This window comes from Methanomassiliicoccales archaeon (genome assembly GCA_038740345.1).
Taxonomy (GTDB): Archaea; Thermoplasmatota; Thermoplasmata; order Methanomassiliicoccales; family UBA472; genus JAJRAN01.
This window is the reverse complement of record JAVYMA010000003.1, coordinates 1-57,671: the sequence shown is the minus strand read 5'-3', so window position 1 is coordinate 57,671 and position 57,671 is coordinate 1. Positions and strand designations below refer to the sequence as shown.

The following is a 57,671-nucleotide window of genomic DNA, read 5'->3' as shown; positions in this document are numbered from 1 at the left end:
ACTTCTCGTAGGGAAGCCTCTGCGGCACCAGATAGCTGGGGTTCACCTTCACTATCAAGACCTCCTCGTAATATGAGCGGTTGAAGATCCCGATCTCACCTCTACCTGGTAACGCCTTCATGCAGCGCCACAAAAAATCATGATCAAGCTCTTCATGCGTAGGCGCTCGAAACGGTGTCACGCGGCAGCCCTGAGGATTCAAACCTGACATGACGTGCTTGATAAGGCCGTCCTTGCCTGCAGCGTCCATGCCCTGGAGGATGATTAGCGCGGAATGGCTGTTATCGGCCCAAAGCATATCCTGCATCTTGGTCAGTTCCTTCCTGGTCATCTCCAGCAGCTTTTCAGAATTGGCCTTCGTCAGCTCCATCCCGTTCACTGAGAATTGCTCTGGCCCATCCCACTCGGAAGGATAGTCCTTCAGGCTTACCTTGCTGCCCGGCTTTACTCTGACCCTCTCAATGATCTTCTCTGCGCCCGCTCCGAACTGCATCTCTCTCCCAATGCGAAAGAACGCTTACGTCGCTTATAATAGATGTCCTTAGCTGCCGAGCGACATCAGCCTATGGTTGAACTCCAAGAACAGCTCGCTATCTTCCAAGCGTTGGGCGAACTCGATTCCTCGCTCCAGCGCCTTTTTCTCCAAGTCTAAGCGACCTAGACCATTGGAACAAGCAGCCAGATAGAAATATCCTCTGGCCATCCTCTCGTCATTCGCACCTGCTTTCTCCAAGTGGGAGAAGGATTCCTCAAGATATCTCATCGCCTTCTCCCTCTTCCCTAGTTTGCCATATGCTTCAGCTATGAGGCTTGAGGTCACTGCCTCCTCATACATCGCCCCCGCCTCTTCCCACAGCATGCCTGCTTGCTGGAAGTCGAGGAGCGCTTCCTTCCATCGGCTCATCTCTCGATGGATCACAGCCATGCGATTGTGCAGCTCTGCTCTCAGGCGCGTTTCCGCATCGACTCGTTCCAAGAGCAGCGAATACAGTCTTAATGCTGCCTCGACCTCACCGTATTGCCTCAGCGCTTCTGCTGCCGATATCATTGACCTTATCGCCTCCGAAGCATCCTCCGACCAGGAAAGTCTCCTCTCCATCCCTTCCTTGAGGGAGTTCTCGTCCCACGACAGCTCCTCGGAGGAGGATTCGATCCGCTTCTTCTCATCCTCATCCAAGGCCTGGTAATGCCTGAGCGCGATGGCTTGGGTGGCGACGCAGAATATAAGCTCCACTTCTTGGGACCTGCTGAGGACCCTCTTAGCCTGGCCTTCATCGATCTCCGGTCTCTCGCCCAAGGCGTTGAGGATCTTCGTGACATCCTCTTTGAGGGCTTCTTGGAAAGCAGTCAAGTCTCTCATCCAATTCTTCTCCAAAAGCAGGATAGCCGCATGCCTCTTGATCATGTCAAGAATGGCTTTTGTCTCGGCACCTTCGGGGAAGATATTATCGATGGCCTTGGAAAGCCAAAGCACTACTCCTGCCTGATTAGTGTCCAGGCGACAAGCTTCCTCTAGCAATTCCTGAAAGCTCTTACTGTTCTTCTGGGAGAAGTCCTTGCCGAACACCTCAGGGTATTCTGCTTGCAACTCAGCGATGCGCGCCTCGGAGATGATGTGCTGGAACAGCCTGCGCCCCTTCTCCTCCAGCACCAATTCTAAGGCCAATACGAAACCCAACTCCTCCCGGCGCTCCGCCAACTCCTTATCTTGGCAGATTTTCCTTGAGATGGCGCATCTCATCTCCGGGTCGACGGCGTACCTAAGGAGAAAAGCCATACATGCTTCATGAGGGACTGGCCTCAGAGCGTACCGCGATAAGAAGAGCTCTGTCACTCTCTCGAAAGCTGACGCGCCCTGGCTGAACATCCCCATCCCTTTTGAAGGCCAGGAATCCTCTCCCATGCTAAAAGTCTTGCGACGCAAAGTGCCTTAGACATATAAGCCATATGCATCCTCATGCCCATAATATCCATCTCCCTCAGCGATGAGAACATCAAGGCCCTGGAGAAGCTCCAGAGGTCTCATGGCCTGAGCAGTCGCAGCGAAGTCATAAGGGTGGCCCTGAGGTCGGCAGAGGCCGAGGTCCGTGACAAGGAAAGACTTAAAGGAGAAGTGGAGGGCGTGCTGATCGTCGTCCACTCTTCCCATGGCTCCCCCGGTCTGGGTCAGCTCAGCCATGCGCATCAGGAGGTGGTGAAGACGCAGATCCATTCGCATCTGAAAGATCAGAAGTGCTTGGAGGTCTTCATCGTTCGAGGAGACGCAACCCTGGTTCAGGAGTTGATCTCGTCGTTCCAGAGAGACGATGCTATAAGCTACGTGAAGTTCGTCCCCTCATGACATGTCAAATCAGATTATAGCGACCGCCAATTCTGCACTTTATACTCTTTGTTCTTTGCCCTATACCAGCAGCATCGGTCCTGGGCGATACAGTCGCTTTTGGGTTGGAGAGCTTTCAAGGCAGGAATCTATTCCTTCCGCCTTGCTCACTTGTAAGCGAACTTCTCACGGAATAATCCGAGGCCGTAGGATATAGCGGATATGGCCTCCTCACGTCCCACCCAACCTTCTACCAATGTGTGCTTTCCTTCCTCCAGGGTCTTGTAAGTCTTGAAGAACTCGGCTATCTCGTTCAGATAATGCCTCGGCACGTCCTCCAGCTCATGATACTCCTTCATGCGGGGGTCATTGGTGGCCACGGCCAAGACCTTATCATCCTTGCCTTTCTCATCATTTATCTTCAGCATGCCTATGGGCCTCGCCTCGACCACGCAGCCAGGGAATGTGGTCTCGGAAAGCATCACCATGATGTCCATAGGATCATCGTCATCGTACCAAGTGCGAGGGATGAGGCCATAGGAATGAGGGAATACCACGCTGGAATGCAGCACCCGATCCAAGAGGATGAAGTCATGCTCCTTGGAGACCTCATATTTGTTCTTACTGCCTTTTGGGGTCTCTATGATCACGTTGATTATGTCTGGTGGGCTTCTCCCTGAAGGCACTTTCTTCCACAGCGACATCTTAATTCACTCGCCCCGGCATTGAAAGCCTTACTTATCTTTTTTGGCATGCCGTGGAGAGGAAAGGAGGTGGCCGACGGCAGACCACAGGCTGACCACAGATTATATAAGCCATAGCGGATACGCTGCTGGGGCTTAGCTTGATAGACCTCGAGATAATCTTAGTCGAGCTCTTTGTGCTCGTCCTACTGGCCAACATGGCCACTGTGCTATGCAGGCGCTTCGAGGTCCCGGTGATCGTGGGCGTGGTCCTGGTGGGGATACTGCTTTCCAACATCACCCTGGACGGCCAGTCGTTGTTCTCTATGCTCAAGCTAAGCGAGGAGGAGAATCGAGCGGTTTTCGATGTATTTGCTGAGTTGGGAGTGATATTCCTCCTTTTCACTGTGGGCCTTGAAACGCCCCTTCACGAGTTGAGAAGAGTGGGAAGGACGGCGGCTCTAGTTGCTGTGCTGGGCGTGATCGTGCCCTTCTTCGTGGGGCTTGCGCTCATGTTGATCCTCCAACATAGCGTTCTGGAGGCTCTGTTCGTAGGAGCGGCCATGGTGGCCACCAGTGTGGGCATAACCGCATATGTACTCAAGGACCTGGGGATGATGGAAACCATCGAGGCTAAGGTTATCTTGGGCGCTGCGGTCATCGATGACGTTCTGGGCTTGATAGTGCTCTCTATGGTTAGCGGCATAGCTATCGGAGGCAGTTTGAACATAATCGACATAGCGGTGGTGGCGGCGCTCGCGGTGGCATTCGTGCTCCTTATAATGTTCATCACGGCCATGGTCCCCAAGGCCCGTTCCCGCCTGAATCAGAGGCCGGAGAGCCATCGTAAAGGTCTGCACAAGCATATCAGTCCACTGCCCTTCGCGCTCGTAGTCTGCTTCGGCCTGTCCGCCTTGGCTTCGTATCTCAACCTGGCCGCGATCGTGGGAGCTTTCTTGGCCGGTATGCTCTTCGCAGAGCTTAGGGACATATGGCCCGCCGAGGAGAAATTCAATCCCATCAACGAGTTCCTGGTGCCATTCTTCTTCCTTCAGATAGGCTTCCTGGTGAACCTGTCGGCCATCTCCACCATGGAGACCATATTCCTGGTGGTGGTAGTGACCATCCTCGCGGCACTGACCAAATTCGCAGGGGCATTCCTCGGCTCCCTGAAATTGGGCAAAGGCTCCGCCAACATAATTGGGGTGGGGATGATACCTCGAGGAGAAGTAGGGATAATCGTGGCCTCCATCGGATTGATGGCAGGAGTGCTGAGCGAAAGCCTCTATGCTGTGGTGGTGTTCATGTCCTTATTGACCACGATAATGACACCCAGTCTCCTTGGCTGGGCCGTCAAAAGGAAGATGCGTCACAAGCATTTCGGGACCGCAGAAGCCAAACTATAATGCCGCTTTAAACAAGGCAGCTAGTATGGCCAGATAATCTTGGCAAGCTCCACGATAAGGATCAAGAAGGCGGCGAAAATGAGCACGAAATAGGGGTTTATCTTCAAGGCTTTCTCGTCCTCGGAGTCGAAATAGCGTATAAGCCCCGCGGCTGATTGGAACCCTGAACCTTTCTTGCCCTCTTTCACCATCTCTATCGAAGCTCGAATCCTCCGTGCCTTTAAAAAACCTTTGGCACCACCATGATTATCTCACCGCGCGATCTTCAGCGGATGTAATTGTCGGATGCGGAACGATCGAAGCCCCGAATAAGCTCCAATGTCTGCCCTTCCTTCGGATTCCAACTTCCTATGGGATATACCAGGCTGGGCATGAACCTGCTTATATCCGCGGCCAATTGGGAGGCAGGGTGCTCTGGTCCGAGTACCTTCTCGCTGATCTCCCTCACCCTGTTGCGCGTTTCCGCCTCATCCATGATCCCTAGCGAGTGGATGTACTCATGAAGTAATATGTGGAAGATGTAAGAACGATAGAGATGGGGTTCTTTCTGCTTTATTCTGAGCAGGGGCATTCTATTCATCACAATGATATTCGTGGCCACTGGATAATATGCCCCTACGAATCCTTCTGGGCCTCCACCAAGATCTGAGAGACCGAGCATGAGCCCTGACCTCTCCTTTCCCCATGTCTTCCTCACTGCCAGCTTGACCAGTTCGAATATCTCAGGGATGTCCCGAGCCCTTTCCAACCTCTCTTGGAATTCCTGCGCATTCATTCATTTTTTCGACTATGCCCTTGCTATTTAATCATATCGAAGAATAGTTATCAACTATATGTTGATATCTTTTGGTCATAGACGTGCAGGCCGCGAGTGGATGGGCTATCGCGTCTAGCAAGATTAATATTCAGCATCGCCTTGAGGCGCCCTGATCAGCATGCATTGGGCCGATGTCATCGCGAAAGAGCTGATGGCAAAGAACGCCAGAAACCTAATCTCTACTGGAATAACCCCCTCTGGATTCATACATGTGGGGAGCCTAAGGGAGGCCGTAACCGCTCGTGGGGTCTATCAGGCCTTGAAGGATTCAGGAGCCGATGTGGACCTAATCTACATCATAGATTCCTTCGACCCCCTACGCAAGCGTTACCCTTTCCTGGATGAGAGCTACGAGGCGGAGGTCCAGAAGCCATTATCCGAGATACCATGCCCTTGTGGCGAGCACTCGAGCTATGTGCATCATTTCGCCGAGCCCTTTTTGCAAGCCTTGGAGAAGATAGGTCTGGAACCGAGATTGTATTGGACGCATGAGCTCTACCAGCAGGGAAAATTCGCGCAGATAACGGACATTGCCATAAGGAAAAGGGATACCATAGCAAAAATACTCCGAGAGGTCACGGGACGGGCTGTAGGGGAGAACTTTTTCCCCTATACTGCCAAGTGCTCGGCATGCGGCAAGTACTCCGCGGGCGAGGTCTTAGGCTATGAATTCCCCTATGTGACATATAGATGCCATTGCGGACATGAAGGCAAAGCGGACGTACGTAAGGCCGATGGAAAGATGCCTTGGAGGGTGGAATGGGCTGCGAAATGGAAGCTCTTCGGGGTGACTTGCGAGCCTTTTGGCAAAGACCATGCTGCGGCCGGAGGCTCTTATGACACCGGGGTTCGCTTCGCGCGAGAGGTTTTCGTAAACGAGCCCCCGTATCCCATTCCCTACGAGTTCGTTCAATTGAAGGGGAAAGGCCAGATGCACAAGTCGAAGGGTGTGGAGGTGACTGGCCTGGATGCGCTGGCGATAACGCCTGCTCCAGTCTTCAATTACTCCTTCTTGCGATACAATGTCGATCGTCATATCGATTACGACTCGGGCTTGGGCGTGCTGGATGTGGTGGACGAGTACGACAAGGTGGAGTATTGGTATTACAAAGGGGGGGCAGAGGAAAGGGATAAGGATCTTCTGCGCGCCTATGAATTGGCCCAGCCCAAAGGCGTCCGCAGGCACATGCCCCTTCAGGTACCATATCGTCACCTCGTCCAGGTGGTACAGATAACCAACAACTTCGACCTGATGCTGGAGATCCTGAAGCGCTCTGAGCATATCTCTGAGATCAAAGAGGAAGACGTGGAGCTGCTGCGGGAAAGGGCCAGATGCGTGCGGTATTGGCTTGATCACTTCGCCCCTGAGGAGGTAAAATTCAAAGTGGCCCCTGCTCTCCCCACATGCGAACTCTCTGACTTGGAGCTTCGCTTCCTTAGGGAGGTGCATGCCAAGCTGATAGATGCGGAATGGAGCGGAGACAAGATCCACGACCTAGTCTACGAATGCGCTAAGTCTTCAGGTCTCGGTGCCAAGGCAGCATTCCAGACACTGTATGCCATATTCATTAATAAGCGCCAAGGGCCTCGGCTTGGCTATTTCCTTTCCACGCTCGACCGGGAATTCGTACTCAAGAGGATAGAAGAGGCTTTCGATCCTGCATGTCGCGTGGCATGATAGCCTAGAACATCAAGATCTAATTGATGTTGAGTCTAGGCGAGGTTTCACAGCACCCCTTGGTCTATCATCGAATCCGCCACCTTTATGAATCCTACAATATTGGCCCCCACGACATAATTGCCAGCATGGCCGTAATCCGCTGCCGCTTGCGCCACATTCTTATGTATGTTAATCATGATCCTTCTCAGCTGCTGCTCCACCTCCTCGGCGGTCCATTGTATCCCCAGGTGATTCTGGGACATCTCCAGCCCCGAGGTTGCCACACCTCCCGCGTTGGCCGCTTTGGCCGGACCGAACAGCACTTTATTGTCGATGAAGAGAGAAATAGCTGCAGGGGTGCAGGGCATGTTGGCCCCCTCTACCACAGCCCTCACTCCATTGTTCAGAAGGGCTCGAGCATCATTCTCATCCAGCTCATTCTGGGTGGCGCAGGGCATGGCCACGTCGCAGGGAGCTCTCCAAGGTCGCTCTCCTTTCCAATACTCGCAACCGTATCTTTCTGCATATTCCTTGATCCTGCCGCGCTTAACGTTCTTGAGTTCCATCACGAATTCCCATTTCTTGGCATCTATCCCCTCAGGATCATAGACGGTGCCGTCAGAATCCGACATGGTCACAACTTTCCCTCCAAGTTGAATCACCTTCTGCGCGGCATATTGCGCCACATTCCCAGATCCTGAGATCGCCACAGTCTTACCTCTTAAACTATCCCCATTGGCTCTCAGCATCTCCTCCAAGAAATAACAACATCCGTAGCCAGTGGCTTGGGGCCGCATCAGCGAGCCCCCCCAATTGAAGCCCTTGCCCGTGAACACCGACTCGAAGCGATTGGTTATTTTTCGATATTGTCCGAAGAGGTAACCTATCTCCCTCATACCCACGCCAATATCGCCCGCTGGAACATCGGTGTTCGGTCCTAAGAAGCGATACATTTCGTTCATGAAGCTCTGGCAGAATCTCATGACCTCGCCATCACTCCTTCCCTTGGGGTTGAAGTCGGAACCCCCTTTTCCTCCTCCTAGGGGAAGGCTGGTTAGGGCGTTCTTGAAGACCTGCTCGAACCCCAAGAATTTAAGGATCCCTAGGTTGACAGAGGGATGGAAACGCAGTCCTCCCTTGTAAGGGCCGATGGCGCTGTTGAACTGCACCCTATAGCCTCTATTCACCTGCACCTCTCCATTATCATCAGTCCAAGTCACCCTGAATATGATGCTGCGCTCAGGCTCTACTATTCTCCGGAGTATGTTGGCCTTGGCGTATTCTGGCTTAGCCTTCAGCACAGGTTCTAGGGACCTCAACACCTCGCTGACGGCCTGATGAAATTCCTTCTCCCCGGGATTCTTCTCTATGGTCTCATTTATGATCTCATCGATATCCATTATTCCCACCTTACGCCATAGAGCTAATGCCAGAGATGATTTAATAAAGATTTATGAGAGCTACGACCGTCTCAAGTTCTGGTGAGATTATGATATGGTCGGTGTTGATAGCCTTTTTTTGAAATTTGGTGAGGAATTCGGTCGTTCCCGCTGCAAGAAGTGAAAGACTTAGAATATGCAGCGACATTAAACTCCCTCTTGCCATCTTCCATAAAGAATATCGTATTAACAAAATCTTGGAATCGGCCTAAAGGAGGCCGAGGAACTAACTTTTCCATAACTCAAATCCCGGCCCCATAAGGCTAAAATTTTGACGGCGGTTGCAGACCGATAATAGATTTCTTAGGCCATACGCTAAGAATCATTTCAATACGCCCATCTCCCCCAACTTCTCCGGCAGATACCTATCGGTGACGAAATCCAGGCCGTATTTGGCCAAAGCCTGCTGCTCCGCTTTCTTATTGATCTTAAGCATCAACTCGATCTCATTGCGCCAGAACTCATCATTGAAGCGGGGGTCCTTGAGCTCGGCTTCCAAGGCCTTTATGTCTCGCTCGCTCAGCTTATCCGTGGGTAGAGCGTAATTCACTATGTCCGAGGCGGTGATCCCCACATATTCGGCGCTGGGCGTGGCGAGGAACTCGGATATGTGCGCTGTCTTTATGGCGCCATAGGCCACAGAGGCGAAGATGCGGAATGACCAAGGGTCACCGTCAGTGAAGACCACCACAGGAAGACCCATTTCTTCGTGTACTCTCTTGATGAACCTTCGGGTAGAGCGCGCAGGCTGCCCTTTCAGATGCACTAGGATGCTCTTGTATTCCTCTGCGAACCCATTCTCCACCAATCTATCGAACATACCGCCCGTCTCGATGGCGATGACGAACTCTGCACCCGTCTCCAGCAGTTTTACCTTATCGCTCTCCACGTTGTAAGGAATTCCATATCCTGAATCGCCCACATCATCAAGGCAGTTGATGCGCTTCACCTTGCCCTTCCTATCCGTTTCCTCGATGGTTATATCGCCGAAAACGCTAGCCCCATTCTCTTCTGGCCTGAGCTTAAAGTCCTCGCGCATCAACCCTGTCACTATCTCCAGGTCCTCAGCCAAGAGATTGCTCTCGTCCTGGGAATTGAATTTCCCTTTGCCCCAACCTTCAGATATGTAATACATCTCTCTGAGGGTCGAGGATTTCCGCTCTCTGATCATTTCTTCAATGAGTTCCATGACGCACATGGTGCGCAGAAGCATCAAGGCGCCCTGAGTCTTCTTGGCCGTGCGAGCGCCTTTGGCGTTGCCGTACTTCCAAACGGAATGTTTAGGGTCAAACCTGATATTGGACTTGGTGCGGAGGGGAATCACCATCTTGGGCACTTTGCCTGACTCTATCTGCTCGTAGATGGACTCCGCTATCTCATACAGCTTCTGCACCGCCTCTTTGGAGTAGTCAGTCATCGCTGAGAGCCTCCGTCTGCTCGTCGTAGTCCACTTCCTCTTCCTCACTCGACTCATCCGAGGGTTGAACAGGTATTTCGGTCACCTGTAGCTTGGCCACATCCCAGTCGCCGGGAAGAGGATCAGCGCCGATGATCATGGAAGGGTCTATGCCGCTGACATAGAGCTCATTCTCCTCATACATCTCTGGATCCAGCCCTTCCAGCTCCATCTGCACCGTGATCTTATCCGTGGAGCGTATGGGCTTTAGTTCCCAGGTCACCTTGCCATCGTCCTTCACTTGTATAGGTCGGGGCTCGGCTTTGAGCAAGGTGGTAGCCTGGGGAGGGATGACAGCATGAAGGTTGAAACGCATGACTTTGGGAGTGTAGTTGAATATCTCCACTCGAACCTTGTGCCTTCCTTTCTCATAGACCACTTCGTCGTTTATCCACACCACATTCATTATCTTGGTTATGGTGCCCGCCAATGGGGGTACGGGCTTATTCACGATCTTGGCGCTCTTCTGCGCGATCAAGGGGAGTATCTCCTGGACGATCTCGAACTTGGCCTTAGTACGGCTTTTGGTCTCCTTCTTGTTTAGATGAACCTTCAGTCGTCGTCCGCACTCTCTAAGGGCCAGCTCCAGCTCTGATTGTATCTCGGGTATCGCAGCCACGGCCTCTTTAGCCTCGGAGGTGAAGGGTACCTTGGTGGAGGCCAGATGAAGCAGTATTATCGCCGGACCATAGGGGATGCCAGCTCCTCCTCTTTGTTCCAGGCCATAGCGTCTCCAGTCCACACTCTCCACGGCTTTAGTTAGCACGCAAGCACCCTGCTGATAGAGCAGAGGGACGCGGTTGGCGAAACGAAGTATGGTCACTGGCTGATCTGCGGGTATATTGCCCCCGTAGACTATGCCTACTTCCACTTGGAAAGGATTCCCACTGAAGACTTTAGGGGCCCTGGTGACCGGAGGAGCGTAGAATTCAGGTTTATACTCCTCCAAGACGTTCTTCAGCCCCTTCTTGATCAAAGCTTCTCCGATAGGAGAGAGGCAATCAGTGGGCGGAGCGAGATATTTGACCGACTGCATCGCCTTCAATAATGATTTATACTGATCCAAATCCAGGGTTGAAGGCTTATCTCCCTCCTTCAAACCAGCCTTTTCTATTATCTCTCTTGATAGGCGCTCCGAGACCCTTGAGAAATCGTTCTGCAAGAAATCCTTGAGAGTCTTAGCCTTGGTCGCGCGGGCTAGATTCATCAACGTCCCTAGCTCCAACCCTTCAGGATGCGGCTTGATTTCTCTAGTTGGAGGGGGAAGCCTATCATGAGCCCTGGGAAAGTTGTAGGCTCGTCCCTCGGGGTCGATAAAGGTTATGCTGGCATGGGGATTCACTATGGCAGTTTGTCTAAGATATTCGAAGACTGATTGCTTGGAGGCGATATACCGGCCGTTGAGATTAATCTCCACTCTCGTGCCATGTTCCTTCCCCTCCCACATAATATAATCATTGGGAGGTGGAGGACCGACCACCTCAGGCGTATTGTTCTTGGTATTGATCATTATATGCTTTACCGCGGCAGGCTTATCTGGTTCGGTCTTGGAGGTTATGCGGGCAGGTTTCCCAGTGGTGATTTGGCCGTACATCACCGTGGCCGATATCCCGATGCCCTGTTGCCCTCTCGATTGTCGTATGGCGTGAAAGCGCGAACCGAAAAGCAGCCTACCGAAGACATTGGGTATCATATGGGGGACGATGCCGGGACCGTTGTCCTCCACGGTCATGCGGAACTCTTTCTCATCCACCCTCTCGATCTTCACAAGGATCTCAGGCAGTATCCCTGCTTCTTCACAAGCGTCGAGGGCATTATCCACCGCCTCCTTGACCGCCATGATCAGAGCCTTAGTCGGTGAATCGAAGCCAAGTATCTGGCGATTCCTCTCAAAGAATTCCGAGACCGATATCTCTTTCTGCTTCTTGGCCAAATGCTCAGCGATGGAGGCCATCTCGACCTTTCACCTCTTATTGGATTATAAGTGCATCCCGGCTACGTATCCGTGCAAATCTTATTAATAATGTTGGTGCTTGCCAGCCACGAGCACGCTTGAACTCGCTCAGTCCTCAAATTTCTCCCCGCATTGAGGACATTCCTGGGCCTCGGCTGGGACATCAGCGCCACACTCTGAGCAAACGAATTTCTCCTTGGTCTCCTCCTTGCTCTGCTCCATCTTCCTCTTTTGCAGCTCCTCCATGCGTTTCTTCGACGAACCCATCCACCACACGGTCAGGAGCACGAAGGCAAACCAAAGGCCTCCATTCACCACTACATAGATTACGTTGAAGTACAACTCATGCGAAAGGATATCTCCATCGCTCACCATTATGGGTCCCCAGGCCACTCCTGTTCTTACGATTTCATCGCTCTGTGGCATTCTATATGAAAAGGAATACCGGTAGAGGCTCTTGGGCACTTCCACCTCTACGAAAAATACTCTCTTACTGTCACCCAAAGCGAACGAATTGGAAAGATTGAAGGTCCTAGCCTGATTGGAAGCGAAGTAGTCGTACGTGGTGAGCCATAGGTCAGGGGTATCGTTCCCTCCCGTGAGGATCACGGAGTAGTTGAATTTACTCAACTCATTACCTCTGAATGGGATTACCTGGCCTTGCGTCAAAATACCATCGTTGGAGGACACTGGTTCAGGCTGAACCTCTCTCAAAATGGTGAAGAATGTGAAACCGATGATAAGGCCCACGGCAAAAAGCACAAGGATGCCGAAAATGGCTATCTTTTTCATCCCTTTTAGACCGAAATATTTGGGCACAAGATACAGCAAGATCGCGGCCAATAATGGTGCAAAGCAGAAAACATGACCGCCATACAGCATCAGCACTAGGGTCAAAAGCACAGTCAGCACCAGGCCGAACGCCAGACCCAACTTGCTATTTCGGAACTCCTGCCATTTATCCTTGGCACCTGACTCGGCCATTGCCGGGGAATCAGGGCTTCATCGTTTAAATGTTTTCACCTCGGCTGTAAAAGCTCGATGGGGCAGGAAATCTAGAGACGCAGACTCACATGTTTTCGCTCATCCAATAACTGTGGATTCCCAATGTAATTCACCTTTCAAGTCTTCTCGCAACTCGGGGAATTAGTTGTATAACCAGCGCCAGGAAAATTGATGAGTCGATTCCAAAAGGCGTAAAGATAAAATATGGCCAATCTTGTGTCAAAATCCCCTGGAGATATAAGGAGAATGAAAACTGCACTTGTGGCCATCGGAGGGAATGCCCTCATTAAGGTCGGTGAAGAAGCGACTTACGAGAACCAGATGCGAAATTTAAGGAATACTTGTGCTCACCTTGCCAAGATGATCGCCTCGGGCTATGATATCGTTCTTACGCATGGCAATGGACCGCAGGTCGGGAACATCCTGATTCAGAATGAGGTCGCAAAGAGCAAGGTGCCGCCTATGCCTTTGGACGTATGTGTGGCCGAATCACAGGGGCAGCTTGGGTATATGATACAACAGGCATTGACGGAAGCCTTGATCAGGCAAGGGGTAAGGAAAGTAGTCACCTGCCTCTTGACCAGAGTGGTAGTAGACATAGACGACCCCGCATTCGAGATGCCTACCAAGCCAGTGGGCCCTTATTATGACGAGGGGGAGAAGGAGGAACTTAGGCGAACGCAGGGTTGGGACTTCGCCTACGATAAGAATAGAGGAGGCTATCGGCGCGTCGTCCCTTCGCCCAAGCCGCTAAGGATTGTAGAGTGCAGCAGCATCCGAAGATTGGTCTTTGGAGGTGATGAACAGGCGGAGGTGGTAGTGGCCTCAGGAGGAGGGGGCATACCTGTGGTGGAAAGAGAGGGTTGCTATGAGGGCGTGGAGGCCGTGGTAGATAAAGACCTGGCCGCGGCGGTGATGGCCGTGGGAATAGGAGAAAAGCTCCTCATCATGCTCACTGACATCGATTGCGCCTATCTCAACTTTGGCAAGGAGGATCAGAGGCCTTTAGGTTTGGTCGAGGCAAGGAGGATGCGAGATTACCTGGAGGAAGGGCATTTTGCTCCAGGCAGCATGGGCCCGAAAGTTGAGGCAGGACTGTATTTCTTGGAAAAGGGAGGCGAGAGAGCGATCATAACTTCAGCGGATAACATAGAAGCGGCTTTGGAAGGACTGGTGGGCACACAGATCATCAGGTAGGTGTGGAGAAGTGAGTTCCTCTTTAGAAGAGCAAATAAAAGCGCTTGAGGAGGAGATCCTCAAAACGCAGAAGAACAAAAAGACGGAATACCACATAGGCAAGTTAAAGGCCAAGATCGCCAGATTGAAGGAGGAGCAGGAGAGACGTCGCACCAGTGGAGGTAAATCTGGTGCCTCTTATGCCGTAAGGAAATCAGGCAATGCCACAGTGGCGCTGGTGGGCTTCCCTTCGGTGGGGAAATCTACTATCCTCAACAGGCTTACCGATGCCAAGAGCGAAGTAGGGGCCTATGACTTCACCACCTTAGACGTCATCCCAGGTGTGATGGATTATAAATTTGCCAAAATTCAGATTTTAGATCTACCCGGCCTTATCAAAGACGCCTCTAAAGGAAAAGGGCGCGGAAGAGAAGTACTATCCGTGGTAAGATCGGCAGACCTCATTCTTTTTGTGATCGATGCTTATGATACCAACATTCATGTTTTGATAGGAGAGCTAGAGCAGGTGGGGATTCGCATTAACTCACATCCCGCCGATGTTGTGATAACCAGGACCGACTCTGGAGGGGTGACAGTCCGTTCCACTGTTGAGATGACCAAGATGGATGAGGAGATGGCACGTAGCGTGGTTGCGGAATATGGATATATAAATGCTGACGTGGTCATCCGAGAAGACATTGATGTGGACCAGTTGATAGATGTCCTAGCGGGGAATAGGGTCTACATAAAGGCTATGATAGCAGTGAACAAGATCGATCTGGTTCACGACGATGCTTATTTGGAAGAATTGAGACACAAGTTCCATGGCTATGATGTGGTCTTCATATCAGCGGAGAAGGGTCAGGGTATCGAGGAATTGAAAGAGACCATTTACCGTAATCTGGAATTGATAAGAGTATATTTGAAGCCTCAAGGGAAGGAAGCCGATCTAGAGGTCCCGCTAATAGTCCGCAAGGGTGCAACGGTGGGAGATGTATGTGACACGCTCCATCGTTCCATGCGCGCCAATTTTCGATACGCAGTTGTTTGGGGGAAAAGCGCTAAATTTCCTGGACAGACAGTGGGCATGGATCATATCCTAATGGATGGAGACATATTGAGCATAATCAAAAAGCGAGGTGGATAGGTCGCTCATTAGTGGAAAGTATTTTTCTTTACTCTTCCCATATTATGCTCAAGCGTCATGAATTACCAGAAGAAGAGATTCAAGGGTCTGTCCACGACCGCTGTCCATTGTGGGGAACCCCCATCAACGAGAGGAGAGATTATCCCGCCGATCTACCAGACCTCTACTTTTTATTTCCCTACCGAGGACCCTGAGACATGGGAGGGTAAGGTCCCTGAAGGCTCGTACATATATTCGAGATGGGGAAATCCAACCATACGCGCCGCTGAGGATAAACTAGTAGGATTGGAGGGTGCGGAGAGCGGTCTACTATTCAGCTCGGGCATGGCAGCCATTACTTCAACTATCTTGTCATTTGTGAGCAAGGGAGACCATATTGTTGCGGTGGAGGATCTGTACGGAGGGACTTATTCCTTCTTGCGCAAGGAGCTTCCTCGTTTTGGGGTTGAAGTGGCCCTGGTGAATTCTTATGACATCGACGCCATGGAGCGCGCCATAACGCCTAACACCAAACTGATTTACCTGGAATCGCCCACCAATCCATTGCTCAAGCTGGTTGACATCCGAGGCGCCGCAGAAGTGGCAAGGAAGAGAGGTATCAAGAGTGTTATCGACTCCACTTTCGCCACTCCCATAAACCAGCGACCTCTGGAAATGGGTGTGGATATAGTAGTGCATTCGTGTACGAAATATCTCAATGGTCACTCGGATATCATATCTGGGGCCGTTCTGGGTAATGAGGAGGATATGGAGATAATATCGCGCAGGAGGGTACTCTTTGGAGGAGCGATGGATCCCTTTGGCGCTTTCCTTTTGATAAGGGGATTGAAGACCTTAGCGGTGAGGATGGAACGCCACAATAAAAATGGTCTCAGGATTGCGAGATTTCTTGAGCGGCATGATTGCGTGCAAAGAGTGTATTATCCAGGTCTGACCAGCCATCCTCAACATGATTTGGCCCTCAAGCAGATGTCTGGTTTCGGGGGTATGGTGAGCTTTGAGGTGAAAGGAGGGAGAAAGGCGGCAGAGAACGTCCTGAGATCTTTGAAGATCGTAAAGAGAGCGACTAGTCTAGGAGGGGTGGAGTCCTTAGCCAGCATGCCGCTAAATTCTTCTCATTCCTCATTGACTAAGGACGAGCGAGAGCGCTTAGGAATAAGAGATAATCTCATTCGATTGTCTCTTGGGATTGAGGATGCGGAAGATCTGGAGGAAGATCTCCATCTCGCCCTATCAGGTGTGGAGAAAACATAAACTTATGATACACGGATTTCAGAATCAGAGGCGAATAGCAACTGGCTTGATCATTTGAACAAGTAAAGCTTATTTAAAGGTATAATATTGCTCACCCATGATTCAGCGTCCTAGGGGAACCAGGGATTTTACCCCTGAGGAAATGGAAAAACGACGATTCCTCGAATCAGAATTCCGGAGGGAGGCCGAACTCCACGGTTTTAGGGAGATCGCTACACCCATCTTCGAGCACACTGAGCTATTCACGTTGAAATCTGGTCCTAACATCATTGAAGAAATTTACGCCTTCGAGGATAAGGGGGGAAGGCAGATAGCCTTACGACCAGAGCTCACAGCCCCCACAATGCGTTTCTTTGTCAACGACCTCAGTAATTATCCCCGTCCGCTGAAATTGTTCTACTTTGGTCAGTGTTTCAGGTACGAAAGGCCACAAAGCGGTCGTTATCGAGAGTTCTTCCAATTCGGAGCCGAGCTTATAGGGGCTCCCCATCCAGAGTCGGACGCGGAAGTTATAGGGCTTGCAGTTGAAATGATAAGGCGGAGCGGTTTGAGGAATTATGGAATTAGGATGGGCCACATAGGTATATTGCGAGCGAAGCTCAAGGATGCTGGCGTAGAAACAGAATCCATGTCTCAGATACTGCAAAAATTGGACAAGAAGATGTTCGACGAGGCTAGGGCTTTGATGCTTGAGCAAGGTATGAGGGATTCAAGCATAGAGGAAATAATTGGTATTACCAAAATTGTAGGTCCACCCCATGTGCTAGACTCCGCTCCGGGAGAAGCCTGCGATTATCTTAAAGAAGTAATCTCCATATTGCGCGATTATGGTATCGAAGGAGTTCAAGTTGATCTAGGTGTTGTCAGAGGGCTTGACTATTACACCGGAATAGTTTTCGAGATGGACGCGCCCTGCCTAGGCGCTGAGAAGCAGATTTGTGGAGGTGGATCTTACTCCTTGACAGAGCTTTTCGGTGGTGAGAAAGTGTTCTCCACCGGCTTTGCCATAGGTTTCGACCGGACGCTGCTGGCTCTGGAAAAGGAAGGTCTTAACATCCCTGTCAAGAGGCTGGATGCTTACATCATTCCCACATCAGAAAAAATGAGGCACACGGCTTTCGAAATCACTGCAAAATTGCGGAGGGAAGGGATCTCGGCCGACGTGGACTTGATGCGCCGTAACATCGCTAAGAATTTGAAACACGCCGATGCCATAGGTGCCAAAAAGGTGGTCATTGTTGGAGAAAAAGAAGCCGCTCAATCATGCGTTACCATACGCGATTTGGCCACTGGGCTTCAATCTGTAATCCCGGTGAAGGAGATCGTAAAAGAGCTCAAGTGTTGATGTTTTGGTGTCCCAGGTCGATGTGATGGGAAAATTAGGTCAATCTCTGGCTCAGGAGGAGAGTTGAGCCACCGACCTCGGACACCTGTAATGATTTCTGAGTTTGAACTATATTAATCTATACATACAAAGTTCGTCATTGATAAAGAAAATCCGAATCAACCCGGCTTAATTCTTCGGTTAGATTCAGCGTTCAACTTCGAAATATATTCGCATTAAAGTACGATATTTTTTAATTCGGCCATTCTCAACTATGCAATCCATCTCATCCACCCTGGCAGAGATTATGTTCCTAACCGTTTGCGACGCCACCTGAATGGCGTTGTCTGCAGCATCAGAGAAACTTTTCTCACTCATCCCTAAAATATCAATCACCTTTTGCACCATATTCTTACCCCAATTAATGAATTGAAAGAAATCAGTATATATCATTTCCGCGTGGAGTGTTTTTACTCAGCTTCTGAGACGATGGGCGAACTGCATCGCATCCAGCTCTTCGTTTACCAAACGGTCAGCTTTTCGGATTAGAGGGTGGTCACGGCGAGAATGTGATAGTTCGACACTCTTGAATTCACTCATCAAATCTTTGGCCCTTTTTGCCAATGGCAGAAGATTTTCAGACTTTATGCGATATTTACCGGTTAACTGCTTGATCATTAACTCGCTATCTGAAATTATTTCCACTTCATCTGCGCCCATTTTTTTTGCCTCTTCCAGCGCAGCTAGTAGGCCGTGATATTCAGCTTCGTTATTTGTTCGTTCCCCCAGGAACCTGGAGAACTCTAAAATCTTCTCACCAGTTTCCGAGCATATGACCACTGCGAAGGCAGAAGGGCCCGGATTTCCTCGAGAACCGGCGTCGGTAAAAATTTTCAACCTCACCTTTTAACCCCAGCAAACAACCAATCATCATTTACAATATTTCATTCAATTATGTCTGCATCGATTTATCAAGGTACCTGTTTTTATCATCCACATATACTACTCTTGGCTCGAGGGGCGTATCTGTGTATTCGAAGGCCATGATTATCACCTTATCTCCTTTCTTGACCAACCTCGCAGCCCCACCGTTAACACAAATTATCCCTGAGCACCTTTCACCCTTGACCGCATAAGTCTCGAAGCGAGCGCCATTGTCTACATCTGCCACCAATACCCTTTCTCCTGGCCAAATATCTGCTCTTACCAAAAGGTCCTCATCAATGGTGATGCTACCAACATATTCAGGATCCGCATCGGTGATCGTAGCCCGATGGATCTTTGAACGAAGTACGCATCTCATCGTCTAATGCATGAATGTCCCCTTCATGAACCTTTCTCTTTAATATGACAGGCGCAGGAAAAGATAAATTCAATGATTAAATTGGATGGATAATCCATCCAATATGTCGAACGAATCAACTCCAATAATTGGACCTAATTTTCTGGTCATCTTCCGAAGAATAGATAAACTTGGGAAGCGATGAGACTTCGATAAATTTGATAGCACGAAATTGAATATTGTGTTATCCAGTCAAATCGACATAGAGGGGGTTGAGGGATGGAAAGAACTGGGATTTTGCTCGCCTTTGCAGTTGTCGCCTTAATTGTAATGGCAGGGATTTTCGGGGCAGTTAGCATCAGCAGTCAGCATGACGATCGATTCAAGGTAAAAGTAGAGATCGTGGAACCTGAGGAAAATGCAATGATAGCAGGGGTAATCACTGTGAAGGCCACATTCGAGAGCAACAGTCCCGCTATACTTGCGGTATTGAAGATAGATGACAAGATTATCGGAGTGAGCCATGAAGCTCCTTTCCATTGGGAGATCGACACCACCGACTATCTTGATGGCGAACACGCAATTATGGTCATGATAAGAAACGAGAAAGGGAGGATAGGTGTCGCGAATTCCGATATTATAATCAATAATGGGGGTACTAATGTAATTATACGTTCTCCAACGGATGGCTCTAGCATCTCTGCAGATTTCGAGGTCGTGGTGGATGCTGTTAGCCCGAGAGGATTAGCCTACGTCAGACTTGATCTTGATGGACAGCCTGTAGGGAATTTGACTGCTGCACCATTTACTTTTAGGCTGGATAGCAGGACGATGGATAATGGAGAACACTCCTTAATGGCGGTGGCGTGCGATGAACTAGGAGTTACAGCTTCTGCATCAACCACCATCTGGGTTAGCAATCCTTTTTCCATTATCGATGAGAGAGGAAAGCTCATACATTTCGAAGGGGTACCTCAGCGCATCCTTTCCATGGGCAGCTCTTTCACTGAGGTATTGTATGCGATCGGAGCCGATGATCTCATCGTGGGTGTGGATAGCAGCTCGAAATATCCGGCTCAGGTTAGCCAGAAGATCAATGTGGGGAGCTTCTTCACGATCAACATAGAGGCTATTTTAGCGACGAACCCGGACTGCATCATCACCTGGAGCTTCGCCACTACTTCTGTGGCAACTTTAGAATCCTATGGGCTCAAGGTGGTATGTTACAATCCGGGCAGCGTGAGTCAGGTAATGGACGTGATTCAATCGTTAGGTGAGCTAACCGGCCACAAGAACGATGCCAAGGCTTTGATCGACAACATGAATTCTCGCTTGGAAGCAGTTAAGGCTAGAGTGGCATCTGTACCAGTAGATCAAAGGCCTACTGTTTATTTCGAGCTTCGCAGCACAAAATCGGTTGGTCCTGGTACCATAGCAAACGAACTCATAACCTTAGCTGGAGGAAGAAACATCTACTCGACATCTACTGTGAAATATCCGCTCTTCAACAGTGAGTATATCATCAATGCTAATCCTGATGTCATCATCATCGAGGACCAAAGCACCAAGACCACAGAACAAATCAAGTCCACTGCGGGATGGAGCGAAATCACCGCCGTGAAGCAGGATCGCATCCTGAGAATTAACGGTGAGCTGGTATCATCTACTCCGCGTCTGGTCGATGCTGTTGAGCAAATGGCGGAATTCTTCTTCCCTAGGTGATCTATGCCCGTCTTCAGGATAGCGTTCCATGAAGAGGATTGTTCCGCTACCATATGCAATTATGGATGCAACTGGAACTGCAGCATTTGCTCCTATAGATTGCGCGAGGAAATGGCACCTACGAACTTCCTCAGCTTGGACGCCATCTTGGAGAAGCTCTCTTCATTCCGTATGGATACCTTGAATTTTGTAGGGGGAGAGCCACTGACCATCAAGGGGATTAATGAGATCGTAGCTTTTGCAAAAAATGAGAAGAAAGCCAAGGTCAAAATAGCTCATACCAACGCCTCTATGCTTCCTCCTCTTGAAGTGGATGAAATAGGTGTCAGCTTGCGTGCTGTGAGCAAACGCAAGCATCTGCAATTAACAGGAGCTCAGAACACCAAGGTACTGGGCAACATCTTCCGCATTCATGATATGGGTATCAAGATGCGTGTCAGTACTATCCTCATACCTGAGCTGATAGATGTAGAAGAGGTTGAGAAAATCGCAGAATTCATAGCCTCAGTTGGAAGCGACGTTCCGTTACACATAACTGGATACATCCCCGTCCCGGGTCTTCCTTGGCGTCGACCCACTAGAGACGAAATGGCCGATGCGGTTATCGTAGCCAAAAGACACATTCCTAGGGTGACCTGCTCCATATTGACCGTAAGGGAGTACTTGGAAGCATCAGCGCGCAATTCATTACATAGTGTTGGTCTGGTGGATTGATATGAAAGCGAAGGAGAGCCAGGACCTTTTCGAACTGCACCGTGGAAGGATTGCAAGATGGTCGCTGGCGATTATTTTGTTGTCTTTGGCTCTTTTCGTCGCTATCATCATCGGTCTTTGCGTCGGAACAGTAAATATCTCATATGAAAAAGCGTTGGGCATTCTCCTGGGCTTTAAGACTGATGCCACAAGCACTGAGATAACTATCATCCAGAAGGTAAGGCTGCCGCGAATAATGCTTGCTGGGGTGGTGGGATCTTGTTTATCAATTGCCGGGGTGGCGTTGCAAGGCATTTTCAAGAATCCTATGGCCTCGCCGTCAGTGATAGGAATTTCTCAAGGCGCTGCTTTCGGCGCATCGATCACCTTGGTGTTCGGCTTCAGCTTCGCATCGGGCGACCTGGCGATTCCGGTCACCGCCTTCCTGCTCGCCATGATAACGTTATTCATCGTGTATATGTTGGGAAGAGTGGATGGCTATCTTCCCACTACAACTCTCCTACTTGCTGGTATTGCTGTAGGAGCCTTCTTCTCAGCCCTCACATCATTATTGCAGATTCTTGCCGCCCAGGGCTCCACTGAGACCATGTCCCAGGTTGTTTTCTGGCTTATGGGGGGCCTCAATCGGGCCAATTGGGATCAGTTTTGGATAGTTTTTGCGTTCCTCATTCCAGGCTTTCTGCTCTTGATGCTATTTTCAAGAGATCTTAATGCTGTCATAGTGGGAGAGGCGCATGCCACTAGCCTAGGGGTCGACCCCAAGACCACCACCAAGGTCATGTTGATTGGATCAGCTTTGGTCACGGGCGCCGCCGTGGCTTTTACCGGCATAATCGCATTCGTAGGGCTCATCGTGCCTCATATAATGCGCATGGTCATTGGGCCAGACAATCGCATACTATTCCCTGCCTCATTATTGGGAGGGGCTATATTTCTTATAATAACCGATACTGTCGCCCGCACAGTTATGGCACCTCAGGAACTTCCTGTGGGCATAATCACTGCCATAATGGGAGGACCTTTTTTCCTTTATCTCCTAAGACGGAAGAGGGAGGCCACGGAATGGTAGTTGCTAGATTGCGGGTCCAGGGCATTGAATTCAGCTACGATTCATCGCCGGTTCTAAAGGACATAGAATTCGAGGCAAATGAGGGTGAGATGGTAGCAGTGCTCGGACCTAATGGTTCTGGAAAGACCACACTGCTACGTTGTATGAATCGCGCCCTCTCCCCTTCCAAAGGTACGGTGCTGGTCGAGGGCAGGGATCTTGGTGCCCTTTCTCGCCGAGAGATCGCCAGGGAGATGGCAGTGGTACCTCAGAACTGCGTCATCACGTTCCCCTTCACAGCTTTAGAAGTGGTCATGATGGGTCGAAATCCATCCATGGATCGACTTGCAAGAGAAACGAGGGAAGACATCGAAATAATCCGCGAAGCTATGGAAGCCACCAATGTTACTTCTCTTGCCAATCGCACGATGAATCAGCTCTCAGGCGGTGAGAGGCAAAGAGTAATAATCGCTCGCGCCTTGGCCCAAAAGCCAAAAATAATGCTGTTGGACGAACCGACTTTGCACCTCGACATAAACCATCAGATGGAAATAATGGAACTCGTGAGAGACCTGGCCCGAAAAGAGAAATTGACTGTTATAATGGTCTCTCATGATTTGAATCTCGCAGCGCGATATTGCGATAAGGCCATATTGCTCGAATCGGGAAGGATACTCGCCGCTGGGTCTATTCCTGAAGTTCTGACACAGGAAAATGTGCTTAAAGTCTTCAAAATCCGCTCTGTGGTGCAGTACGATGAGCGAATCCAATCATACAGCATGATTGTGTTAGGCACTGTGCAATGACCTTCGAATATTTCTAATGCAAAAATAATTCCCTTATGAGGAAAAAGAATGCCATCCAAAGCTGTTGTGGAAGCAGCGATTTGCAGTCACTATACCGAAGTTCTTGCGAAAAGGATAGGTGAGGATAGAGTTTCCATCGAGATCAGGTCTGACTGTCCTAACGTCGCTACTTATGCGGATATGCTGCAACACGCTGACGTCAAGGATTTGACCGAATGGGAAGGAAATCGAATTCTCGAACTTGCTGGAAAGGCAGGTCTAACTACCACTTGTCTTGTTCCAACTGCTATCTTTAACTGTGCCTTTATAGAACTTGGCATGATGTCTAAGAGTTTAGTGAGGGAGAAAGGGCCTTTGTGCATCCACTTCGTCGAATGACGTTAGCGATATTTTGAAATTCAGAGAGCTGATTTATATCTCCCTTTCATTCGGTGGATTTCGTGACCGGCGATCATTGCGCATTCCTCTACAATGAAGACTTCCTGAAGTACTACTTCGGGGAGAACCATCCCTTCCAGCCGTATAGGGAAAAGGCGACCTTGGAATTGTTGGAAAAATTGGGAATCTTTGGTGATAAAGCGATCGTATATAAGACATATCCAGCCTCTATTGAGGACCTGTGCATGGTGCATAGCAAAGAACATATAGACTTTGTGCGCAACCGCTGTGAGTCTGGATATGGTCTCCTAGACAGAGGAGATACGCCCGCCACCAAAACCTTGTTAGAAGGTGCGCTCGCGGCGGTAGGCGCTACTATAGACGGAGCAGAGGGAATCATGAATGGCAAATTCCTTCATGCCTTCAATCCTGCAGGCGGTCTGCATCACGCGCGCTCCGAATGCTCCTCAGGATTCTGTGTTTTCAATGACATCGCCGTGGCGGTCAGGGCACTTCAAAGGCGGTTCAAAAAGGAGCGAATAGCTATAATCGATATCGATGGACATCATGGCGATGGAACACAATCCGTTTTCTATAGTGAGAAGGTGCTGACCATTTCCTTGCACCACTTTAGCCTGGGATTTTTCCCAGGCAGCGGGGGGACGAGGGAGATAGGAGAAGGCTATGGAAAAGGCTACGCCATAAATGTACCGCTGCCGTTCAGGACGGGTGACAGGACGTATTTGAAGGCCTATAATGAGGTCGTTATTACCGCACTGAAGGAGTATCGGCCAGATTTCATCATCCATCAGTTCGGGGTGGATGCGCATTTCCTGGATCCATTAGTTGGATTAGGGCTAACCACACATGCTTATGAGGAAATAGCAAATGTCACGCATAAGGCAGCGCACGATCTTTGTAATGGACATTACTTAGTGGTTGGGGGAGGGGGCTACAACATCGAAACCGTTCCACGTTGCTGGGCGATAATGTTTTGCACCATCTCAGGTGTATATCCAAAGGAATCTGCGGCTTGGGATGCTTTGCATGACAAAGAATCTCCTCCTGAGCCAGAAGGTGTCGCTGAAGAGGTGGAAAGAACGATTTCAAGAATTAAGGCTGAAATCATTCCGCTGATCAAGTGACATCAGGAATCTCGTTTTTTCCTCATAGATCTTAAAACTCTTTGTCCTTTGTCGGTGAGGAATAAGCGCACCTTTTCAGAATCACTTCTAGTCTCCACGACGCCGGCTTTCTTTAATTTCAATAGCTCGTCCATGAACCTCGGATCGTCTTTGGCGAGTTTTATAGCCTCCTTAACCTCTATTCCATCTTCAAGGTTTAGTAAAATAGATTTCTGCTCACGTGTCAACGGTTCCATGATTGTAACGCCATGTAGAACAGGGAGCCGGCGCACGGTATCGGCTATATGATAACATTCTACACCAGTATTGAAGGCAGCGATGAGAGCAGCATCAGCTAATATTCTTGTCCCTCCGCTAACATTCAATGCGACCTTATCTCCTCGTTTCCTATGAGTTGATATACAATCAACAATTCTATGGAAGGTAGAAAGGAAATCGAATTTGTCCACTAAAAGCAACTCCACTGGCACATTGGCCATGTTTGCTGCTTCCAATATTTTTTTGTATTGTTCTGTGCGCGAATTCTCTTCGCTGGTGACGACTATTAAGGCGTCATGCGGGACCGCCTTCATGGCTTGTATTATTTTAGAATGGTCATAACCAAATGTGGTGATGAGTACACGCAAAATGGTCACCTTAATAAAAGGCGCATAGATTCCTGCACGCGCACTATTTTCTTTCTCCTATCGTCAGGCTTAGTTATCAGCTCCACAGCTCCTTTTTCTAATAACAATTTTATGTGGTGATTCACAGTGGCCTTGTGCAGGCCCATTTCTTTGGCTAATTCTATCTGGGATATGCCATCTTCATGCTTCAGAATCTGCTTAAGAATATCCTTTTCTACTGGGGTAAGGGCGTTCGAGTATTTCATGTGCAGAAAAGGAAGGGCTATCTCTTCGTATGTATCGTCATGAACATATACAGCGTTCAGACCTTCGAAGATACATACCAGCAAGGCTGCTCCACTCATCAATCTAGTTCCACCCGCGATGTTAAATACGGCTATATCTTCACCTGCGCTTCGCAAGGCTAAAACTTGATCTTGAACCTTCTCTGCCACCATCATGAGGTCGAAAGCATCGTCAAGTTCGACCACATCGCATTTTATCTGCATAGTGCGGCAATAATCCACCACCGCAGCGACTGCTTCTTTTGACTTCTTCGCTGGGCTGATGAAGACCACGACATGATCTACTCCGGGCGTGGATTTAATAGTGGGGATGAGAGACTGCGGACGGAAGCCCAAGGTCCCTAGAATTGCGACCATATGCTCACCTTTGATACAATCTATGATTTACATGAATTCATTTCCTAATATTGTATTATAAAAACTAATACTATTATCTCGACTATAATGTTTACCGAATCAAACACAACTCAGCATCTAATTTTCTAACGGAAAAGGATGGCGCCCTGGTCGGGATTTGAACCCGAGTCGAAGCCTCGACAGGGCTTCATGATAGGCCGCTACACTACCAGGGCTTCCGGCTGTCTCGAGAATAAATTAGTCCTATATATCACTTGAGGTTAAAGGGAGATTCTACATTATTCTGGGGTGGAATCAAATTCTCATGTTTTAATGCTCTAGCTACGTTCACTGTCCCCTGCAAGTTCTTTAATTAAAAATACGATTGAGATACGATAGAATGGAAGAAAGAAAGCTCAAAGTCGAAGATTACATGATCAGAGATGTCATCTCCATACCTGGTGACTTTACCGTAGAGCAAGCTATAGAAAAATTGATCAATACTGAATTTCATGGTCTACCTGTAACTGATAAGGGCAAGCTGATTGGGTTCGTGACGGCCAAGGAGCTTCTACGGAATATCAGCAAGCCTGATGCCAAAATAAGGAATATCATTCGACGGGGAACTTATTCAGTTACTCCCGATATGGATTTGGACGACGCCGCTAGGGTATTATTTAGATATGGGCTAAGGAACGTTCCTGTAGTTAACGAGAAAGGTATGCTCATAGGCATAATCTCGAATTTGGATATCGTAAGATCTCACATCGAGCGAGCCACCCCTAATAAGGTCCTTATGGTCAAGACCTTCCTCGAAAAGAAACACGGGATAAACATCAACGTCAAACGACGAGTGATACCGATAGAGCAATTAAAGCCCACGCAGTGGGAAGTCTTCGCAGATGAACTTCTAGGTCGCCAAGAGGAGATAAGACGCGGACTGGTGGAACCGATTATCGTGGTGCAGAAGAATGACCATTATCTCCTGGTGGACGGTCATCATAGGGTCTTGGCGGCCAAGCAGATGGGCGTCAAACAATTTTCTGCCGTTGTATTACAGCCCGATAGGGACATCGAACTGGGCATGGAAAAAACGGCTCGCGAGCACGGCCTAAACAGTCTTGATGATGTTAAGATCATAGATGGTTCGCACCATCCTTTGGTGGAGATCACCACCCGTCTATTGAAAGATGAGAGCAAATGACTTTTTTATCCTCTTTTCTTCCATTTTTCTCCAGTCATCCCTATTCGCTTATTTCTGGAGGTTCCTTAAGGACTCCAATATGATTCTTTGTTCCACCGATGCCACCATGCCGATAGTCTTCACCACGGTATCAGGGTTCAAAGAGATGGAATCGATGCCGCAACGCACGAGGAACTCCGTGAATTCAGGATAAACGCTCGGTGCCTGTCCACAAATTCCCACTGGTACCCCTTTCTTATGCGCCTTCTCAATCAGAATGGCTATAGCACGCTTGATAGCTTCTTGGCGCTCATCGAAATATCCCATCTTGGCCAGAATGTCCGAATCTCTATCCGCACCCATGATTAGTTGGGTAAGATCATTGGAGCCAATGGAGAAGCCATCACAGACTTCCGCGAACTCCTCAGCCATGAATATTATCACTGGCACCTCTGCCATGAGGTAAAGCTTGAAGTCGGGGCCACGTTTTAGGCCAATCTCCTCCATCATTCTTGTGATTTCTTGAACCTCGCTGACCGTACGAACGAAAGGAAGCATCACCCAAACATTCTTCAGATTCATCTCTTCCCGAACTTTTTTCACCGCTAGCAGCTCGCATTTGAATGCTTCTCGATAGGAGGGACTGACATAACGTGAACAACCGCGCCATCCTATCATCGGATTCTGCTCTGGAGGCTCGTATTTCTCTCCGCCTGGCATGTCCTTGTACTCGTTGGTTTTAAAATCACTAAGCCTTAGGATGATGGGACGAGGGAAGAAGGCCTTGCCAACGATTCCAATACCCTCTGCCAGCTTATCTATCAACTCCTTCTGCCTACCATGTTCTACCATATGTGAGGGGTGTTCTCCTATGTACGAAGTGAATAAGAATTCTATACGCATTAGTCCGACACCAGACACTGGCAGCTTGGAATACTCATCCGCTTTGTGAGGGATGGCAACGTTGACCATAATCTTAGTCGCCGTGACCGGGACGCTCATGGCCACGGGTGCCGCAGCCTTTTCCTCCTCCTTTTTCTCCTCCGCGCCCTCGATTACCACGCCCCTTGTCCCATCAACAGTTACCACCATTCCATCCTTTAGCAGCTTTGTGGCCTCTTTGGAGCCCACTATGCATGGGGTACCAAGTTCTCTAGCCACAATGGCAGCATGACAGGTCATACCCCCCTCATCCGTAATTATCGCTGCAGCACGCGTCATGGCGGGGACCATGTCGGGCGAGGTCATCACTGTAACCAGGATATCACCTTTCTTCACTACATCAAGGCTCTCTCCTTCAACGTAGATGCGAACCGGACCTGAAGCTATGCCAGGACTAGCAGCCAAACCTTTTAGAAGGATTTTACCCTCTTTTTGATCCTTACCTTTCTCGTTTGTCTTTTTCCCGCCGTTGCTACTCAAAGTCGTTACAGGTCTTGCTTGTACGATATAAAACTTCCCATTTTCCAAGCACCATTCGACATCCATAGGCTTGTTGTAATGTAATTCTATTTGATTGCCTATGTCAGCTATCTCCAAAATCTGCTCATCGGTCAATTTTTGCTTTTCCATCAGGTCTGGTGGTATCTCTTCTCTAATGGTATCTCCGGTCTTTCCTCGTACCAGCTTCCAAGTCTGCCTGGCCACTCTCTTGTTGATTATCTTGGTGTGGAACTTGTCCACCACATACGTATCTGGAGTAACCTTACCGCCTACTATGGACTCTCCTAGACCATAGCCGGCTTCAATTATGATGTGGGGGAGTTCAGAATTGGGGTCCACGGTGAACATGATCCCTGCGACATCCGAATTTACCATTTTTTGCACAACCACAGCCAGCTTTACCTTGTTGTGGTCGAAACCTTTACTGCTACGGTAAGAGATGGCACGGGGCGTGAAAAGGGATGACCAGCATTTCTTCACTTTATCTATCAAATCCTCAGGTTCTGAGACATTCAGGAAGGTATCCTGTTGACCAGCGAAAGAAGCGGTCGGCAAATCTTCGGCGGTGGCGCTCGATCTTACTGCAACAAGGCCAGTTCTTTTCTCACCTTCGAATAATGAATGAAATTCCCTTAGTATTTCATCCCTAAGGTCATTAGGGATTGTCGCATCATCGAACATCTTCCTTATCTTTTGAGAGCATTCCTGGAGCGAATTTTCTGAGGTGACATCTACGCTTCTCAATGTATTCTCAATTTTACTTGTCAGTTCATTTTTATTTAGGAAGTAATCATAGGCCGCAGTGGTCAGAACGAACCCTTCAGGGACGTTAAATCCAGCAGAGGTCAACTCCCCCAGGTTCGCGGCCTTCCCCCCGGCCACGTTTATATCACTCGCTCCCAATTCTGAGATTTTCATTATTCTCTTCATCGGCTCACCCTTGTGTTCCGAAGGGGTTTGGCCATAAGAATCGCAAGCTTTTGCAATCCTTAAACATCATGACCTATTGGTTGAATAAACTCATTGCTATTAACTTTATGGGAAAATTAAAGAAAAATGCAGCGCATAAAATTATGCGGAAAATTGAAATCATGTTTTTCATCCAGATTTGTTAATGAAAGGGCCATAATAGGTCTATAGGACTTAAATTATGCGCGTTCTATGATTATTTTTTTTAATGAAATTTAGAGCAATGTTAAAATCGCAAAAGGGAAAGCTGAATATTTGAATATAGTTTCGTAAAATATTAGAATAATTATCTACTTCATTTCATTGTTTAACTATTTTTTTCGGCATAGAAATAATGTTTGAGAATCGTAGTTTTTTAAATGAATTTCGATGAATCGTAGCTGTCCTATGTCTTTCGTAAGGAATCAATGATATGGTTAAATAATAAGATTAAATTCAGGGAAGGCATACGTGAGAGGGTTTCACGTGAGTACGATCGAGATTAGATGGCATGGTAGAGGTGGGCAAGGTGTCGTGACTGCGAACGAGATTCTTGCTGGCGCAGCTCTCAGGGAGGGAAAATACATAAAAGCATTCCCTGAGTTCGGTCCAGAAAGGATGGGTGCACCTATCCGCGCTTTCGCGCGTATCTCGGACAAACCTATTAAAGTTCACAGTCAGGTATATTATCCAAATTATGTGGTTGTGCTGGACCACACACTCTTATCATCCCCATCTATTAAGGAAGGACTCAGCGAGAAGAGCACCGTGATTGCAAATTATCCTGATTCCAAAGAGAAGTTAAAAGCGATATTTGGCAACTATGACCTGCACATCGTGAACGCCAATAAAATCTCCATGGAGGAGATAGGAAGGCCCATGGCCAACACTGCTATGTTAGGCGCTCTGGTGAAGGTTTCTAAACTGGTTAACATCAACACAGTGACTGCAGAATTGGCTGCAAAATTTGCTGGCAAATTCAATCAGGAGATAATCAACAAGAACATCAGAGCCGTGGTGCGCGCTTACGAGGAGGTGCAGTGATTGGCTGGAGAGAAGGCAGGAGAACTGCCGGAAGGGGGAATGATCCTAGAGGCTGGATCTTCTAGAAAATATCTAACTGGCGATTGGAGGTCCAAGAGGCCGGTATGCGACGAGAGCAAATGCACTAATTGTTTATTGTGTTGGATATATTGTCCAGATAACAGTGTTATAGTAAAGGATGGGAAGAGAGTCGGCTTTAAGCTCACTCATTGCAAGGGTTGCGGGATCTGTGCCAATCAATGCCCAGTTAAGTGTATAAAAATGGTAGAGGAGGGAGTCTGATGGAAAGGGTAGCTATGAATGGAGACCAAGCTATTGCCCTGGCTTGGAAGCAAATAAATCCAGATGTTGTGGCCGCGTATCCCATAACCCCGCAGACTATTATCGTTGAGGCCTTCTCCGAATACGTAGCGGATGGTCTTGTGGACACTGAGTATGTATGCGCTGAATCGGAGCACAGCGCCATGTCCATGTGCATTGGAGCATCAGCGGCGGGGGCGAGAACTGCGACGGCAACCGCTTCTGCAGGCTTAGCTTTCATGTGGGAAATGCTCTACATTGCTTCTGGGATGAGATTACCTATAATCATGGCAGTGGCAAATCGAGCACTATCTGGCCCAATTAATATTCACTGTGATCACAGTGATGCCATGGGCGCGAGGGATTCGGGGTGGATACAGATATTCGGGGAGAATGTGCAAGAAGCCTATGACAATGCCATTATGGCGTTCAGGATAGCGGAGCATATGGATATTCGGCTTCCAACCATGACATGCTTAGATGGCTTCATAATCACGCACTCTCTGGAAAGATTTGAGCCTATTCTCGATGATGAAGTGAAGAAATTCGTAGGTGAATTCAGATACAAGAGATCTTTGCTGGATGTGAAGAATCCCACAACCTTTGGCCCCTTTGATTGGACTGATTATTATTTTGAACACAAGTATCAGCAAGTAGATGCCATGCGCCATGTCATACCGATAGTAAAACAAGTGCAAGAGGAGTATGCTAAGATTTCCGGTCGAAAGTACGACATAATCGAACCTTATCGCATGGAAGACGCAGATTATGCCGTGATAGCGATGGGATCGACCGCAGGAACCCTCAAGGAAATTGTGGATGAGCTGCGCTCTGAAGGGAAGAAGGTAGGAAGCATTAAACTGAGATTATTCAGACCTTTCCCCTCGAAAGAGCTAGCGGACATCTTGGAAGGCCTTAAGGGAGTTGGAGTGATGGATAGGGCAATTAGTATGGGCGCCACGGGTCCGCTTTTCCCAGAAGTTAGAAGTGCATTATATGAAAGGAAAGAGCGGCCAAATGTGAAGAATTACATATATGGTCTAGGAGGGAGGGATATCAGGCCAGAGGAGATCAAGCACGTTTATAAGCAGCTCATATACGATGAGGGCGAAACCGTCAACTTCTTGGGGGTGAGAATCTGACCATAACCACCAATCTAAAAGTTCTCTCTGGAAGGGAGGACCGATATGTGGAGGGTCACAGGCTATGTGCCGGATGCGCTGAACCGATCATAGCTCGGCAAGTCCTTATGGCCACTGAGAAGCCGGTTGTGGTGTCGAATGCAACTGGCTGCTTCGAAGTCTCCTCTAGCATATATCCATTTACCTCTTGGAACGTGCCTTGGATACATAGCGCTTTCGAAAACGCCGCATCAACTATTTCTGGGGTAGAGGCGGCATATTTAGCCTTAAAAAGAAGAGGAAAAGTGACAGAGGACATAAGGTTCGTTAGCTTCGGAGGAGATGGAGCGACTTATGATATTGGCTTTCAGGCACTCTCTGGAGCTATAGAGCGAGGACATCGTTTCTTGTATGTCTGTCTCAATAATGAGGCCTATATGAATACGGGGATTCAGCGTTCAGGAGCGACAAGCAAAGGGGCTCAGACCACGACTTGCCCGGCAGGGACTTGCATTCCCGGCAAGAAGGAGTTCCCCAAGGATCTGACAAAGATCATTATCGCGCATGATCTACCTTATGCAGCGCAGGCATCACCTCATAATTATAAGGACCTCATAGAGAAGGCGGCGAAAGGTTTCGAGGCCAACGGACCAGCCTTTTTGAATGTGATATCGCCTTGTCCCAGAGGGTGGAGGCATGACTCCTCTAAGACCATTGACATGGCAAAATTAGCGGTTGAGACATGCATATGGCCCCTTTATGAATTTGAAAAGGGAACATGGAGGCTGACGGGTGAATCCCTGCGAATCGCCGAAGGCTCGAAACCTAAGCTACCAGTTTCTGAATGGCTGAAGTCTCAAGGGCGCTTCTCCCACCTCGCTAAAGAGAAATGGAGCTTCATAGCTGAGGAGATACAGCAGAATGTGGATCGCAAATGGGAGGAATTATTGAAGCTTTGCAAGCTCTAACTTTTTAATTTTTTCTTTAGAATTCATCACTTTTTTTTATCACTATTTCAGATGCCGCATCATAGTGCATCGCATGATATTTTTATTCATTTAAATAATAATAATTAATTTATTTTTTATTCTTAACAAAATCTATCTCCGGCGGTCGTTTATTGGTTGGATTCCTCTTGAGAGGCTATGAGCTCTTCCCATAGCTTTAGGGTCTCTAGAGCTTCTTCTTCATCTACTACTTGAATAGCGAATCCAGCATGAACTACTACATAATCTCCTACTTTTGTGTCCACCAAAGATATGTTCGCCTCTCTTATCACGCCTCCAAAATCAACACTCGCATTTTGGCCATTTATTGACACAACTTTACCTGGAACTGCTAAGCACATGTGATTTCCACCTCAGGAAAGAAGCTTAATTATGGCCTCCGCTGGCTGTCCATCACATGCTTTAAGGGCTGCGATAGCTTTCTCTCTTGATGCACCAGTTTGTGACATCACCAACTCGATATCTTCTTCAGGAATGTCTACCTTCTGCTTATCATCGCTCTTGGTCTCCTGTTTTTGGGTGAGAGGAGTCATCTTCTCCTCGCCGATTATCTGGAAGGTTTTTTGTCCCTGAACCTTCATGATGGTGACCTCAGCATTTTGAATGCGATATTCCGCATCTTTGGTACGGATGATGACCTCTGTGACTCCTTTCAACTCCTCGGTTTCAATGCCCATACGCTTCATGGCTTGCTTGACCTGGCGCGGGTTCACACCCCTCATCCCTGGAATCATACAGACAATGACGAACTCAGAAGTCTATCATAAAACTTTGTAAAAATTAGAAAAGAATAAAAAAGAAATAGGCGGGTTCGACGATGTTTAGAGAACTCTTAGGTATTTCTTGTGCTCCCAGTCCGTTACCCAGGTTCGATAATCATCCCACTCTTTCCCCTTTATATGTAGGAAATGCGAGAAGATATGGTCCCCCAAGACTTCTTTCATGAGCTTGCTGCCAGAGAATATTTCCAGTGCTTGACCCAGAGACTCGGGAAGCGATTCGATACCCAGGCGTTTCCTCTCTTCCTTACTCATATGATATATGTCCTTTTCCACTGGTTCCGGAGGATATATCTTCTTTTCGATCCCATCTAGACCGGCGGCGAGCATTGCGGCAAATTGCAGGTAAGGATTCCCAGCTGGATCTGGATTACGAAGTTCTATTCTGGTCCTTCCTCCTCTGCCAGCAGGGACCCTTATCAAAGCTGAACGGTTCATATTCGCCCAAGATATATAGCAAGGTGCCTCGTATCCAGGTACTAGGCGCTTGTAAGAATTGACATATGATGCTAAGATGGCACAAATTTCCTTGGAATGATGCAATAAACCGCCAAGATATCTCATGGCCACATCAGAGAGTCCATATTTTCCATCAGGGTCATCGAAGGCGTTACGCCCATCAACCGTGGCCAAACTCTGGTGAACGTGCATTCCGGATCCATTCACCCCAAAAATCGGTTTAGGCATGAAGGTGGCGTATAGCCCATATTTGGCCGCGATAGTCTTCACCCCGAACTTTAGAGTCATCATACGGTCCGCCATGGTGAGCGCATTCTGATAGCGCAAATCCACCTCTAATTGGCCAGGTGCGACCTCATGGTGGGAAGCTTCCATGTCAAAATGCATTGCGTCGAAGGCCAGTACAATATCTTTCCGGACCATCTCTCCGATGTCCAAGGGCATCAGATCGAAATATCCACCAGAATCGGCGGGCTCTAATATGGGACTGCCCCTATCATCCATATTCAAAAGAAAGAACTCGAATTCTGGGCCGACGTTAAACGTCCAACCTTTTTCTTTGGCCTTGTCTATCATTTTTTCTAGGACCCATCTCGGGTCACCTTTGAAACGGTTACCACTATGATCATATATATTACACATGAAGCGCGCTGTTTTCATCGGAGAATCGGAAGTCCAGGGATAGATTTGGAAAGTTTCAAGGATGGGTTGTGCGCGCATATCGCTCTCTTCTATCGTGGCATACCCCAGAATGGAGGATCCATCTATGAACACGCCCTCATCCATAGCGCGTTCCAGCTTGGTTACGGGTATGGACACGCTCTTTACCACGCCGAGAATGTCTGAGAATTGCATTTCAATGAAACGCACATCTTCATCCTTTACCTTTTTGAGAATTGCATCCTTGGCTTCACTCATGGTTCTCGTTGGAGACATAAGGATGGCTATAAATCGCTAGAACAAATATCTTTCTGTCGAGTCTTAAGGCAGATGATTAGACATTTTATCATTTTGAAAGGTAAAATCGCTAATCATGGCTATTTCCATCTCCTTCGCTCAAAGCCTTTTTAAGCGCCTCTTTGGCCATCCTCACTGCAATTGTTCCCTTGCTTGGATCCGAAGCCCCACCGGAGGCGAAATGCATCTTACCTCCCCCTTTTCCACCTAAAGGTTCCAAGGCCTCTGCAAGAATCTTTCTGCTGTCCACCTCCAAGTCATTGCTAGTTGCCACGATAAGCATCAACTTATCGTCCAAAGCGGCTAAAATGGCTGCTGTTCGTTCTTCATTTGTGATCTTGTTTACCGTATCTATTAGCGTTTTCTTATCTAGACCTTCGAATACGCCGGAATAGACTCGGGCACCTTCTATCTTTTCAGGCATCAAATTAGCCAGGGCCGCTTTCGCATAGGTTTTTAGCAGCGCACTTTTTACGCTCACATCATTCTTGAGATTGGCTATAGCATTGATCAGATCATCTGGTCGAGAACCCGCAGCTTCAGAAGCCTGAAGAGCAAGAGAGGAAAGACGAAGGGCTGTATCTATCGCTTTTCGACCCACCTCGAATTGTATTTCATAATCTCCCATGGGTCTAGCCGAGACCAGCCTTGTGATGACAATCATCTTTATCTCTCTGGTATTCTGGACATGTATTCCTGCGCATGCTGCCTTATCGATTTCTCCTATCTTGACTATCCTGACTCTATCACCATGTATTTTATCAGCCTTAATGCGCACCTGCTTCAATAGGTCTGAATCTTTGGAAGTCCAGACCTCACTAACGGGAAGTTGAGAAGCAATCGCCTCATTTGCTTCCGATTGTGCCATTGACAATAACGGCCAGCTAAGGTCTCCCTTGACTATGAGACTTTTTTTAGATGGTGTTATGGATATCTTCACCAATTCGATCTCAGGATGAATCTTGCTCAAAATGGAGTAGAGAAGATGTTCACCAGTGTGTCCCCTCATCAAATCAAGCCTACGCTCCCAATCTATTTGGCAATCCACCCTAGCCCCCGGCCTTAATGCATGTCCAGGAACATGATGAAAGACCTCTCCTCCTTCCATCTTCACAGATTTTACCTCAAGGCCAGCCAACCATCCTGTATCAGCATCCTGGCCTCCTCCTCCTGGGAAGAAAGCAGTCCTGTCCAAGGATAACCATTCTCCCCGAACAGTTGTAACTATGGCATCGAAAGTTTTCAAATATGGATCCACTTCATAGAGCAGACGTGTCATATCGATGCTCATATGTATTCGATTCTTAAAAATGTCCTAAGAATAGATTGATTTCTCACTGACTGAATTTTTAATAGAAGGACCATAAAATCGACAAATGTAACGAGAGTACTTTAGGAAAACAGACAAATATACATAGCGGCATTCTCAGGCGCAGCCAAAAGGAAGAGTATTGCGATGTCCAGTAAAGACCTTGACGAATTAGACAAGCGCATAATCAAGGAATTATGCACCTCGAGCCAAGGCTCCTACAGGCAAATAGCCAAGCGCCTTAATATTCATCCCACGACTTTAATCCAGAGAGTAAAGAGCCTGGAGGAATCAGGAATAATTCATGGCTATCGTGCCCATGTGGATTATTTAAAACTGGGGTACGAATTCATGGCTATCGTTCATATATATGTGGAAGGCGACCTCTTGGATATTCAGCAAAGAATAAAATCGCTCAAGGATGTGGTGGCTGTTTTCGATGTTACTGGGGAATGCGATTCTATTGCGTGGGTGGCTTGCAAGAATCGCGAGGAGTTCAGCGCAGTCATCAAATCCATGCTGCAGATAAAGGGAGTAAAGAAAACCAACACTTACGTTGTTTTAAACATGATAAAAGATCCTTTTCAATTCATGCCAACCTTCGAGTAGAACTAGGGTTAATGTGATGCACAATGTCGATTCAAGAGTTAACCATTTAAGATTTTGCAGTATTTGGTGCGATTATGATGACATTATGATACCGTATGCGCACAGAACCTCTCTTAGTGAGAAAACGTCAACAACCTCATTAGGAAAGTGTTTATAATAAGCCTGTCATTCACGCCCGACATCAGTTCTAGAGGCCTGGAGAGATGTTGCGTACGCATCATTGTGGTGAGATTAGACTAGAGGACCTCGGAAAGAGGGTCACATTAGCAGGTTGGGTAAGATTCCGTCGCGATCACGGAGGCGTTATGTTCTTCGACCTGGCGGATTGCCATGGCATAAGCCAGCTGGTTATGGATCCTGAGGCTCTAGGACCACAAGTGGATAAGCAGCGCCTTTCGGAGTTGCTTAGGGACGTGGGTCGAGAATATGTGCTGAAAGTAACTGGCCTTATTAGAGAGAGGGTTCCGGGGACAGAGGATCCGCGAAATCCCACTGGTACTGTGGAAGTGCTCATAGAGGATGCTGAGATCTTGAACACCTCCAAACCTTTACCGTTCGAGGTGGCAGAGCAGAAGAATTCACTCCTTCCCAATGAAGATCTGCGTATACGATACCGCTATCTTGACCTGAGAAGACCGCAAATGATCTCGAATCTGAAATTCCGGGCCCAACTTTTCGCTGCTGCAAGAGCAGCTCTCGTTTCACTTGGCTTCATGGAAGTCGAAACGCCTATGCTCACGCGGTCAACAGCTGAAGGAGCTAGAGACTTTCTCGTACCCTCAAGAATCAAGCCTGGACATTTCTATGCACTGCCACAGAGCCCGCAATTGTTCAAGCAGATGTTAATGGTAGGGGGTGTAGAGCGCTACTTCCAATTTGCGCGCTGCTTCCGTGATGAAGACTCGAGGGCTGACCGCCAACCGGAATTTACACAGATGGACATCGAGATGTCGTTCATCGAGCAGGAGGATGTTTTTCAGGTGGTGGAAGCAGTACTCAAGAGTGTTTGGAAGACGATTTATGACGAGGAGCTTGCCACGCCTTTCCCTCGCCTACCTTACAAGGAAGCAATGGCCCGATTCGGGACGGACGCTCCTGACATCAGATTCGGTCTTGAGCTAGTGGAGGTCACGGACATAGTCCGTGATTCCGATTATGACATCTTCAAGAAGGTCTTGTCTAAGAAAGGGACAACAGTGATTTGCCTAAATCTAAAATCCTCTTGCATACGCGAGAAGGACGTAGAGTTGCAAAATCTAGGCAGGAAAGAAGTGGATCGTCTCATCGAATGGGCCAAGTCACAGGGAATGGGTGGACTTACCTGGATGCGCTGTACACAAAATGGCCTGGAATCGAACATCGTTAAATACTTCCCTGAAGGTGTGAAGGAAAAACTCCAGGAAAGGATGGGAGCGGAAATAGGCGACCTGCTGCTTTTCCTCGCTGGTCCTCGATTGCAGACACTCAAAGCGGGAGGAGCCTTGAGGATGAAGCTCGCCAAGGATCAGGGTCTTTTAGAGGGTAAGGGGCACCAATTCGTATGGATCGTGGACTGTCCTTTGTTCCAAGCTGATCCTGTTACGGGCAAGCTCTCAGCCTTTCACCATCCCTTTGTGAGGCCCTCGCTAGGCGATATCCTGGACTCAGAGGACGCAACTCAGATCAAAGGGTTGTCATATGATCTGGTCTTGGATGGAAATGAAATTGGCTCAGGAAGCATACGGATTCATGATGCTAAGGTCCAAAGGAAGATATTCAGGAAGTTAGGCATGAGCGATGAGACCATAGAAAAGGAGTTCGGATTCTTCCTCGAGGCTTTAGAATTCGGTGCCCCTCCTCACGGAGGCATCGCGCTTGGTATGGACAGATTGGTATCAATATTGTTAGGCTGTGAGAGCATCAGGGAAGTTATAGCATTTCCCAAGAACAAAAAGTTCGTGTCCCTAGTGGACGGCTCTCCCACCAGGGTTGATCCGGCCAAGCTTCAAGAGCTGATGCTTATCAGCATCGCGGAGGAAAGCAAGGAGGAGAAGTGATCATCCCTTCCTTTTGTTTATTTCCTTCACCACGGCATCGACGATTTCTTGGGAGCTGTATTTTCCTTTAGCCAGCTTCATCACATGACCTATGACGGCGTTTGCTGCCTTTGGATTCGAGGAATAGTCTTTTATTATCTGCGGGTGTTTATCTAAATAATCTGATATAAAGGATTCTAGGACCTCATCCTGTATTGCACAGGAGATATCTTCAGGGCACTCGCCAGCAGCAATGGCCGCGATTCTCCTTCTGCCCTCAGAATCGGTGATGCTCCTATCCGCGACCAACTTAACGGTTTCCATTATATCCCTCGTTACCTGCTCATTGATGCGAGGCAGAATCTGCGGCCAGGAATTCGAGATCGGTCCCAATGTCCAATTCATTGCCATCTCAGGATGTACCCTTTTCGCCATCTCCTCAAAGAGGTCAGCCAAGGCCATGGAAGTCAATACCATTTGCCTCGCCTTATCATAATCGACCATGTAAACAGTGGAAATACGCTGAGCCCTACGCAAAGGTGTCTCCACCTCAGGAAGTGCGTTTAAGAGAGAAGTCAAATCATATACCCCAAGGTCTGGTTCTCCGATATAGCCATAATCTTCCTCGAACTCTTTCTCTCTGGCAGAAACGGTGACCTTCCTTTCCTCATCGTAACGCCTGGTTTCGCGCATCACCTTCATTCCCGCCTCAAGCAACTTCTGCTGTCGGCCAGCTTCGAATCTAAGAGCCCTCTCTAGGTTCCTCAATCCTTGTATATTTTTTATTTCCACCCTTTCTTCGCCTACAGAGATATTAGCATCAGCGCGAATGCTCTGCTCATCATCACCACTTGTTCCAATCATGTGCTTCAGCTCTACCATCAATTCGGCCAAAAACCTCCGAGCCTCGTCCGGAGATGATAGATCTGGAGCAGTGACTATTTCCACCAAAGGTATCCCAGATCTGTTGTAATCAATTAGGGACACCTCCTCCCCCGCTTTACCTACACGTTTGATTCTTCCTGGATCCTCCTCCAAATGAACGCGCCATATACCTATATTTTTACCTTCCACGGGGAATAGGCCATCCGTCCCGATGGGAGAGTCATATTGAGTTATTTGGAAATGCTTTGGGAGATCAGGATAGAAATAGGTCTTTCTGGAGAACCAAACTTGAGGTGAGATTCTGCATTGTAAAAAGCGAGCAATGCTTACCGCCATCTCCAAAGCTTTGCGATTTAGGACTGGTCTTGATCCTGGGAATCCAAGGCAGGTAGGGCAGATGGAGGAATTCGGCTCTAATGCGTTCGTAGGGCAAGGACAGAATAGCTTGGAGCGTGTGGGCAATTGAACATGTACCTCAAGCCCAATCCTCAAAAGCTCACCTCCGGGAATTTTAAAGTGAAGGTGGAAGTCCATTTTCTTGCCGCATCGAGCAACACCCTCTCTTCCCAATGGGGAGCCACCAGTTGCATGCCCACAGGAAGACTTTGAATATAACCACATGGTAGGGAGATATGGGGCAATCCAGCTAGATTGGGAGGTACTGTAAGGAAATCAGCTTGGTATACCTCTAGCGGACGCATCTTTTTAACATCATCTAATTTTGGTGCCAAAAACGGCATGGTCGGGGTAAGGACAGCATCGAAATCATGAAAGATTCTTTGATATTCTGATATTATTAATTGGCGGACGGCCAAAGCTTTCATGTAATATCTCTCTCGGAAACCGACCATACGGGCATAAGTGCCTAGAAGTATCCTTCTCTTGGCTTCGGTGCCGAAGTATGCGCTGCGCGTCTCTGCGAAGAATTCGTTGAAATGCTTTGTGATATCCGGATTCCTCACACCAAATCGCATGCCGCAGTAACGCGCGAGATTGGTGGAAGCCTCAGAAGTAGCCAGCACATAATAAGCAGAGAGGGCGTATCTAAGAGAGGGCATGGATACCTCCTCTATCCTGATTCCATGCTCTCCTATCAATGAGGCCAGTGCCTTATTGAACGTTCTATGCACATCTGGATCAAGATGGTTAAGAGCCTCTCGAGGAATGGCAACACTTTCGATGCCACGACCTGATAGGGTCAATGGTGGCTGTGCGCAAGAAGTAGGATCATTGGAATCGCGGCCAGATATCACTGGGAGCCATCTTTGCAAAGACGCCGCTTCGCGCACTAAAAGCCCTATCTTATCTAGGGAGTTGGCGTAATCGATAAGGCCATACCTTGACACTCTACCATACGTTGGGGTGAGACCAATAACCCCACAGAAGCATGCGGGACATGATATCGAACCTCCTGTTGATACCCCCAAAGAAACGTGTCCAGGTAATAAGCAAGCGGCTGCCGCTGCTCCACCGCTGCTTCCACCACAGGATCTACTTTCATCGAAAGGGTTACGAGGTATTCCATAGGCAGAATTGGTAGAAAAGGTTCCAAAACCGAACTCGTCCATGTTGGTCTTGCCGATTAGAATCGCCCCTTCTTCTTTCATCCGACGTACAGCGGTGGCGTCGAAAGGCGGTCTATATCCTTCTAATATCTTTGAGCCGGCTCGGGCCTGAAAGCCTAGAGCGCATAGGTTGTCCTTGGCGGAGAAATGTGTCCTATTTGATAGATCCTGCAGACATGTAAAATCATTCGAGAGCTCAGTGAATGCCTGATATCTCTGATTTAAGGCTTGGAGCTCGCTAAGGCTCATTGAATGGCTCATGACAACCTCGGCCCCCTTACTAAATCCTCGTAAGTGTCCATGGAGTCACGAATCTCTAGAGCACGTGGATTCTGTATTGGTTCATCTTCTCGCATAATGTTAGCTATTCTCACAGGATTGAATTCATGTGTCTCCATGGGGGGTGCTTCGTCTAATAAGGATAGGTAGGCTAGAACTTCTTCCAGCTCTTGGGCCAAAGCCTCTTCTTCAGACGAAGAAAGATGGAGCCTTGCAATCTTGGCAACCCTGCGCACCGTCTCGATTTCCAAGCGATCACGTCCTTCATCAGAAATGGAGCGATGGATGATTGTGAAAACTGGGTATAAAACAATTGGTGATTTGAGGGGGTTAGAGTAAAAACCAACAACTGATGCGGGAAGGAATGAGTCTGAAAGGAAAGAACGGGCAACGAGAATTTAAAAAGAATCTATTATTGCCAGTGAAATAAGAATGGAAAAACAATGGCTCCCCCCTCAATGACAAATTAAGATTTCAAACTGAGAATCAGACAGTTCTACCAGCTTTTCCCCAAATTCACATCATAAGATTTGGATGAAAATGTTTATGAGGCGCTCCCACTTACATTGGGGCGGTGCGATGATGGACGATGCTGAGAAGTTGATTCAGCAGGGACAGCAACTCATGAGCCAGGGTGAATACCAGCAGGCGCTTCAGAAATTCGATAAAGCGATCAAAGCCGATCCCAAGAATGCCGAAGCCTATTATCTCAAGGCTGAAGCGGCTGTAGTGGTTCCTAAGGTTAGTGTAGAAGAAATCCTGGCGTTATATAACAAAGCCATCGAGCTCGATCCTAAGAACCCTTTCTATTATTCGTCCATGGGTGCCTTTTGCGTGGATGTCGGGCGCTTGAATGAAGCAGAAGCGGCATATAACAAAGCGGCTGAACTCGATGCCGAGAACGCTCCATATTATTATTCAGAGTTCGCGGTGGAGTACAGTCGCAAGGCGCCTATCGTCATGGAGCAATATCTTGATGACAATACTCGCGGAATGATCGCCAAAAAAGCCCTGAGATATGCATTGAAATCCATAGGCCTTGATGAAGAGAGGGCAAAAAAATTGCTCTAATTGCTCTCATCTTCTTGGCCATAGTCCATCCTGCTCATTCCTATGCCTATTTTTCCTATCTTCTATAGGAATGCAGTGCGAGCACATCCCTGCTTTGGGATAGTAATGGTCCGCGCAGACCAATCTTCCGCATATGGTGCAGGTGAACCTCGCAGGCGCACTACATATCATGCAGGGGCCTAATATCTCCATGCAATCAACCTCTCATTTCTAGACGGGGTCAAAAAATCTTGCCCATCAAAGAGTTGATTCATTTTCCTCATAGATTACGAAAGCATCTCCGTTTTCAAGCAATATTGGATAGGTGCGCAGATCCTTCGCTTGCGCATTCATGAGAACCTTTCCCGTCTGCAGGTCGAAAACCGCTCCATGAACTCTGCATCTAATGGCATGATCCACTAATTGTCCTCTGTCCAAAGGCGCGCGCATATGTGAGCACCAACCGTCTATGGCGAAAAATTTCCCATCGACCTTGACCACCAGGATTTCCTTCCCTCCTGCTCGAATCATTCTCATATCTCCTTCTCTTATGCTATCAATCTTGCCCACTGAGAGCTTATGCTTCATTCATACCCCCCCTCGATGAAAGATTGACGCGCTTAACTCATCAAACTTACCATTTCACAGAAAGAAAGAACCATAAGAATGCAGGTCAAGCCTTCGTCTCGAGCGCAGGATGATTGGCAAGGGTTTTTAAGAAGGAGAGGTCATGGAATCCTAAAAAAAGGTGGTTGATGGATGGCGAATGAGGATATTGCAGCCGAGATCAGCGAGAAGAGTAAGGAATTTAAGGAGATGCTGAAGGACTTGAAGGCTAATTTGGAGACCTGGAAATTTTCAGTGGAGGAATCCAAAGAAGGCCTTAGGGTGGAAATACATGCTGTAGCGCTTATTAAAAGCAAAAGCAAATGATTTCGTTGGCTGCGGCAAGCCTAATCGCTCATGAGTCGCAGCAATTCCCTTTTCTTATCCTCACTCAAATTAATATCAGGTCTCTTCTGTATCAGTTCAAGATATTCAGAAGCCAATCTGAGATCTTCCGCGGAGTAATGCTTCCTCGCCACCTTCACTATATCCCTCGCCTCCTGGAATTGTAGGAATGAAGCTATTTGGCATGCGAGATCGTAAGATCTCTTCAGGGAGGAAGGGGCCTCTTCTAGATAATGCCCTACATCGAGGATGTAGAGATGATCATTTACCATTACATTATCCGGTTTTATATCACCATGAAATAAGTCATTATCGTGCATCTTTCTTAGGTATCCGAACACCATATCCATCTGTTCCAGGCTCATGGCACCGACTTCGGTAACCGGTTTGGCATCAAGATATTCGTAGATCACAACGTACATGGCGTCATTCAATTGATGATAGCCGTAAGGCTTGGCCGTAGGAATTCCTAGCTCATAGATGGCCTTCATGGTCTGGAATTGATGCTTGGCCATGCTCGCTGCGTCCAGAGGGAAGCCAAAGAGCGGATCTAGAGCGTTGACTTCCAGGTAAAGGTTCTTTGCGATTTGAATGGTGCGTGCCGTAAGGATATCGGCGCCGCCAAGGATCTTGCCAAACAATTTGTGAAGGTTGCCGTTAGAATCAAATCCCGTTATTCGCACGGGTATGGAAAGACGAGACCCACCAACTCCTAAAGGCCGCACTGAAACTTTGCTCAGGCCGTACTCTTTGGCCATAATGCGGTGCAGGGTTCTTATGACATCGCGGAAGTATTCTCGGTGCTCATGAAGATGTTCCTGCTCACTATCATTCTTGTTTGTCAGGTTATGTCCCCCTTATCCTCCAAATCCAATCTATCCCTATTTGTCTTGATGTCGGTCACGCTTTTATCAAGATTGGATTTACGTGCTCCGAGCCAAATCTCGAGCCCCAATCGCAGGGCGTTCAGCCTATGCACCTTGATGCCGTTCTTCACACCTCTGCCCAACTCGATTATGGGACGACCCTTGTGAGAGTATGTGATATGCCAGACTACGAGTTCGGGGAAGGCGAAGTAGAGTTGGTTGGTGTTAATAGTAATATCTCTGTTATTCACTTGGATGTCCAGGTCGGCCAATCCCTCCTTTCTAATCGGTATATGCAGATGCTTGCCAAAGGCCAATCGGAACATCCAATAGGAAAGCACCTCGAGAGTGTTCAAGTCAAGAACGTCCTTGAGGGGTATGTTCTTGCTCCTTTTTTCCTCCTTGCTCTTTTGCTCAAGGACTGGACCCTTATCATTTAAACTCTTTTCATCATGTGCTTTCGACTCTGATGCTATATTTATCTGGGCGTTCGTAACTCGGGCTATATCATAATTTCTTTTTTCATTCGCCCCGACCTCATGGGTCATGATTTTTGCAGGCTTTGACTCATTTGCTTCCTTAATTGAGGCCTTCGGTCGGGGGCCATGCCCTTCCCATCCATAAGGCTCTTCTAGATAAGGAGCCCCTTCTTTATGATATTGACTGGAGAAGTTGATGCCCTGTTTTCTGTGCCAATAGCGCTCAAACGCATCCAGGTCTGCCTCGATGAGGGCCTCATCGACATCACCTCCGTCTTTGTGGTATTCCCCCAATACTTTGGCGCCAGGAGGGTCCTTCCAATCTTCTGCACATAGCAAGGGATGAGAGCAGACATCATCCCTCTCTTTGGCTCTTTTGTCTTCTTTCATTTTTCACCTACTTCTTGATTAAAATCTGCACTCTGGCATAAATCCGAGTCCCATCTTTGAACTCTTCCATTGATATCTTCCAATCCTCTACTTCTGCATTCAAGCGCTCAAAGAAGCGATCCAATTCCTCCACTATCTTCTCCGCCTGCTCTCCATCTCCTCCAATCATCTTTATAATCGAGGATGCCTGCATCTTTTGGTCCATATGCAATCCTCTCTCCATCTTATGAATCCCATATTATCCTTTTCAAATCACCTTACGTAGCGTTCGAATCAACTTTTGCCCAGATAGGGTAATACCCTCTCGTCAATGATATATTTCACATTAGGGCCGATTACGAATACTGGTGAATATCCGAAGAAATTGAGCTCAAAGACCTCATAAAGGACGACATTAAAGAAAAGGGACTTGATGCGCTCCAGCTCTCTCTTGTCGAAAGCCGATTCAGCCGTGTATTTGGCCTGTGTCACTATTTTATTGAGTGGTTCGAGGACCTCGCTGCGCAGGACTTCAAGCCTTAACTCCAATAGAGCCTTGGCCATACGCCGGCTGAATACCACTTGGAAATGCCTCATTATCACCACTTGGATGACGAGTATGAGGATTATGAAGGAAATATTGAGGCCCATAGTGGAGCCAACGGCGATCACACGACCGAGCACGGAGCCTGTGAGAAGAATCGCTCCCGTGAAAAGGAGACCTATGCCTACTGCCACTAGACCTGCCGCTACAAGTATGGCCGACTGGGAAATCAACCCCCTTTCTCTGGCTATATCATACCTGGCCTTAAAAGCGCGCGCAATCCGCGTGAATCCCTGTGATTGAGGCTCGGCTAGGACCACTACCATGAAGAACAGTACGATTATGCTAGCTTGAAAGATGACTATCCAGCCAAGACTCGTATCCATGGCGCCTTGGAAAAAAATAAAATATAGTGCCATGAAAACGCCGGTGCCGAAGAGTATAAAGAAGCTCACAGCGAGGGGAACCATTCCTCCAAGGAATATGGTAATTCCCACTTCAATGGCTAGACGTGGCCTGTGGCGTAGCAAGAAGAACACTGGACGAAGCGAGTCCCAGCCGATTACCCTTCTGCATGACTCGTCGCGCGGCCCTTTCTTTGTCGTAGGAAGGAAAAGTATTATGAAATTGAATGAATACAAGATGAAGGCAGCTATGAACCATGCCAGGACACCTCCTGGTATGGTTAGGATCAAAGCGGCAGCTAATATGAGTAGGAAAAAGGCTATTAAATAGCCAAAGGTAAGGCCACGACCGTGGCGATTGACTCTTTCTAAAATTCGTTGCTCGTATTCGATAGCCTCAATGACCTCGCCTTTCACACCATCTGGCCAGTTCAAATCCCTGCATATTCCTGCTACTCTAACCACGCTATGATTCTCCTTGCAGCTCGTTTCGAGAGGGTAGCATCGGTGTTACTGGCTATATACGATTGCATTATCGGGCAATCGGTTCTGAAGGATTATGAAAATTCTCTTTGTTAGCAACTTCTCTCCCTATAACATGCCTAGCTTGCGAAGACCTTCGATTACACCGTCAGCATGCTCTGCTTCCGTCACCAAGTCAGCTGCCTGCTTGGCCATGAGTGAGGCGTTGGCTACTGCGACTCCAAATCCCACACCTCTGAGCATACGCACATCATTGTCCGAATCGCCAAATGCTACTACGTTTTCCAAATCTATCCCCAACAGCTCGCAACCCTTGCGCACGCCGTTGAGCTTACTGTGCCCTGGCTCCATGATATGTATGGCGAAGCCTGTTACTTCCACTTCTATTGGCCAGTCTTGAAGGATTTTCTTAACTTTTTCCACATCGCAGGACCGCTTCAAAGCTACTTCAGTTTCTCTCCAATGGTCGGTAAAGAGTCTCTCTGCCTCAGGCATCCTCTGCTTCAAATACTCCCAGGCCTGCAAGGGGATGGTGCCGTTTTGAAGTTTGTATACCTTTTCCTTATAGTATACTATACCTCCATTCTCAGCGATTAGGGGTCCCTTCACACCGATGAAGGAAGCCAGACCGAACACGACGGGAAGGACATTACCACTGGCGATCATGACATGGTATCCATTTGCCTGCACTTTGCGCAAAGCCTCTATCGCTTGAGGTTGTATCCACTTCCTGCCATCGGTGAGGGTCCCGTCAACATCAAAGGCCGCGGCCTTAATCAGGAGCATCCGCTCCGGTTCTCAAGTTCACTCGCCTCTCGAGTTGAGCGCCCCCTAAGCTCCCCTAACGTGGTCACGCGTTCGGCGAAAGCGTTGTGCTTATGGATGGATTCCAGGCTCTCGCTTCTGGCTGTGACTATTACGTCGTCAGGTAAATCAGAATACCTTTTCAATACCTTGGTCAGGATATCTCGGACCACATCTTCAACGAACTTTGGGTTGGAATGAGCTTTTATTACCACGAAAGCTTCGTCCGAGCGTTTCAATATCTCATACGTAGGCGATGAAAAGGATTCCTCGAGTATCTCTATTAGGTCGTTAGCTTCCACATCACACTGCTCAGGCACCTCGACCATCAGGGTAGATACATTCCTTTGGTTATGCGAGATGGTAGGAAATCGACCATCCAACCGTATCTTATCCCCTACTTGTTCCCTCACGGTCTCCATGGCGCAGGGGCAAGCTGTCATGCCTATGGCCTGGGCTCCTATCATCTTCTTGAGCCCATTCCCTCTTTTAGAGCTGGCCTTCGCTACTAATTTGTACATCTCTCTAGTCAGCCTGCCGCTGGGATTCTTTCGGTCTAAGAAGTAGTCCGCATTCACAGTCACTTCAGCATATGATGCGTAACTATGCTTTTCTAAGAGACCGCGACAAATATTGGCGGCAAGGATCTCTAGGCCGGGTACAGGTTCTTCCGCGCTCGACGCCAGCACTTCCTCTATGACTTCAAGGTTTCTTGAAAGATGTGATCCCCTGAGATTCGAAGGAAGGTCTACGAATACATCCAGGACGCAATTCAGGCAACAGGCTGCCCCAGATCTTTGAACGGTCACCTGCTTTCGTACTTCGGTCACGCCTACGCGCGTCAATTTGAAACCGTTCAGAAGACGCCGGCTTTGAACGTCTGAAAGGGAGATTCTATCACCATGAGCAGATTTATCGCTGGTTCTTAAACACTAATCCAATAACCACATTTTTGGTAGCCTATAAGATTTTGGTAATCAATATAGTCAAATCCGAATTAGGTTATAGCTCCTTGAGCCTAATCCAAGCTTCTCCGCATAACTCAACTGCACCGTCCAATCTATTCCTTTTAAAGCTTTGATTTTATCCTTACCCGGCGGCAAATGCTCTTCTTCCAAGCAACTCCCAGGGATTCCCGCTTGAGCGTTCACAAGATCCGCTGCTGCTTGATCTATGGCTACGATGTCTCTAGAAGCTAGGATGCCAACGTCGGGGATTATGGGAAGGTCACTCCATGAGGGGCAGTCGCACAAGGGAGTGAAGTCCATAACGAACGATATGAAACCTATCTTGTCCCTTTTCGACATCATTATGCCATAACAGTACTCCACTATCTTCTCCATGGTCTTCTCATTACTGCAATCCTTTCCAGCTTCAATAGCATCATTGAGACATGTGATGAAGCATTCACCGCAACCTATGCATCTATTCTTATCTATCCTAGCGACTTTCTTAACAGCGATGGCGCCTGCGGGACAGCTCCTTGCGCAACGACCACATCCTCTGCATTTTGAGGTCTTAACCTTAGGATGTATTTCACTATGCATTTCCAGCTTCCCGGCCCGCGAACCGAAACCCATTCCTAAGTTCTTCAAGGCTCCCCCGAAGCCGGTCGCGATGTGACCCTTGACATGAGTAACGCATATTATGGAATCAGCGTAAACGGCCACGCTACCAACTTTAACAGTTTTACAGTGTTTAAGATCAACTCTAATCTCCTTTTGGTCCTTTCCAATTAGGCCATCAGCGATTATTATCGGGGCGTTGATCACAGGAGGGAAAAATCCGTGTCTCGCCGCTGAATTAAGGTGGTCCACAGCGTCCGCCCTACCTCCCCTGTAGAGAGTGTTGGCATCAGTTAGGAAAGGCCTGCCACCTTTTTTTGCGACGAGGTCGACCACCTTGGCGCAGAACTGAGGTCGCAAGAAAGTATGGCTTCCTGGCTCCCCAAAATGAGTTTTAATTGCTACCAGATCTCCTTTATTGAATGTCTTATCGATTCCTGCAGCCTTGAACAGTTTGGCAATCTTATGCGGAACATTGCGTGATTCCCTGTCGGCCCGCAAATCGGAGAAATAGACGTCTGACATCGATTTGATACTAAGGGTTATATGTAAATCAAGCTTGCGAACCACCGGCCGACCACAAACAAAAAAATGTGTTTATATTTCTGCCTCGCGGTTTTTTCCTGACATTTTTTTCGGTTGGCATTACAATAAATATTATGAATAAACCTCATTCAGGTTCCGCTGATGGTAAAAGAAAATAAATTTTGTCTCAGGCTAAGGCACATCAATTGAGATTGTGGTCAGATGATCTGCGGCGTGGATGAGGCGGGTAGGGGGCCTTTCATTGGGCCGTTGGTGATAGCTGCTGTTATGGTGCCAGATGACGTTACTCTAAAGGCCATGAAAGTTCGGGATTCAAAGCAGCTATCGCCTGCTCGAAGGGAACGATTGGCCGAAGAGATCTTTACCTCTTCCCAGGTTAGGGTAAGGATAATAGAAGCCGATGTCTTGGACCGATTGATGGTAAGAGAAGACCTAAACCAAATAGAGGTAAAGGAATTCGCTAGTTTAATCTCCGAGCTCAAAGCAGAGCACGTGTTCGCTGATGCTTGCGACGTCGACCCACGACGCTTTGCCCGCAACATCGAATCCTTACTCCCCTATAAACCCGTTTTAATCTGTGAGCATAAGGCGGATGAAAAGTATCCCGTAGTCTCTGCGGCATCCATCATCGCGAAGACCTTACGCGATCGGAGAATGAGAGAGATAGAACAAGAACTTGGTACGGAGATTGGAAGCGGCTATTCACACGACGAAAAAAGTATAGCATTCTTGGAAAAATGGATAAAGGAAAAGCGGGATGTACCGCCCCACACGCGGAGGAGCTGGGAGACGGTTCGGAGCCGGCTATCAGTCTCAAAGAACGCGAAGCTGACCGAATGGGAGTGGTAATGAATGGCGGATCAGGTTTGCAGGCCTATTCTACAGCAGACTATCGATCGATTCAATGAGAGGGTGGCTAAGGATCCAGAGCTTAGTCGAGAGACCTCCAGCTTAACGAAGAAAGTACAACTGGACTTGGGTTGTGAGTTCTATTATTTCACTCTAGAGTCGGGAAAAGTAAATAGTTTGAACGAGGGAATAATATCTGAGCCAGATATCACCATCATTTCAGATCCTGATACAGTCACGAAGCTCTTCAAAGGTGAAATGAAGATAATGAAGGCCTGGGCGTTGAAGAAGATTAAGGTGAAAGGCTCTATCGACGATGTGCTGAAACTGAGAAAATTTTTCTAGCGCCTGGCTTAAACTTTCTCAACTTTTCGCTTTGAGAATGTCTTAGACCAACGGTGAAGAGCTCACTTCAAATTTAGTTTAAAAATGTAATTAATGAATATGACATAATCATAAAGCTCACTGAATTTTAATGCAAAACGAAGTTGACTGTTACCTGAAGAGTTCAATCAAGAAAAGGAAGTGTAAACAATTTCAGATCTATTTGCTTCTAAAATTTAGTCTTTAGCCTTAGGTTTATCACCTTTTTAAATGCACGTTTCAAGAGGGGAATAGCAGCTTGCACGTCTAACTCAAACAAAACGCATCTAGGGATTCTCTCGCCTCGCTAAGATAATTAATTAAAATAATCATTCTAATCGTTCGATCCTTACCCTACAGCTCCGTAAATACGTTAGATAAGAAAACCCCAGGTCCGAAGAAAGGAGAATAGGGTTGACATACCAAAGGTTTAAAAAGGAATTCTCTGTTAGGAGTTCTCCACAAGAGCGGGGTGGGGTAGCCAGGACATCCCGTCGGGCTCATAACCCGGAGATCGGTCGTTCAAATCGACCCCCCGCTACCATTCTTTTCAACAGTGAATATAGAGGAGGAGAAAGGCTGTTGATGCCGTTCTAGTTTTTCGAAAAGCTAATCTATTTGCAGAAGGTCAAGGAAAATCCGCAGCTAACAACTGAGGGGAACGTCATTTGGCTAGGGTTGAGGTCCTCGTAATCGGCGGAGGTGTCACTGGTGCAGGCATTGCCCGAGACTTGGCGCTACGTGGCGTGGAAGTGCTGTTGTTGGAGCGCGGGGATTTTTGCAGCGGCGCATCTGGAGCGAATCACGGCATGCTGCACAGCGGTGCTCGGTACGCGGTGACAGATCCCATATCTGCCAAGGAATGCGCTGAGGAGAACAAGATCCTGAAAAGGGTGGCCTCCTTTTGCATAGAAGAATGCGGAGGCATCTTTGTCTCTCTCCCGGCGGATGATCAGAGGTTCGCATCGGCATTCGAAAAGGCATGCCGAGTTACAAACGTGCCCTGTGAGCATTTGACGCCCCAGGAGACCAAAGCTAAAGCGCCATGGATTTCAAATGACATCGTGGCAGCATATGCAGTCGAAGACGCTTCGATCGATCCCTTCTCCCTCACGCTAAGCAATCTGGACTCGGCGCGCCAGGCAGGGGCTGAGACACTCAATTACAAAATCGTCACATCGATGCGGGTCAAGGGGCAGAGCGTGGAAGAGATCATCTTTCGAGATGCTTTCACAGGAGAAAGCTCTAGAGTTAAACCCGAATTGGTGGTCAACGCTGCGGGGCCATGGGCTGGAGAGGTAGCGGCCATGGTTGGTCTGGAATTGAGACTGGGAGCAGATAAGGGCTCGATGGTGGTGCTAGATGGCCGGTTAACTAACAGTATTGTAAACCGCCTTCGCCCCCCTTCCGACGGAGACATCTTGGTTCCCAACCATTCTTCGACCATCATTGGAACTACATCCATTCCGCTGGAACATCCCATGTCAGTATCCGCCACCCGTGCTGAGGTGCAGCTACTCATTAAAGAAGCCTCACTGATGATACCTAAGGTGTCTGAGGCAAGAGCTATTAGGGCTTATTCAGGGATCAGGCCCCTTCTTTATCCTTCTGGAAGGAAGTCAGAAAGAGGTTATCGCATAATCGACCACTCGGAGAAAGGGGTAGAGAACATGATGAGTGTGGTAGGAGGAAAGCTCACCACCTATCGCCTCATGGCGGAACGTGTAAGCGATCTAGTATGCAGGGCTATAGGAAAGAGATCGTCATGTCATACTAGAACAGAACCCATCTGTTCAGATGAAGGAGAACCACATTTGGAGGGTGTATTGGAAATCTATAGGCGCCGATTACTCAGAAAGTATGGGCCATCTGGTAAAAAAGTAGGGGAATTTTGCCTCAAGCGACCCCAAGGTATTGAGGTAGCCTGTTCTTGCGAGCAGGTCCTGCAAGGGGAGCTGGAATATTTCGCATCACACCCTGACGTCAGAACTTTAAGCGATCTGATGCGCCGAACCCGGGCAGGCATGGGATACTGTCAAGGAGGTATGTGCGCCCTAAGAATGGTGTCTGCCTTGGCCAGAAGGATGGAACAGGACCCCAAGATGTTGCTGGAGGACTTCCTTTCTGAGAGATGGAAAGGTTTGTTCCCAGTCCTGGAAGGGGAACAGCTACGTCAAGAGGTGATGAAGAGGTATCTCCTGACCGGGACCTATCACCTTATAGTAAGGGAAGGAACAGCATGAAAGAATTGAAGCCCATGCATACCGACATCCTTGTGGTTGGCCACGGCGCCTCTGGACTGCTGGCCGCTTCAGCACTAGCTAAAGACAATAACGTCCTGGTAGTCGGGAGAGGGACGACGGCCACATCCTTGTCCACCGGTTGCATATCATACGTTCGTAAGGACATATTGAGGCAAGAGCGGAATAGGATTGACCTTGGGGCGTTAGCCCTTTCGGTCCACCCCTTTAATGACATTATAGAACGCGGATCATTATCCTTAGAAGAGATCCTTCCTGAGGTAAGTAGGTTCTTCCTCAGGTCTCTTTCTGATCAAGGGCTTGAGATGACCGACGACGCCTTTAATTTCTTCGACATGCTAACCAACGCTGGAAATATCTATTCATGCTCTATCGCGCCTTATTTTACCGCTTCGGGGCGTTTGGATCGGATGCAGGGTCAGAGGATGGCTCTCCTCGGGCTGGAAGGATTTAGGGATCTGGATTCTAGATTGGTAGCGCTCATGTGCGAGAGCAGGCTCGAAGACATAAGGGTCCGGGCCCACCAAAGGAGGTTACGTCTTGCAGGCAGGTCAGGCGATATGACCTGCTCAGAGGCATCGATGGCTATGCGCTCCCTTGAAGCCCAAGAGGAAATCTCCTCCATCATTTCTGATTTATCGGAGGATAACGTGGCCATACCTCCGCTATTCGACCTGCATCATCTGCACCGAGGCATGTCAGCATTGTGTGCCAGGACAGGCAGGAATGTCTTCGAGCTCGTCACCCCTCTTTCCTTGCCTGGGCAGCGCCTACAGCAGGCGCTAGTACGCAGTGCCATAAATCATGGCTGCCGCCTTTTCTGCGATCGCGTGGTAACCCGCCTACAAGTGGAGGGTGCTCGCATTGTTGCGGCGAGGATAGAAACACCCACTAGGACTCAAAGAGTGAGCTTCAACTCCATGATTCTGGCCACGGGGAATCTGGTGGGTGGGGGCTTAATTCTTCGAGGACAAGAGGTCATAGATCCGTTCTCGATATTTAAGGTGGGCCGATTCGGAGAGATCCAATCCTTGCCTGAGCAAACGGGATACGATACTTTCATGCGCTCGGTGGTGGAGAGTGGGTACTTAGTCACGAATGAGATGCGCCTCATCGACAAGGACGGAAAGCCGTTTGAGAACGCATTTGGCGCAGGAGCGGCTTTAGCGAGCTTCTCTTTCCCGACCGGTGTGGGCTTGGGAGGGGAACTGCTGACCGCTTGGGTGGCAGCTAAATACGCTGGGGAGGTGAGCTGAGACGTCAGATAACAGCTGCATTAAATGCGGAAGCTGCCAAATAGCCTGTCCCGTGGTGGCTTGGGAAGGGCTCTCCCGTTTCTCAGGACCAAGGGGTCTAGCCGTAGAGGCATTGCGCTTTCCTCAGGATTTGGCCTCTGTTCGCGACAATGTCTACAAGTGCACCGCTTGCTATCGCTGCACTGAGGTGTGTCCAGCGAATATCCCTTTGACCGAGCGCATTTTAAGCATCAGGAGCACTCTTTTCTCGCCTGAATGGTTATTGGAAGGGCATGGGCGTATACTGCGAAACATAGACTCTCATCGCCGATCCGTGACCCCGTCGCAAAAACTCCCAGCTTTCGAGCCAGCTAAAGCGGACTTGCTTTACTTTCCAGGCTGTATTTCAGAAAGCAGGCTCCCTGATATCGCCCTAAGCACCGCCACTGTATTGAAGAAGGTAAGTCTCTCCTTCCACGTTCCTGAGAGATGGTCCTGCTGCGGCGCCCCCTTAGAGAAGGTGGGGGATGAGGAAAGGCTGCTCCTGTTGCGTGAGGAGAACTTGAAAGCATTCGACCGTTTCGAAACACTGGTGACATCATGTCCTGGCTGCGCTACGCACTTCCATCGAAAGTATGGGTTGCAGGCGCTGCATACCATAGAGCTGCTTTATGAATCAGTGGGTGCCAATAGGTTGCCATACGCCCCTTCAAAGAAGAAAGTTAGGGTCGCTCTGCACATGCCTTGCCATTTAAAACGCACGCTCGGTCCTCATGTGATGGATTATGCCACAGAGATTGTGCAAAATCTTCCTGGGGTGAGACTAGTTGAAATGGAGGAGCCCGACCGATGTTGCGGGGGAGGGGGAGGAGTGCTAGCAGGGCATCCCGAGGTATCGTTGACGTTAGCTAAAGCCAAGGTTATGTCGGCACTGGAGGCTAAGGCCGAGGTGTTGGTGGCGCCGTGCCCCTTCTGCGTGATAAACATCAGACGCGCAGGGGGTTTAGAAGTCAAGGATTTCGTTCCATTCCTGAATGAGCATCTGAAGTAGGCTGGAAAATCAAAATATATAGGTAGCGAGTTTGGCCTTTTGTGAGCGAGGAACGGAAGAAGCCGTTATGCTTTACGTGCTTGTATCGCGATTCGAGACCAGAGGTTGGTGTGATAGGGGGCCGACTAATTTACTGCATGAGAAAGGATCGTGTTGTATCCCCGAAGTTTACATGCGAATTATACTCTAGAGCCACTGAGAAGGCCAAAGAGCAGTTGCGCAAATCGCTCTATGGCGTTTATGAAGAAGACGAGGAAGGCTGACTTATACCCATTCCAATATGTTGGCGGGTCTTTGCTGCTCTGCACCTTTTATTTCGAAAGGTATCCATTGGGAGGAGGTAGGATATCCACGCATGTTTCGCACCCGCAGCATCTTGTTGAGCTCCTCATCGAAACGCAGTTCAATTACGCCGTCGGCGATGGCCATGAGATGGTTTACCGTCTTTTCCTCATGCACACCCTCATGCACCGAGACTATGGAGGAGCCATAATGCATACGAATGCGCGCGTTGGATATCTGGAAGAACTTCAGGACGACGTTGGGCTGATTGTAGAGGAACAAAGTGGAAAGGGAATAGAAGAAAGTTCGCGTGCGTTTCTTCGTCTCTTGTGATATGGAGCTTATGTTGAACATAATGGCTTCGAGGTCTGAAATCAATTTCACTCCAGAGGTGGATTGGCGCTCCTCGCTCGCGCCTAGAATGCTGGAATGATAGTCCAGGATGAAGAGCTTCTTCCCCAGGACGTCCTTGGTGGGAATCCCGAAGGCGCTCATAAGTTCAAGCACATCCGCGGGGGAGGTATCCACCGCTACAAAAATGACCACATCATCCTTCTCCAGGTAGCTCTGTACCAGGCTGACGTTAAACTCTAGCAGACCTATACCAGGGCTGCCGATTAGGAGTACAGAGCAATGATCTGGGAAGCAAGCGCGCAGCAACTCATCACCTCAGACGATCGGTGTTAGGCATATACTTCCCCCAAGATCCTGTTCTTGAAGGGCCATGGCGTTGCATTCAGTGAAAGGCTCTTCCCCATACAGCACTACTGTACCTCCTATGCGCTCGATCCTAAGACATATCGTAGCCAAATCCGCCAGTCTAGGCGCGCTGGCGCTGGAAGGTGAGAGGAGGCCAACGAACACGCTCATATTCCTCCTCATTGCAGCTAAGTGGTCGATGAGCTGTTCCATGACTCCGGTTCCGTAGATGGATTCCAAAGTATCAAAGCCGATAAGTGAAAGGTAAGGTTGCGCTGCGCCCTGCAGAGAATAGGAAACATTCTGCCACTTCAAGTCTGAGCCCGCATGCGTCCCTTCGATGGGCATCACGCATTGCCCATAGGAGGAGCCAATACCCTTGGCCATTTCAGGTATCCTCAGGAATCTCTCCATGCGCTCCTTGGTCACCATGGGTGCTAGTCGCCCGCAAGCGGTATCGGCACTCGTCTTGCGCATGGGCATCCAAATTACGCCTCTTCCTTGGGATAGGAAGTTAGCCACCAATGCCAGCTCCAAGGTGCCTGCCAAGGACATGGGGACCCCGCTGCCTAACTCCACCATGGCCACTGTGCCTCTTTCCAAGCCGCCCATGAGCAGATTGTCCAGGTCTTTCACGCCCGTGGAGAGCTTACCCTCTCGATCAGGGATGGGCGACCAGGCTCGGGAGGGTGTGATCTCTCTCTCCCAATTGTGGCTGAAAGAGCGCAGCTTTCCCCCTTTTAGGGTACACAGGTACTTTGGCTGCTGTATCTCCGTCCCGCGCAATTTGAGTATCTCCATCTCCCGTACCCTGCGACCATGGTGCTCGCTCAATGCTACTTTTATGACCCCATCGCCTAGGTAATCTAGCATAGGTTCGGGGCTCTCGAGGACATACACCACGTTAGCACCATAGCCTTCCACAAGATCCTTCTGCATGGAGGTCAAAAGCTTCACGCAACCCAGACCGTTTCTCTCAGCTAGG

At 48.5% G+C, this 57,671-nt stretch carries 61 protein-coding genes, 2 tRNA genes and 1 pseudogene (1 of these 64 running past the window's edge); 30 read left to right on the top strand and 34 right to left on the bottom strand.

Annotated elements, in window-relative coordinates; translation table 11 throughout:
- Positions 1-493 carry the 5' portion of a polyphosphate kinase 2 family protein gene (locus tag QW520_01880; GenBank protein ID MEM0448557.1) on the bottom strand. The gene continues 425 nt to the left of window position 1, outside the view, so the window shows 493 of its 918 coding nt (coding positions 1-493); the start codon lies at positions 491-493; the stop codon falls past the left edge of the window.
- A 48-nt stretch (positions 494-541) separates the two neighbouring features.
- The gene (locus tag QW520_01875) at positions 542-1,924 is read right to left on the bottom strand and encodes a hypothetical protein (GenBank protein MEM0448556.1); all 1,383 of its coding nucleotides are present in this window, start codon (positions 1,922-1,924) and stop codon (positions 542-544) included.
- Between the two features lie 33 nt (positions 1,925-1,957).
- Between QW520_01875 and QW520_01870 the strand changes: the two genes are divergently transcribed.
- Positions 1,958-2,341, top strand: coding sequence for a CopG family ribbon-helix-helix protein (locus QW520_01870; GenBank protein ID MEM0448555.1), 384 nt, complete (start codon positions 1,958-1,960; stop codon positions 2,339-2,341).
- Between the two features lie 146 nt (positions 2,342-2,487).
- Here the strand turns inward: QW520_01870 and QW520_01865 are convergent, their stop codons facing one another.
- Entirely contained in the window at positions 2,488-3,024 is a 537-nt protein-coding gene (locus tag QW520_01865) for an inorganic diphosphatase (protein MEM0448554.1), read from the bottom strand.
- Between the two features lie 140 nt (positions 3,025-3,164).
- Here QW520_01865 and QW520_01860 point away from each other — a divergent pair, with 140 nt between their 5' ends.
- Positions 3,165-4,409 (top strand): cation:proton antiporter, encoded by a 1,245-nt coding sequence (locus QW520_01860; protein ID MEM0448553.1) that lies wholly within the window; start codon positions 3,165-3,167, stop codon positions 4,407-4,409.
- Between the two features lie 20 nt (positions 4,410-4,429).
- On the opposite strand, the gene QW520_01855 is transcribed toward QW520_01860, so the two are convergent.
- Together QW520_01855 and QW520_01850 are read right to left on the bottom strand one after the other, a co-directional pair.
- Positions 4,430-4,600, bottom strand: a complete 171-nt coding sequence (locus QW520_01855; GenBank protein MEM0448552.1) for a preprotein translocase subunit Sec61beta — start codon at positions 4,598-4,600, stop codon at positions 4,430-4,432.
- A 74-nt stretch (positions 4,601-4,674) separates the two neighbouring features.
- Positions 4,675-5,184: a hypothetical protein gene (locus tag QW520_01850; protein MEM0448551.1), complete on the bottom strand. Its 510-nt coding sequence runs from the start codon at positions 5,182-5,184 to the stop codon at positions 4,675-4,677.
- Positions 5,185-5,344: 160 nt separating this feature from the next.
- Here QW520_01850 and lysS point away from each other — a divergent pair, with 160 nt between their 5' ends.
- On the top strand, positions 5,345-6,904 hold the full coding sequence (gene lysS / locus QW520_01845) for a lysine--tRNA ligase (GenBank protein ID MEM0448550.1): 1,560 nt from the start codon (positions 5,345-5,347) through the stop codon (positions 6,902-6,904).
- Positions 6,905-6,951: 47 nt separating this feature from the next.
- Here the strand turns inward: lysS and gdhA are convergent, their stop codons facing one another.
- From gdhA to QW520_01825, 4 genes are all read right to left on the bottom strand, one after another.
- Positions 6,952-8,286 (bottom strand): NADP-specific glutamate dehydrogenase, encoded by a 1,335-nt coding sequence (gdhA, locus tag QW520_01840; protein ID MEM0448549.1) that lies wholly within the window; start codon positions 8,284-8,286, stop codon positions 6,952-6,954.
- A 361-nt stretch (positions 8,287-8,647) separates the two neighbouring features.
- Complete coding sequence (locus QW520_01835) at positions 8,648-9,742, bottom strand: DNA topoisomerase IV subunit A (protein MEM0448548.1); 1,095 nt, start codon at positions 9,740-9,742, stop codon at positions 8,648-8,650.
- A complete protein-coding gene (locus tag QW520_01830) occupies positions 9,735-11,735 on the bottom strand; it encodes a DNA topoisomerase VI subunit B (protein MEM0448547.1) in 2,001 nt (666 codons plus the stop codon). The genes QW520_01835 and QW520_01830 overlap by 8 nt, the downstream gene beginning before the upstream one ends.
- 108 nt (positions 11,736-11,843) lie before the next feature.
- Positions 11,844-12,719 (bottom strand): hypothetical protein, encoded by an 876-nt coding sequence (locus QW520_01825; protein MEM0448546.1) that lies wholly within the window; start codon positions 12,717-12,719, stop codon positions 11,844-11,846.
- A 267-nt stretch (positions 12,720-12,986) separates the two neighbouring features.
- Between QW520_01825 and arcC the strand changes: the two genes are divergently transcribed.
- The 4 genes from arcC to hisS all read left to right on the top strand — a co-directional run bounded on the left by arcC (position 12,987) and on the right by hisS (position 17,662).
- On the top strand, positions 12,987-13,937 hold the full coding sequence (gene arcC / locus QW520_01820) for a carbamate kinase (GenBank protein MEM0448545.1): 951 nt from the start codon (positions 12,987-12,989) through the stop codon (positions 13,935-13,937).
- 10 nt (positions 13,938-13,947) lie between these two features.
- The gene (locus QW520_01815) at positions 13,948-15,063 is read left to right on the top strand and encodes a GTP-binding protein (protein ID MEM0448544.1); all 1,116 of its coding nucleotides are present in this window, start codon (positions 13,948-13,950) and stop codon (positions 15,061-15,063) included.
- Positions 15,064-15,120: 57 nt separating this feature from the next.
- The gene (locus QW520_01810; GenBank protein MEM0448543.1) at positions 15,121-16,317 is read left to right on the top strand and encodes an aminotransferase class I/II-fold pyridoxal phosphate-dependent enzyme; all 1,197 of its coding nucleotides are present in this window, start codon (positions 15,121-15,123) and stop codon (positions 16,315-16,317) included.
- A 97-nt stretch (positions 16,318-16,414) separates the two neighbouring features.
- Complete coding sequence (gene hisS, locus QW520_01805) at positions 16,415-17,662, top strand: histidine--tRNA ligase (GenBank protein ID MEM0448542.1); 1,248 nt, start codon at positions 16,415-16,417, stop codon at positions 17,660-17,662.
- Positions 17,663-17,848: 186 nt separating this feature from the next.
- On the opposite strand, the gene QW520_01800 is transcribed toward hisS, so the two are convergent.
- From QW520_01800 to QW520_01790, 3 genes are all read right to left on the bottom strand, one after another.
- Positions 17,849-18,049 (bottom strand): dodecin family protein, encoded by a 201-nt coding sequence (locus QW520_01800; protein ID MEM0448541.1) that lies wholly within the window; start codon positions 18,047-18,049, stop codon positions 17,849-17,851.
- 66 nt (positions 18,050-18,115) lie between these two features.
- Positions 18,116-18,544, bottom strand: coding sequence for a ribonuclease HI family protein (locus QW520_01795; protein ID MEM0448540.1), 429 nt, complete (start codon positions 18,542-18,544; stop codon positions 18,116-18,118).
- Between the two features lie 49 nt (positions 18,545-18,593).
- The gene (locus tag QW520_01790) at positions 18,594-18,944 is read right to left on the bottom strand and encodes an aspartate 1-decarboxylase (protein ID MEM0448539.1); all 351 of its coding nucleotides are present in this window, start codon (positions 18,942-18,944) and stop codon (positions 18,594-18,596) included.
- Between the two features lie 258 nt (positions 18,945-19,202).
- Between QW520_01790 and QW520_01785 the strand changes: the two genes are divergently transcribed.
- From QW520_01785 to QW520_01760, 6 genes are read left to right on the top strand one after another with little or no spacing between them, the layout of a single operon-like run.
- Positions 19,203-20,645, top strand: coding sequence for an ABC transporter substrate-binding protein (locus QW520_01785; GenBank protein MEM0448538.1), 1,443 nt, complete (start codon positions 19,203-19,205; stop codon positions 20,643-20,645).
- Between the two features lie 3 nt (positions 20,646-20,648).
- Positions 20,649-21,359, top strand: coding sequence for a radical SAM protein (locus tag QW520_01780; GenBank protein ID MEM0448537.1), 711 nt, complete (start codon positions 20,649-20,651; stop codon positions 21,357-21,359).
- 1 nt (position 21,360) lies between these two features.
- Complete coding sequence (locus QW520_01775; GenBank protein ID MEM0448536.1) at positions 21,361-22,428, top strand: iron chelate uptake ABC transporter family permease subunit; 1,068 nt, start codon at positions 21,361-21,363, stop codon at positions 22,426-22,428.
- Entirely contained in the window at positions 22,422-23,213 is a 792-nt protein-coding gene (locus QW520_01770) for a heme ABC transporter ATP-binding protein (protein MEM0448535.1), read from the top strand. The genes QW520_01775 and QW520_01770 overlap by 7 nt, the downstream gene beginning before the upstream one ends.
- 48 nt (positions 23,214-23,261) lie before the next feature.
- On the top strand, positions 23,262-23,591 hold the full coding sequence (locus QW520_01765) for a hypothetical protein (GenBank protein MEM0448534.1): 330 nt from the start codon (positions 23,262-23,264) through the stop codon (positions 23,589-23,591).
- Between the two features lie 53 nt (positions 23,592-23,644).
- Positions 23,645-24,736, top strand: a complete 1,092-nt coding sequence (locus QW520_01760) for an acetoin utilization protein AcuC (GenBank protein ID MEM0448533.1) — start codon at positions 23,645-23,647, stop codon at positions 24,734-24,736.
- A 2-nt stretch (positions 24,737-24,738) separates the two neighbouring features.
- Here the strand turns inward: QW520_01760 and QW520_01755 are convergent, their stop codons facing one another.
- The 3 genes from QW520_01755 to QW520_01745 form a co-directional block, all read right to left on the bottom strand.
- Positions 24,739-25,362, bottom strand: a complete 624-nt coding sequence (locus tag QW520_01755; GenBank protein MEM0448532.1) for a DUF6293 family protein — start codon at positions 25,360-25,362, stop codon at positions 24,739-24,741.
- A gap of 5 nt (positions 25,363-25,367) precedes the next feature.
- Entirely contained in the window at positions 25,368-26,003 is a 636-nt protein-coding gene (locus QW520_01750) for a MarR family transcriptional regulator (GenBank protein MEM0448531.1), read from the bottom strand.
- Positions 26,004-26,142: 139 nt separating this feature from the next.
- Positions 26,143-26,218: transfer RNA gene (locus tag QW520_01745), tRNA-Asp, on the bottom strand.
- 164 nt (positions 26,219-26,382) lie between these two features.
- Between QW520_01745 and QW520_01740 the strand changes: the two genes are divergently transcribed.
- Entirely contained in the window at positions 26,383-27,186 is an 804-nt protein-coding gene (locus QW520_01740; GenBank protein MEM0448530.1) for a CBS domain-containing protein, read from the top strand.
- Between the two features lie 48 nt (positions 27,187-27,234).
- Here the strand turns inward: QW520_01740 and ppsA are convergent, their stop codons facing one another.
- Complete coding sequence (ppsA, locus tag QW520_01735; protein MEM0448529.1) at positions 27,235-29,538, bottom strand: phosphoenolpyruvate synthase; 2,304 nt, start codon at positions 29,536-29,538, stop codon at positions 27,235-27,237.
- 504 nt (positions 29,539-30,042) lie between these two features.
- Between ppsA and QW520_01730 the strand changes: the two genes are divergently transcribed.
- The 4 genes from QW520_01730 to QW520_01715 are packed head-to-tail and all read left to right on the top strand — an operon-like array spanning position 30,043 to position 32,989.
- Positions 30,043-30,600, top strand: a complete 558-nt coding sequence (locus QW520_01730) for a 2-oxoacid:acceptor oxidoreductase family protein (protein ID MEM0448528.1) — start codon at positions 30,043-30,045, stop codon at positions 30,598-30,600.
- Positions 30,601-30,882, top strand: coding sequence for a 4Fe-4S binding protein (locus QW520_01725; protein ID MEM0448527.1), 282 nt, complete (start codon positions 30,601-30,603; stop codon positions 30,880-30,882).
- Positions 30,882-32,042 (top strand): pyruvate ferredoxin oxidoreductase, encoded by a 1,161-nt coding sequence (gene porA / locus QW520_01720; protein MEM0448526.1) that lies wholly within the window; start codon positions 30,882-30,884, stop codon positions 32,040-32,042. Before QW520_01725 ends, porA begins: the two co-directional genes overlap by 1 nt.
- Positions 32,043-32,089: 47 nt before the next feature.
- Positions 32,090-32,989 (top strand): thiamine pyrophosphate-dependent enzyme, encoded by a 900-nt coding sequence (locus tag QW520_01715; protein ID MEM0448525.1) that lies wholly within the window; start codon positions 32,090-32,092, stop codon positions 32,987-32,989.
- A gap of 149 nt (positions 32,990-33,138) precedes the next feature.
- On the opposite strand, the gene QW520_01710 is transcribed toward QW520_01715, so the two are convergent.
- From QW520_01710 to QW520_01695, 4 genes are all read right to left on the bottom strand, one after another.
- Positions 33,139-33,369, bottom strand: a complete 231-nt coding sequence (locus tag QW520_01710; GenBank protein MEM0448524.1) for a HypC/HybG/HupF family hydrogenase formation chaperone — start codon at positions 33,367-33,369, stop codon at positions 33,139-33,141.
- 12 nt (positions 33,370-33,381) lie between these two features.
- Positions 33,382-33,750 (bottom strand): nascent polypeptide-associated complex protein, encoded by a 369-nt coding sequence (locus tag QW520_01705; GenBank protein ID MEM0448523.1) that lies wholly within the window; start codon positions 33,748-33,750, stop codon positions 33,382-33,384.
- A 99-nt stretch (positions 33,751-33,849) separates the two neighbouring features.
- On the bottom strand, positions 33,850-35,184 hold the full coding sequence (locus tag QW520_01700; GenBank protein ID MEM0448522.1) for a glutamine synthetase family protein: 1,335 nt from the start codon (positions 35,182-35,184) through the stop codon (positions 33,850-33,852).
- A 109-nt stretch (positions 35,185-35,293) separates the two neighbouring features.
- The gene (locus QW520_01695; protein ID MEM0448521.1) at positions 35,294-36,514 is read right to left on the bottom strand and encodes a DHHA1 domain-containing protein; all 1,221 of its coding nucleotides are present in this window, start codon (positions 36,512-36,514) and stop codon (positions 35,294-35,296) included.
- A 165-nt stretch (positions 36,515-36,679) separates the two neighbouring features.
- On the opposite strand from QW520_01695, the gene QW520_01690 reads away from it, so the two are divergent.
- Together QW520_01690 and aspS are read left to right on the top strand one after the other, a co-directional pair.
- Positions 36,680-37,141, top strand: a complete 462-nt coding sequence (locus QW520_01690) for an Lrp/AsnC family transcriptional regulator (protein MEM0448520.1) — start codon at positions 36,680-36,682, stop codon at positions 37,139-37,141.
- 203 nt (positions 37,142-37,344) lie between these two features.
- Positions 37,345-39,177, top strand: a complete 1,833-nt coding sequence (gene aspS, locus QW520_01685) for an aspartate--tRNA ligase (GenBank protein ID MEM0448519.1) — start codon at positions 37,345-37,347, stop codon at positions 39,175-39,177.
- On the opposite strand, the gene gatB is transcribed toward aspS, so the two are convergent.
- From gatB to QW520_01670, 3 genes are read right to left on the bottom strand one after another with little or no spacing between them, the layout of a single operon-like run.
- Positions 39,178-40,611 carry an Asp-tRNA(Asn)/Glu-tRNA(Gln) amidotransferase subunit GatB gene (gatB, locus tag QW520_01680; protein MEM0448518.1) on the bottom strand — a complete coding sequence of 478 codons (1,434 nt, stop codon included), beginning with the start codon at positions 40,609-40,611 and terminating at the stop codon, positions 39,178-39,180.
- On the bottom strand, positions 40,530-41,867 hold the full coding sequence (locus tag QW520_01675) for an amidase family protein (protein MEM0448517.1): 1,338 nt from the start codon (positions 41,865-41,867) through the stop codon (positions 40,530-40,532). Before QW520_01675 ends, gatB begins: the two co-directional genes overlap by 82 nt.
- A complete protein-coding gene (locus QW520_01670) occupies positions 41,864-42,136 on the bottom strand; it encodes a hypothetical protein (protein MEM0448516.1) in 273 nt (90 codons plus the stop codon). Before QW520_01670 ends, QW520_01675 begins: the two co-directional genes overlap by 4 nt.
- A 328-nt stretch (positions 42,137-42,464) precedes the next feature.
- Between QW520_01670 and QW520_01665 the strand changes: the two genes are divergently transcribed.
- On the top strand, positions 42,465-42,956 hold the full coding sequence (locus QW520_01665) for a tetratricopeptide repeat protein (GenBank protein ID MEM0448515.1): 492 nt from the start codon (positions 42,465-42,467) through the stop codon (positions 42,954-42,956).
- A gap of 6 nt (positions 42,957-42,962) precedes the next feature.
- Here the strand turns inward: QW520_01665 and QW520_01660 are convergent, their stop codons facing one another.
- The gene (locus tag QW520_01660) at positions 42,963-43,148 is read right to left on the bottom strand and encodes a hypothetical protein (GenBank protein ID MEM0448514.1); all 186 of its coding nucleotides are present in this window, start codon (positions 43,146-43,148) and stop codon (positions 42,963-42,965) included.
- Positions 43,149-43,193: 45 nt separating this feature from the next.
- Complete coding sequence (locus QW520_01655; protein MEM0448513.1) at positions 43,194-43,523, bottom strand: Rieske (2Fe-2S) protein; 330 nt, start codon at positions 43,521-43,523, stop codon at positions 43,194-43,196.
- Positions 43,524-43,694: 171 nt separating this feature from the next.
- Between QW520_01655 and QW520_01650 the strand changes: the two genes are divergently transcribed.
- A complete protein-coding gene (locus tag QW520_01650; protein MEM0448512.1) occupies positions 43,695-43,868 on the top strand; it encodes a hypothetical protein in 174 nt (57 codons plus the stop codon).
- A gap of 20 nt (positions 43,869-43,888) precedes the next feature.
- On the opposite strand, the gene QW520_01645 is transcribed toward QW520_01650, so the two are convergent.
- The 7 genes from QW520_01645 to QW520_01615 form a co-directional block, all read right to left on the bottom strand.
- Positions 43,889-44,644 (bottom strand): RIO1 family regulatory kinase/ATPase, encoded by a 756-nt coding sequence (locus QW520_01645; protein ID MEM0448511.1) that lies wholly within the window; start codon positions 44,642-44,644, stop codon positions 43,889-43,891.
- An 83-nt stretch (positions 44,645-44,727) separates the two neighbouring features.
- The gene (locus QW520_01640; protein MEM0448510.1) at positions 44,728-45,621 is read right to left on the bottom strand and encodes a hypothetical protein; all 894 of its coding nucleotides are present in this window, start codon (positions 45,619-45,621) and stop codon (positions 44,728-44,730) included.
- A 7-nt stretch (positions 45,622-45,628) separates the two neighbouring features.
- A complete protein-coding gene (locus QW520_01635; protein MEM0448509.1) occupies positions 45,629-45,826 on the bottom strand; it encodes a hypothetical protein in 198 nt (65 codons plus the stop codon).
- A gap of 68 nt (positions 45,827-45,894) precedes the next feature.
- Complete coding sequence (locus QW520_01630; protein MEM0448508.1) at positions 45,895-47,013, bottom strand: hypothetical protein; 1,119 nt, start codon at positions 47,011-47,013, stop codon at positions 45,895-45,897.
- 126 nt (positions 47,014-47,139) lie between these two features.
- Positions 47,140-47,817, bottom strand: coding sequence for a phosphoglycolate phosphatase (locus tag QW520_01625; GenBank protein MEM0448507.1), 678 nt, complete (start codon positions 47,815-47,817; stop codon positions 47,140-47,142).
- The gene (mptA, locus tag QW520_01620; GenBank protein ID MEM0448506.1) at positions 47,808-48,728 is read right to left on the bottom strand and encodes a GTP cyclohydrolase MptA; all 921 of its coding nucleotides are present in this window, start codon (positions 48,726-48,728) and stop codon (positions 47,808-47,810) included. The genes QW520_01625 and mptA overlap by 10 nt, the downstream gene beginning before the upstream one ends.
- Positions 48,729-48,821: 93 nt before the next feature.
- Positions 48,822-49,925, bottom strand: a complete 1,104-nt coding sequence (locus QW520_01615; protein MEM0448505.1) for a DUF362 domain-containing protein — start codon at positions 49,923-49,925, stop codon at positions 48,822-48,824.
- A gap of 222 nt (positions 49,926-50,147) precedes the next feature.
- Between QW520_01615 and rnhB the strand changes: the two genes are divergently transcribed.
- The 8 genes and pseudogenes from rnhB to QW520_01575 all read left to right on the top strand — a co-directional run bounded on the left by rnhB (position 50,148) and on the right by QW520_01575 (position 55,968).
- Positions 50,148-50,795, top strand: coding sequence for a ribonuclease HII (gene rnhB / locus QW520_01610; protein MEM0448504.1), 648 nt, complete (start codon positions 50,148-50,150; stop codon positions 50,793-50,795).
- Between the two features lie 3 nt (positions 50,796-50,798).
- Entirely contained in the window at positions 50,799-51,140 is a 342-nt protein-coding gene (locus QW520_01605; GenBank protein MEM0448503.1) for an SCP2 sterol-binding domain-containing protein, read from the top strand.
- A gap of 484 nt (positions 51,141-51,624) precedes the next feature.
- Positions 51,625-51,702 (top strand) — tRNA-Met (locus QW520_01600).
- A gap of 124 nt (positions 51,703-51,826) precedes the next feature.
- Positions 51,827-53,401, top strand: a complete 1,575-nt coding sequence (gene glpA, locus QW520_01595) for an anaerobic glycerol-3-phosphate dehydrogenase subunit GlpA (GenBank protein MEM0448502.1) — start codon at positions 51,827-51,829, stop codon at positions 53,399-53,401.
- Positions 53,398-54,675, top strand: a complete 1,278-nt coding sequence (locus tag QW520_01590; protein MEM0448501.1) for a hypothetical protein — start codon at positions 53,398-53,400, stop codon at positions 54,673-54,675. Before glpA ends, QW520_01590 begins: the two co-directional genes overlap by 4 nt.
- A gap of 16 nt (positions 54,676-54,691) precedes the next feature.
- Positions 54,692-55,267 (top strand): annotated as a pseudogene (locus QW520_01585) (heterodisulfide reductase-related iron-sulfur binding cluster).
- A gap of 126 nt (positions 55,268-55,393) precedes the next feature.
- Entirely contained in the window at positions 55,394-55,705 is a 312-nt protein-coding gene (locus QW520_01580) for a heterodisulfide reductase-related iron-sulfur binding cluster (protein MEM0448500.1), read from the top strand.
- A gap of 41 nt (positions 55,706-55,746) precedes the next feature.
- Positions 55,747-55,968 carry a hypothetical protein gene (locus tag QW520_01575; GenBank protein MEM0448499.1) on the top strand — a complete coding sequence of 74 codons (222 nt, stop codon included), beginning with the start codon at positions 55,747-55,749 and terminating at the stop codon, positions 55,966-55,968.
- Between the two features lies 1 nt (position 55,969).
- Here QW520_01575 and QW520_01570 read toward each other — a convergent pair whose 3' ends face one another.
- Both QW520_01570 and QW520_01565 read right to left on the bottom strand, forming a co-directional pair.
- Positions 55,970-56,647, bottom strand: a complete 678-nt coding sequence (locus QW520_01570; protein MEM0448498.1) for an ATPase domain-containing protein — start codon at positions 56,645-56,647, stop codon at positions 55,970-55,972.
- A gap of 9 nt (positions 56,648-56,656) precedes the next feature.
- Positions 56,657-57,671 (bottom strand): hypothetical protein (locus QW520_01565; GenBank protein MEM0448497.1); only part of this gene is annotated, 1,015 nt, incomplete at its 5' end.

Coding starts and splice junctions, on each gene's coding strand:
- QW520_01690 (MEM0448520.1), top strand. CDS start 36,680: ATGTCCAGTAAAGACCTTGACGAATTAGACAAGCGCATAATCAAGGAA.
- QW520_01850 (MEM0448551.1), bottom strand. CDS start 5,184: ATGAATGCGCAGGAATTCCAAGAGAGGTTGGAAAGGGCTCGGGACATC.
- QW520_01855 (MEM0448552.1), bottom strand. CDS start 4,600: ATGGTGAAAGAGGGCAAGAAAGGTTCAGGGTTCCAATCAGCCGCGGGG.
- QW520_01655 (MEM0448513.1), bottom strand. CDS start 43,523: ATGAAGCATAAGCTCTCAGTGGGCAAGATTGATAGCATAAGAGAAGGA.
- QW520_01645 (MEM0448511.1), bottom strand. CDS start 44,644: ATGGCCAAAGAGTACGGCCTGAGCAAAGTTTCAGTGCGGCCTTTAGGA.
- QW520_01810 (MEM0448543.1), top strand. CDS start 15,121: ATGAATTACCAGAAGAAGAGATTCAAGGGTCTGTCCACGACCGCTGTC.
- QW520_01650 (MEM0448512.1), top strand. CDS start 43,695: ATGGCGAATGAGGATATTGCAGCCGAGATCAGCGAGAAGAGTAAGGAA.
- QW520_01580 (MEM0448500.1), top strand. CDS start 55,394: ATGCCTTGCCATTTAAAACGCACGCTCGGTCCTCATGTGATGGATTAT.
- QW520_01770 (MEM0448535.1), top strand. CDS start 22,422: ATGGTAGTTGCTAGATTGCGGGTCCAGGGCATTGAATTCAGCTACGAT.
- QW520_01825 (MEM0448546.1), bottom strand. CDS start 12,719: ATGGCCGAGTCAGGTGCCAAGGATAAATGGCAGGAGTTCCGAAATAGC.
- QW520_01640 (MEM0448510.1), bottom strand. CDS start 45,621: ATGAAAGAAGACAAAAGAGCCAAAGAGAGGGATGATGTCTGCTCTCAT.
- QW520_01790 (MEM0448539.1), bottom strand. CDS start 18,944: ATGAGATGCGTACTTCGTTCAAAGATCCATCGGGCTACGATCACCGAT.
- QW520_01615 (MEM0448505.1), bottom strand. CDS start 49,925: ATGTCAGACGTCTATTTCTCCGATTTGCGGGCCGACAGGGAATCACGC.
- QW520_01740 (MEM0448530.1), top strand. CDS start 26,383: ATGGAAGAAAGAAAGCTCAAAGTCGAAGATTACATGATCAGAGATGTC.
- QW520_01830 (MEM0448547.1), bottom strand. CDS start 11,735: ATGGCCTCCATCGCTGAGCATTTGGCCAAGAAGCAGAAAGAGATATCG.
- QW520_01700 (MEM0448522.1), bottom strand. CDS start 35,184: ATGAGTGAAGCCAAGGATGCAATTCTCAAAAAGGTAAAGGATGAAGAT.
- QW520_01870 (MEM0448555.1), top strand. CDS start 1,958: ATGCCCATAATATCCATCTCCCTCAGCGATGAGAACATCAAGGCCCTG.
- gdhA (MEM0448549.1), bottom strand. CDS start 8,286: ATGGATATCGATGAGATCATAAATGAGACCATAGAGAAGAATCCCGGG.
- QW520_01625 (MEM0448507.1), bottom strand. CDS start 47,817: ATGCTCCTGATTAAGGCCGCGGCCTTTGATGTTGACGGGACCCTCACC.
- arcC (MEM0448545.1), top strand. CDS start 12,987: ATGAAAACTGCACTTGTGGCCATCGGAGGGAATGCCCTCATTAAGGTC.
- QW520_01695 (MEM0448521.1), bottom strand. CDS start 36,514: ATGAGCATCGATATGACACGTCTGCTCTATGAAGTGGATCCATATTTG.
- lysS (MEM0448550.1), top strand. CDS start 5,345: ATGCATTGGGCCGATGTCATCGCGAAAGAGCTGATGGCAAAGAACGCC.
- QW520_01590 (MEM0448501.1), top strand. CDS start 53,398: ATGAAAGAATTGAAGCCCATGCATACCGACATCCTTGTGGTTGGCCAC.
- QW520_01750 (MEM0448531.1), bottom strand. CDS start 26,003: ATGGTCGCAATTCTAGGGACCTTGGGCTTCCGTCCGCAGTCTCTCATC.
- QW520_01775 (MEM0448536.1), top strand. CDS start 21,361: ATGAAAGCGAAGGAGAGCCAGGACCTTTTCGAACTGCACCGTGGAAGG.
- QW520_01660 (MEM0448514.1), bottom strand. CDS start 43,148: ATGGAGATATTAGGCCCCTGCATGATATGTAGTGCGCCTGCGAGGTTC.
- QW520_01765 (MEM0448534.1), top strand. CDS start 23,262: ATGCCATCCAAAGCTGTTGTGGAAGCAGCGATTTGCAGTCACTATACC.
- QW520_01710 (MEM0448524.1), bottom strand. CDS start 33,369: ATGTGCTTAGCAGTTCCAGGTAAAGTTGTGTCAATAAATGGCCAAAAT.
- QW520_01665 (MEM0448515.1), top strand. CDS start 42,465: ATGATGGACGATGCTGAGAAGTTGATTCAGCAGGGACAGCAACTCATG.
- QW520_01785 (MEM0448538.1), top strand. CDS start 19,203: ATGGAAAGAACTGGGATTTTGCTCGCCTTTGCAGTTGTCGCCTTAATT.
- QW520_01865 (MEM0448554.1), bottom strand. CDS start 3,024: ATGTCGCTGTGGAAGAAAGTGCCTTCAGGGAGAAGCCCACCAGACATA.
- QW520_01800 (MEM0448541.1), bottom strand. CDS start 18,049: ATGGTGCAAAAGGTGATTGATATTTTAGGGATGAGTGAGAAAAGTTTC.
- aspS (MEM0448519.1), top strand. CDS start 37,345: ATGTTGCGTACGCATCATTGTGGTGAGATTAGACTAGAGGACCTCGGA.
- QW520_01675 (MEM0448517.1), bottom strand. CDS start 41,867: ATGAGCCATTCAATGAGCCTTAGCGAGCTCCAAGCCTTAAATCAGAGA.
- QW520_01635 (MEM0448509.1), bottom strand. CDS start 45,826: ATGGACCAAAAGATGCAGGCATCCTCGATTATAAAGATGATTGGAGGA.
- hisS (MEM0448542.1), top strand. CDS start 16,415: ATGATTCAGCGTCCTAGGGGAACCAGGGATTTTACCCCTGAGGAAATG.
- QW520_01835 (MEM0448548.1), bottom strand. CDS start 9,742: ATGACTGACTACTCCAAAGAGGCGGTGCAGAAGCTGTATGAGATAGCG.
- rnhB (MEM0448504.1), top strand. CDS start 50,148: ATGATCTGCGGCGTGGATGAGGCGGGTAGGGGGCCTTTCATTGGGCCG.
- QW520_01705 (MEM0448523.1), bottom strand. CDS start 33,750: ATGAGGGGTGTGAACCCGCGCCAGGTCAAGCAAGCCATGAAGCGTATG.
- QW520_01605 (MEM0448503.1), top strand. CDS start 50,799: ATGGCGGATCAGGTTTGCAGGCCTATTCTACAGCAGACTATCGATCGA.
- porA (MEM0448526.1), top strand. CDS start 30,882: ATGGAAAGGGTAGCTATGAATGGAGACCAAGCTATTGCCCTGGCTTGG.
- ppsA (MEM0448529.1), bottom strand. CDS start 29,538: ATGAAGAGAATAATGAAAATCTCAGAATTGGGAGCGAGTGATATAAAC.
- QW520_01780 (MEM0448537.1), top strand. CDS start 20,649: ATGCCCGTCTTCAGGATAGCGTTCCATGAAGAGGATTGTTCCGCTACC.